The following is a 55962-nucleotide window of genomic DNA, read 5'->3' on the forward strand; positions in this document are numbered from 1 at the left end:
GGCGGAGCGTCCGGTTCGGCCTCAGCCGCCCCTCCCGCCGGACCCCGGGGCACCTTCGGCCCGGCGGCCCGGCCCAGGACCGTACGTGCGGCCACGGTCGGCGCCCCCACCACCTGGGACCAGACCGTCCAGCGGGCGAGCTACGACCCGGCCGCCGGCTACCAGCGGCTCGTCGCCGGGCCTGGCGAACCGCACACCGTACGCAACGACCTGTGGTCGTACCAGGGCCATGTGACGCTGCCGATCGCGGCCTTCGCCCAGATGACCGACCTGCACATCGTGGACGACCAGTCGCCCGCCCGGCTGGAGTTCATGGACCGGTACGCCGACGCCGGACCGCCGCACAACGCCAGCTATCCGACCGACTCGGCCTACCGCCCGCACGAGTACCTGTCGACGCAGGTCGTCGACGCCATGTGCCAGGCGCTCAGCGCGATCGGGAAGGGCCCGCGGACCGGGATACCGCTGCAGTTCACGATCGTGACGGGCGACGCCGTCGACAACTGCCAGCACAACGAGAACCGTTGGTACATCGACCTGCTCGACGGCGGCCAGTCCATCGTCCCGGACTCCGGCCGTATCGGCCTCGACCAGAGCTTCTCCAGCGGCGCCCTGACCACTCCCGGCTCGGCGGCCGGCCCCGACGACCGCTACTACTACCCGTCGCAGCCGCCGCAGGCGCAGCCCACGAACGAGTTCACCGGAGTCTCCGGCCTCGGATTCCCGTACGTGCCCGGGCTGTTGGACCCGACCGGTGTCGTCGGCGCGGCTCGGCGGCCGTATGTCTCGCACGGCCTGGGCATGCCCTGGTACGCCGCCTACGGCAACCACGACGGCATGTGGCAGGGCAACGAGCCCATCGACAACAACTTCGTCGACGTCCGCGGCATGGCGACCGGCTCGTCCAAGACGTACGCCACCGGCCACCATCTCCCCGACAACTACGGCGACCTCGGCAGCTTCGGCAAGCTGCTCGCGGCCCTGGAGACCAAGGGCACCCCGGTCGCCGCCGACCCCAACCGGCGGCTGCTGACCCGTAAGGCGTTCATCCAGGACCACTTCAACACCGCGGGCCTCCCCGTCGGCCACGGCTTCCAGGGCATCGGCATCGACAAGGCGTACTACGCGATCCCCAGCGGCCCGCAGGACCTCGTCCGCTACCTCACCCTCGACTCCACCAACACCAACACCGACGGATTCGGCTCCGGCGGCGCGTCCGGGTCGATCGACGACGACCAGTTCCAGTGGCTGGAGCAGCAACTCCTGCAGAACAGCTCGCGGTACGTGGACGGCTCCGGGCGTCTGGTCACCCGCGGCGGCGTCCAGGACAAGATGTACGTCCTCTTCTGCCACCACACCCTGCTCACCATGGACAACCTGGACGACGGCATCCTCGGCGGCATCTTCGGCGACCGGCACACCGGCGACGACCTCAAGGCACTGCTGCTGCGCTTCCCCAACGTCATCGCCCTCGTCAACGGCCACACCCACGCCAACAAGATCACCCCGCACGCCACCCCGGCCAACAGCCCCGTCTACGGCGGCTTCTGGGAGATCTCCACCGCCTCGCACATCGACTGGCCCATCCAGAGCCGGATCGTGGAGATCACCGCGAGCGCGGACGGCTACCTGGGCGGGGAGTTCGGCGACACCCCGCTGCCCGGCGCCGTCTCGATCTTCGCCACCATGGTCGACCCGGCCGCGCCCCTCGGCTACGGCGGCGACCTCAGCTCCCCGTCCCAACTCGCCTCACTGGCACGGGAGCTGGCCACCAACGACCCGCAGGAAGTCCACCACGGCATCACCAACCGCATGGGCACCCCACTCGACCGCAACGTCCAACTCGTGCTGCCCGCGCCCTTCCCGCTCCCCGCCCCCGTCCAGCTCGGCTCCCCGATCGCCGCCACCCGCAACGCCGACGGCCGCCTCGAACTCACCGCCACCACGCAGTCCGGCGCGCTCTACGCCACCCACCAGCGCACGGCCGGCGGCCCGCTCGCCGCCTGGACCCGGCTGGACACCGGGACGACCACCTGGCAGTCCGTCGGCGCGGGCACCAGCACCGGCGGGCTCGTCAAACTCCTCGCCATCGGCGACGCGGCCGTCTCCGTCCGCACCCAGACCGCCTCCGGCAGCGGTGCGTACGGTCCCGCCGCCGCTCTCGACAGCGGCTTCACCTCCGTCGTCACCGTCAACTCCGCCGCGGCCGGGCTCATGCTCTTCGCCACCACCGCCAACGGCGAGATCCGCAGCCGCTGGGAGAACCCGGGCAGCCCCGGCGGCTGGGTCCCCTGGCGGGTCTTCCCGGGCCTGCGCGGCTCCCAACTCGCCGCCGCCCAGAACGCCCAGGGCCGTATCGTCCTCATCTGCCTCGACCAGGACGGCTATCTCTCCACCCGCACCGCCTACTCCCCCAACTCCCAGACGGACGCCGAGTTCTCCCCCGCCACCCGCCTCGACGGCGTCCTCGACACCCTCACCCTCACCTCCCAACTCGACGGCCGCCTCGCCCTGTTCGGCACCAACTCCGACGGCATGGTCTGGTCCCGCTACGAATCCGCCCCGGCCTCCGGCACCTGGACCTCCTGGACCCGCCTCCCCGGCCGCATGCGCCACATCACCGCCGCCCGCAGCGGCACCGGCCACATCGAACTCTTCGCCACGGACCTCTCGGGCGCCCTGTTCACCACCCACCAGACAACCCCGAACACGACGCCGCCCACCGGCTGGACCCCCTGGACGGACGCGGGCTTCACGGCCCGCGCGGGCAATTCCTTCGCTCTCTGAGGGGAGGGCCGGGGCCGAGGCCGGGGCGGCAGCGGAATACAACGTACGGGCCCGGCCTCGCGTGCGACGGCCGGGCCGGGTCAGCCGTTTCCGGCCAAGGCGTCAGCCGCCGATGGCGGTGTCTCCCCGGAATGCCCCGGCCACCACGGGGATCAGTTGGCGCTCGATCTGTTCGGCGGACATGGCGGCCAGCTCGGTGCCGATCGGAGCCAGTGCGAGCCAGTTCAGCAAGCCGGCCGCGCAGCGCGTACGGAAGATCAGGTCCTGCTCGTCGACTCCGGGAAGGTTCGGCGTGAGCACCCGGAGGACCTCCCGGCGGCTCTGGTCGAACTTGCCGTCCAGCCGGTCCCACCCCTGGGGCGGGTCTATGCCGACGCGCGCCACGGTCCGCATCACGGCCAGGTCCTGTCCACCGGCCGCGAGCGCGCGCACCATGGGCCGGGCGAAGGCCGCCGCCACCTCCGGGAGCGTGGCAGTGGGGGCGAGGGAGCCGAGCGCAAGGATCTGCGCGTCGAGATACCGTTCCAACGCGTGCTCTATCGCCGCGTCGCACAACGCCTTCAGCGAGCCGAAGTGATAGCTCACCGCGGAGACGTTGGCTCCGGCGCGATCGGTGATCTCGCGGAGCGTCACGCCCTCCTGGCCGCGTTGCGCGATCAACTCCAGGGTGGCCGTCTGCAGGCCCTCCCGCGTGCGCTGGCCGGCCTCCCGGCGTAGGTCCGTCCTCTTCGCATCTGCCACGGTGTTAAGTCAATCATCCGATTGACTTAATCGTCAAGCGGTCACCCTGCCGATTTCCGCCAAATGTGAGCGAATCCGGTCGCAACGCGGCACTTAACTGCGATTTTCCGTCCACCTGACCGCATGCCCCCCGCGGTGGTTCGTCGCACAAGTCAAACAATCGCTTGACAGCTTACCGTGCTGCTCGCATACTCAAGCGAGCGTTTGATTTACCAAATCCCGAGACCGCTGCTACGGATCGGCGATCCCGCGAACGAACAACGACCTGGGAGGAACCCGACATGAAGCTGCTCAGCCGGAAGTCGATCACCGTCGCCACCGCGATAGCGGTCCTGGGCGGACTGTCCATCGCTGCCGCGCCGTCACAGGCCGCGAACCCCGCCGCCGGCGGGCCGTCGGCCCACGCCGCCCGCGCTCCCCACGCGGCGCCCGTGGCCTTGACGCCCGGCGACCTGTCGAAGCTGCCGCTCACGAACCGCCATCTGACCAATCAGGAGCGGGCCAACCTCGCGGTCGTTCTGCACGCCTACCACGTGGCGGAGGGTGACAGCCTCGACGCCGACGCGTTCGCCAACAGCTTCGCCCAGGACGGCGTCTTCAACGACATGGTCGCGGGGCAGGCGTACCAGGGCAAAGCGCTCGCCGACGTGCCGCGCTACATGGTCGGCCTCTTCCCCGACGTCCACCGCGAGCTCAAGCGCATCACCGTGAGCGGCGACGTCGTCAGCATCGAGCTGGCGATCCAGGGCACCTTCGAGGGGCCGCTGGAGTCGCCCGCGGGCACGGTCGAGCCGAACGGCGCGAGGATCGACGTGCCGACCGCCGACTTCTGGTACCTGCACGACGGCAAGGTCGAGAAGTTCAATTGCTTCGTCGGCTACTCGACGATGTACGCCCAGATGGGCGTGAACTTCGACTGGGCCTCGGCGGTCAACAAGCACTGAGGTGCAGTCAGGCAGGCGATGCCCGATGGAACCGGCCCTTCTCCCGGGAGGGGGCCGGTACCACCGGTCGCCCTTCCTCGTGGTTTCTCGCCCGGCTACCCGGTAGATCGGGAGCGCCGATGGGCCGCGACGCGTTCGCGGGTCGCGCATCGGCGGGAGCAGTAGCGGCGTTCAGGGCCGCTGCCCTGGTCCTGTACGCGACGGGGCTGGCGGTGATTCTGGTGGGACTCGGCCGGTTGCCGCTCGGGCGTCACCCTCCTGATCGTCGCGGTGACGGGGCTGCTGGGACCGGCGCTGTCGGGCGGATGGACGGCCCGACTGCCGCGTGTGGTGCCGGTCGAGCGCCTGCCGCGGGCGAACGCGCTCGCCCGCGTCCTGCCGTACGGCGGCCTGCCCGCCGCTCCCGCCGTCGGCGGCTACTGGACCCGTAGCAACGACGTCGAGATCGACCTGGTGGGCGCGGACCGGCAGCCCGTGGCGAGGCGGCTGCTGTTCCTGGGCTCGATCAAATGGCTGGAGTCGGCGCCGTTCGACGCCCGCGACCTGGCCGCGCTCCACAAGCACCGGGCCGCCCTCACCGACGACCCAGTCCCGCTCGTCGCGGTCTCCCGTAACGGCGTGACCTGCTCAGGACTCCAGGCGACCCTCGGCCCCGAGGACCTCCTCGCGGCCTGGCGTCCCCGCTGAGGCCAGAGCCTGCGGCCGTACGTCACGGGCTCTCGGCTCCCTTGTCACAGGCATGTCCTGAGCGCCCCCGCCTCGCAACTGGGTGGGCGGCGGGCATGTCTGGATGGACGGAAGGCCCGCTCGTCCGGAGCGGGGACCGTACTGGAGGAGACATCATGCGCGTGCGGAAGATCTCGGTGCTCGCCCTGGCCACGGTGGCCGCCGCCCTGTCGCTCTCGGCCTGCAACAACGACAGCACCGACGGCGCGTCCTCCTCCGCCCCGACCTCCTCCGCGGCCGCCCCCTCCACGACGGGCGCCACGGGCGCCACGGGAGTCAACGGGGGCGCCAAGGGGTCTTCCGGGAACTCCGGGAGCACGGGGAACTCCGGCGGCACCTCGACGTCCGGCGGTACGGGAACCGGCACGCACTCCGGCACCAGCACCACCTGCCAGACCGCGCACCTGTCCTTCAGCGCCTCGCACGGCATGGGCGAGGGCGACTACCTCATCAACATCAAGAACGTCGGCGCCCACACCTGCACGATGCACGGCTTCCCGGGCGTGGACCTCAAGAGCAGCTACGGCACGGTGAGCGCCACCCGCAGCACCCTGGCCGCCCCCCACGTCATCCTCCATCCCGGCCAGGAGACCCACTTCGACCTGCGCTACCCCCCGAACGAGACCGGCGGCTCCGGCGTCACCTTCACCACCCTCATCGTCACCCCGCCCAACGAGACCCACTCCCACACCATGCCCCTGACCATCAACGTCGCGGCGACCACCAGCGCCACCCCGGGCATCACGGTCGACCCGGTGGGCGCGGGCAAGTAGGGCCTTGGGCGACGCCTGCGCCGGCGGGCGGAAGATGGCGTGCATGAAGCACGAGTACGAGGCCAAGTTCCTCGCCGTAGACGCCGCCGAGCTCCAGGCGAAGCTGGCCGCGCTCGGCGGCACCCAGGCGATTCCGCGGACGCTGCTCACGCGGCGGATCTTCGAGAGCGACGCGCTCGACGGGACGCAGTGGATCCGGCTGCGGGACGAGGGGACGCGGGCGACGCTGACGCTGAAGCAGGTGACGGACGCGACGAGCATCGACGGGACGACGGAGATCGAGACCGAGGTCTCGGATCTGGACGCGACGGCGGAGATTCTGCGGGCGGTCGGCGCGCGCCAGGTGTCGTATCAGCAGAACTACCGCGAGGAGTGGACGCTGGGCGAGGTGGCGTTCGACTTCGACACGTGGCCGGGGCTGCCGACCTTCGTGGAGATCGAGGGGCCCGACGAGGCGTCGGTGCGGGAGGCGGCCGGGCGGCTCGGACTGGACTACGCCGAGGCGCGGTTCGGCAGCGTCGGCGCGCTTTACAAGAGTGAGCTCGGGCGCGATGTCAGCGCCGAGCCGACACTGCTCTTCGGCGAAGGCGAGGGCCATGCGGCCGAGGGGTGACCCTTCGTGCACATGTGCCCGTGGAGATACGGGCACGCCGCTGCCTACAGTTACGGAGAGTTCGCTACGCGGATACGACCGGTTCGCCGCCGAGGGGGCGCTCATGGCCAGTGCGTTTCAGGAGAACAAGCTCAAGGGGATGTTCGCGGCGTTCGACGCGGACGGCGACGGCTATCTCCGTGAGGAGGACTTCAAGGCGCTGGTCGCGCGCTGGAGCGAGCTCCCCACCGTAGGGCCCGGGACCGAACTGCGGGCGCGGGTCGAGGCGTTGATGATGGGGTGGTGGGCGGCGCTGAAGCAGGTCGGGGACGCCAACGGCGACGGCACCGTCGACATGGGGGAGTTGCTCGCGCTGGTCGACAGGCTGCCGGCGATGGTCGCGGAGGTCACCGCGACCGCCGACGCCGTGTTCGACGCGGTGGACGCCAACGGCGACGGCCGTATCTCACCGGACGAGCACCGCAGGCTCGTCGAGACGTGGACCGGGCGGTCCGTCGACCTGACGGGCATCTTCGCGCTGCTCGACCTGAACGGTGACGGCCACCTCAGCCGGGAAGAGTTCGCGATGCTGTGGCGCCAGTACTGGATCAGCGACGACCCGGTGGAGCCGGGCAACTGGCTCTGCGGCCGCATCCCCGCCTAGGCCGGGGCCACTACGCCCACAGCGCCGCGACCGCCTCCGCCACCGCCCGCCCCTGGGCGAAACCGGCGTGCCCTGCGGGCGTCCTGCTGGCCGGGGACAGCGGATCCGTACCGAAGGCGGCGAGCGCGGCCTCGTCCGGAGTGATGACCTCGATGACGCCGCCGCGTTCGGCGATCGAGGCGGCGTCGGCGTCGAGTACGGGGTCGGGCATCGGGGCGATGACGAGGGTGCGGGCGTATCCGGCCGCGAGGTCGAGGTTGGTGAAGGAGCGGACGCCGCCGTCGATGTAGCGGGCGTCGCCGACCGTCGCGACGGGCCAGACGCCGGGGACGGCGCAGCTCGCGGTGACGACGTCCACCAGGCCGACGCCGGAGGTACGGTCGAAGATCCGCGTCTCACCGGTGGCGGCGTCCACGGCGACGACGGACAGACTGCGCTCGGGCCAGTCGTGGGACGGCAGGCGGGCCTCGATGACGGCCCGCCGCTCGGCCTCGCTCACCGTCTCGGCGGCCAGCGCCATCTCGCCCATCAGCCGCAGGCGTTCCACCGGATCGGAGACCTCGGCGTCCACCTTCTCGCCGAACGCGAAGAGTTCGGCCAACGCGCCCTCGCGCGGCGTCAACTCCGCCCACTGCAACGCCGGATCGACCTGCGCCCGGAAGAGGTCCCCCAACGCCGCACCACTGCTGATCTGCGCGGCGACCGCCGACCCCGCCGACGTACCCAGCAGGAAGTCCGGGTCCGTGACATCGACCCCGGCGTCGGCGAGACCGGCCAGTACGCCCGTCGCCCACGCGATCCCGGCCACCCCGCCACCGCCGAGTACGAGCGCGCGTTCGTTCGTCATGATTACCCCCCTGGACCACGGATACGGACCGGGCCTCGACACCGACCCGGCCTCACTGCAAAGCCCCCGGTGGATCATGGTTATTCCCGCCGGACGGAGTTCGCCGGCCGGTGAACCCGGGGCGTCCTCCAGGCAGCGGAACGCCGACCGCCAGGGCTCGCCCGCGCCCGGACCGTACGCAATGGGGCAACCCCGCACGTACGGTCGAGCGAGGTGTGATTGGATGCGCGGACTGTGCCCGTGTGCTGCGCCGCGGCTCCCGTGTGATCGAACCCGTCGAGGTGCGATCCCGGAGACCGCGCCCCGCGGGTGAGTGTGGGGGAGTTCCGTGGGGTTCACGAGGGGGTTCGTTCGGTGATGGTGTGGGGGAGTTCCGGGGCGGGGGCCGCCGGGGCCATACGTAAAGGCATACGGAAGGGCACGCGCAAAGGCAGGCGTCGCGGGCTCGCGCTCGCCGTCGCGGCCGCGGTGACCGCCACCCTGGTCGGGGTGGGGACGGCACCGGCGCAGGCCAGTGAGACGACCGGCTCGGTGGACAACCTGAGGACCGGCTGGGACCAGGGCGAGCCGAACCTCGGCCCCTCCGACGTGCGCAGCTCGTCCTTCGGGCAGCTCTGGACGGCGCCCGCGCAGCTCGACGACCAGATCTACGCGCAGCCGATCGTCGTCGGCGGCACCGTGATCGCCGTCACCGAGAGCAACACGGCGTACGGCCTCGACCGCACCACGGGCGCGATCCTGTGGCACCAGAACTTCGGGCCCGCGTGGCCCGCGTCCACCCTCAGCTGCGGTGACCTCGCGCCCAACGTGGGCAGCACCAGTACGCCGGTGTACGACCCGGCCAGCGGCGCGGTCTATCTGACGACGAAGGTCAACGACGGCCCGAACCCGCTGAATCCGCACTGGTACATGCACGCGCTCGACCCGACCGACGGCAAGGAGAAGCCCGGCTTCCCGGTGACGATCCAGGGCACGCCGTCCAACGACCCTGGCCAGTCGTTCCTGCCCGCGTACGAGATGCAGCGGCCGGGGCTGCTGCTGCTCGACGGCGTGGTCTACGCGGGCTTCGGCGGGCACTGCGACGCGCCGCCGTACCGCGGTTACGTGGTCGGCGTCAGCACCACCAACCCGGCGGTGACGTCGATGTGGGCGACGGAGGCGGGCGCCAGCAACAGCGGCGCGGGCATCTGGCAGTCCGGCGGCGGCCTCGCCTCGGACGGGCCCGGCCGGATCTTCCTCACCACCGGCAACGGCGTCAGCCCGGCGCCCGGCCCCGGCACCAACCCGCCCGGCACGCTGGCGGAGTCGGTCGTACGGCTCCAGGTGCAGGCCGACCGCAGCCTGAAGGCCGCCGACTTCTTCAGCCCGTCCAACGCGCCGATCCTGGACCAGCGCGACACCGACTTCGGCTCGGGCGGGCCCGTCGGCCTGCCGGACAGCTTTGGCACCGCGTCCCACCCGCACCTCATGGTGCAGCAGGGCAAGGACGGCCGGATCTTCCTGCTGGACCGCGACGCGCTCGGCGGCAGTTCGCAGGGCCCCGGCGGGACCGATGACGTGGTCGGAACCACCGGGCCGCTCAAGGGTCAGTGGGGCCACCCCGGTGTGTGGGGCGGCGACGGCGGCTACGTCTATCTCGTCGGCAACGGCGGTGCGTTGACCGCGCTGCACCGCGGCGTGACGGGCGCGGGCGACCCCGCGCTGAGCGTCGCCGGAGCCAGCCAGGACACCTTCCCGTACACCAGCGGATCGCCCGTGGTGACCTCCGACGGCACGCGCTCGGGCAGCGCGCTGGTGTGGGTGGTCTGGTCGGGCGGCCCGACCGGCGTCAACGCCCAACTGCGCGCCTACAACGCCGTACCGGACGGGAACGGCGTCCTGCCGCTCGTCTGGTCCGCGCCGATCGGCACCGCGCCGAAGTTCGCCACCCCGGCGACGGACGGCGGGCAGGTCTTCGTCGGCACGCGCGACGGCAAGGTGTTCGCCTACGGCAACCCGGTCGGAAGTCCCCTCAAGGGAGGGCCTGTTGACTTCGGCCAGGTCCCCGTGGGCACCGACGCGCACGCGAGTGTCGTCCTGACGGAGAATCAGAACCCTTCCGCCGCACTCGGAATCAAGGGTGTGAGCGTGGACGGGCCGTTCACCGCTGACACCTCGGCGCTGCCGTCGTCGATCCCGGCGGGCGGGACGCTGACGGTCCCCGTCACCTTCCACCCGACCACGGTCCTCGGCGCGAGCGGCACGCTCACCGTCACCACCGACGCGGGCAGCTTCGCGCTGAGCCTGCACGGCGTCGGTACGAAGGCCGGTCTGTCGGCCTTCCCGGGCACGGTGTCCTTCGACAACCAGCCGACGGGCACCTCGTCCACCACCAACGTCCAGTTGACGAACACCGGTACCACCCCGGAGACCATCACCGCCGTCACGCCGCCCAGCGGGCCCTTCACGGCCACCCACCTGCCGAGCGCCGACCCCGCCAACCCGACGGTGATCCCGCCGCAGAGCTCGGTCGTCTTCGAGGTCGAGTACGCGCCGACGGCCACCGGCTCCACTTCCTCGTCGATCAGCCTGACCAGCACCACAGGGCCGTTGACCATCCCGCTGTCGGGCAAGGCGATCAGTGGCCAGGGCCACCTGATCTTCACCCCGACCACTCTCGCCTTCGGCGCCGTCACCCGCGGCACCTCCAGCACCCGCGCCTTCACGATCACCAACACCGGCAACGTCCCGGTCACCGTCACCAAGGCGAAGGCCCCCGCGGGCGTCTTCACCAGCCCCGACCCGCTGCCCGAGGGCCTCGTCATCGGCCCCGAGCAGAGCGTTCGCCAGACGGTCACCTTCGCCCCGACCGCCACCGGCCCCCAGACGGCCACCTACGAGGTCACCGGCGACGCGGGCCAGGGCGCCCAGCTCGAACAGCTCACCGGCACCGGCGCCCCGCCCGCCTCCCAACTCGGCACCCTGCTGGCCCGCGACGGCTCCGGCACACTGTGGTCCTACCACGGCACCGGCCTGGCCTCCGGCCCCTACGCCCCCCGCGCCTCCATCGGCGGCGGCTGGAACACCTACAACGTCATCACCAGCGTCAGCCGCGAGATGTCCAACGGCACCGGCACGGCCGTCGGTCGCGACTCCTCCGGCACCCTCTGGTACTACCAGGGCACCGGCAACCCCGCGGCGCCCTTCGCCCCCCGCGTCAAGGTCGGCGGCGGCTGGAACATCTACAACTCCCTCACGGGCGTCGGCGATGTCTCCGGCGACGGCCGCGCCGACCTCGTCGCCCGCGACACCTCCGGCGTCCTCTGGCTCTACAAGGGCACGACCAGCATCACCGCCCCCTTCGCCGTCCGCACCCGCATCGGCGCCGGCTGGAACGGCTACAACACCCTGCTGGGCACCGGCGACCTCACGGGCGACGGCCGCGCCGACCTCATCGCCCGCGACCCCAGCGGCGGCCTCTACCTCTACAAGGGCACCGCCAACGCCACCACCCCCTTCGCCCCCCGCACCTCCATCGGCCCGGGCTGGAACATCTTCAACTCCCTTGCCGCCACCGCCGATGTGACCGGCGACGGTCATGCGGACGTCGTCACCCGCGACTCGACCGGCACCCTCTGGCTCTACCAGGGCACCGGCAACGCGGCCTCCCCGTTCCTGGGGCGCACGTACATCGGGACGGGGTGGAGCGTCTACAACTCGCTGATCTGACGCGCTGCTTGACGCCTGTACCCCGCGAACCCGTCCGCCCGATCCAGGGGGCGGACGGGTCCGCCCTGATGCGGACGAGGGTTCCTCTGGAAGCCGGTCAGGCCGAGGCGAGCCGAGGACCGCGTCCTGGCGCCGCCCGCCTTGACTCGCTACGGCTTTCGGGCTCCGGTCTCGTGGACGGTGACGGGGCGCGGCGGGCACTGGCAGTTGGCCCACGGCGTCCGGTCCAGGTCGTAGGCGCTCGGGGCCGGGATGTCGCTCTTGTGCTTGTCGACGTAGGCGCGTTCGTACGTCTTGCTCGCGGGCGTGAGGCGGTACGGTGCGCCGTGGCCGTCGGCGGAGATGGTGAAGTCCCGTTGTTGGCCGTCGACCAGGAGGGTGACCACGACGCGGTACTCGTAGGCGAAACGTGTCGCGACCGTCGCGATCCCGATCCGCTGCGACGTGCCGCCGTCGACGAAGATCTGGTGCCCGCTCTCCAAGTACGGGCTGCCGACCGTCACTTCCTGCGTGGAGTGCGGGTCCCACTGCCGGGCGCGGAGATCCGCGGAGTCGAGGTCCAGTGCCACCACCGGGTAATCGCCGCTGCCCTGGCTCGGCAGGGTGAAGAGGGTGCCGCTGTAGGGCGCCGATCGGCTGAGGATCTCGGCGCGGATCGCCTCCACCTGAACGGAGTTCGCGCCCTTCGGATTCTGGATGATCAGCGAGAACCGGTCGATCCCGACCACCGCCGGATGCGCGTCCAGCACCGCCTTCATCTCACCCCTGTCGACGTGAGTGAAGTCGTGGACGACCGGCGGCAGCGCCGCCTTCGCACCCGCGGGGAGCGCCATGTACGTACCTGGCATCCCGAGGTCGTCGGCGGTCGCCACGATGGTGAGGGGGGTGGAGCCGCCGGAGTCGGAGGTCAGGAACGCCCAGGTGGTGGCGGCCGCCGAGCCGAGGAGGCCGGTGACGAAGATGATCAGGCCCGCTCGCGCGGCTCCGGACAGGCGGGCCCAGGCGCGGCGCTGCGGAGTCGGCTCCGGGTCGGGAGCGGGGTCCGGGGCCGGGTCGGCGGTGGACGGGTCGGCGTTGGCGGGCTCGTCCGGTACGGGGTCCGGCGTGGCCGGGTCCGTGGGTGCGGGCGCGGGCCCGACCGGTTCGTCCGGCGGCTGGGTCACGGTGGGCTCGGTGCCCCCTGTCATCGTGCGTCCTTCCGGGATGCGTGGATACGTAGATGCGTAGATACGGAGAGCGGCGGGTGGTCACACACCCGCGAGAAGATCCTTGATGTCCGGCGGCAGGGAACCGCCCATCTCGTCGTAGGGCACGTCGATGGTCCTGACCCCGCAGGCGACGGCGCCGTCGAGGCCGATGGTCGGGACGTAGAACTCGACCGAGCTGTGGCTGAAGAGGACGAAGTACTCGTTCTCCAGGTCATCGGCCAGCACCTTCGCCGACGGCAGGGTGCCGCAGAAGTCCGAGGGCGCGTGGGCCCGCAGGATCTCGCCCGTCCGCAGCCGCTCCGCCTCGGTCTGCGCACTCGTCATCAGGGTCGATTCCCCCGACCGCAGGTCGATGTTGTCGGTCACGGAGAACGGGAATCCGTCCGCACTCAGTTCGTTCCAGTACACGAACGACATTGACAGCAGATCCGCGTTCACCCCGACGACCGACAGCGTGCCCTTCCACCGCGACCGCTCGGACCCCTTGCCGACCACATCGGTCGCGTACTTCTTCAGATTGGCGCTCACGGACGCGTCCATGGCCTCCGATGCGAGCCCGGAGACCGACAGGTACGGCAACCTCGCCGGGCTGTCCCCCGCCACCACCCACTCATGCTCCCGCACCCGCACCGACGACCCCGGCACCGCGTACGTCCCGCCGGGCCCCAACTTCGGACTCACCAGCGTCACCCGCACCGACTCCCCGGCCCCCGCCCCGCCACCATCGTGGTGCCGCACCACGAGCACCACCACAGGTACGGCAAGCAGCACCAGCCCCACCACCCCGAGCCACACCCCGACCCGGTCCAGCCTCGACCGCAGCCCGCCCCCGGCACCCACCCGAAACCCCCCAACAGCCTCTGACCGTAGGGAGATTATGTCGCCCTCGACCCCGGGCGCGGCCCACGACGGCCGCCGCGCCGCGGCACGGCAGGACCCGGCCGAACTGACGACGAGGCCGGTCAGTGCGGTGTCGTCCGGGCTTCGCGGCGCGTCGCCTCCTATCGTGGAGCGGCACAGCGTGACGTCGGCGCCCGAGGCGGGGAGCACATGGAGAAACCGCGGATCGACTATGCGGCGGTCTTCCACGCCCTCCCCGGGATGGTGGCGCTGCTCACGCCCGACCTGGTGTACGCCGACGCCAATGAGGACTTCCTGCGGCTGGCCGGGCGCAGCCTCGATCAGCTGGTGGGCCGCTACATCTTCGATGTGTTCCCCGAGAACCCGAACGATCCGGCCGCGGCCGGTATGCGGGAGACCGAGGCGTCGATGCGGCGGGCCGTGACCACCGGCGAGCGCGACACGATGGCGCTGCTGCGCTACGACATCGAGGACCGCCAGCGGCCCGGCCACTGGGAGGAACACTTCTGGAGCCCGGTCAACGCGCCGGTCCTCGGACCGGACGGGGACGTCGTGCTGCTCGTGCACCGGGTGGAGGAGGTCACCGAACTCATCCGCGCCCGCGGCGGCCCGGGCGGCTCCGTCACCGACAGCAGCAGGGCCCGCGTGCTGGAGGCCGAGCTCTACACCCGCGCGCGGGAACTGCAGGAGGTGAACGAGCGCCTGCGGCTGGCCCATGAGCGCGACCGCGAGGTCGCCCTCACCTTGCAGAAGGCGATGCTCCCCGCCCCCACGCCGGTCGGGCACCACCGGGCAGCCGTCCGCTACCGGCCCGCCGTCAGCTCCCTGAACGTGTGCGGCGACTGGTACGACCTGGTGGACCTGGACGGCGACCGCATCGCGGTCGCCGTCGGCGACGTCGTCGGCCACGGCCTCGAGGCCGCCGGTGTCATGGGCCAGCTCCGCAGCGCGCTGAGCGCGGCGTCCCGCGTCGTCGACGGCCCGGCCCGGGCCCTGGAAGCCCTCGGCCTGTACGCCCGCCACGTCGAAGGGGCCGAGTCGACCACCGTGGTGAAGACCTTCATCGACTGGGAAACCCACACCCTCACGTACAGCAGCGCCGGTCACCCCCCGCCCGCCCTGCTCCACCCCGACGGCACGGTCACCTTCCTCGACCAGGCCACCGACCCGCCCCTCGGCGCCCGCCCCGAACACGTCCGCCGCCCCGAGGCCCGTACGCCCTTCACGGAGGGCGCCACCCTGGTCCAGTACACCGACGGCCTGGTCGAACGCCGCACCGAGGACATCTACACCGGCCTGGCCCGCCTCGCAGCCTCCCTGATCCGCCACGGCCAAGCCGCCCCCGAGGCCCTGGCGGACGCCCTCCTGGCGGACCTCCTCCCACCCGGCGGCAGCACCGACGACACGGCGCTGGTGGTCATCCGCCTGTGAGGGTGGCGGGCGCGTGGGTCGGCGCGCCCGCGGTTGGCGGTGTCGGCTCAGCCCATGGACTTCGCACCGTCGAGGGACTCGCGGATGATGTCCGCGTGGCCCGCGTGCTGGGCGGTCTCCGCGATGATGTGCAGCATCACGCGGCGCGCCGACCAGCGGGCGCCCGCCTCGAACCACGGGGCCTGGGGCAGCGGCTGAGTGGCACTCAGGTCAGGGAGAGCGGCCAGGAGTTCATCGGTCTTGCGCGCCTGCTCCGCGTAAGCGTCCAGTACCCCGGCCAGCGTGTCACCGGGCAGCATCTTGAACTCGTCGGCCCGGCGGGCGTAGTCGGCCTCGGTCATGTCGCTCGCGTTGCCCATCGCCGACGGGCCCTCCACGACGAAGTCGGCCCAGCCGCGCTCGACGGACGTGACGTGCTTGATCAGGCCGCCCAGGCACAGCTCGCTGGCGGTGGTCCGCTGCCCGGCCTGCTCGTCGGTGAGGTCGCGCGTGGTGAAGCGCAGGAAATGCCGGTGCTTGGCCAGCATCGCCAGCAGGTCGGCGCGCTCGCCGTCGATGTCAGTCGTGCCGGTGGTGGTACGGGCCTGCGTGCTGGTCTGCGTGCTGCTGCTCATGATCTGCGCCTTCCGTCGTTCCGTCCTCGTGACACCCACATTAGGGACCGTTGCGGTCACTTTCTGACCTGAATGACGCGACACTGGAGATATGGCGAACACGAGCACCCGAACGCTGCGGCTGTTGTCCCTCCTCCAGACCCACCGGTACTGGCCGGGCGGCGAACTCTCCGAACGGCTCGGCGTCTCCGTCCGCACCCTGCGCCGCGACATCGACCGGCTGCGCGAGCTGGGCTACCCGGTCGAGGCGCAGCGCGGCACCGACGGCGGCTACCAGCTCGCCGCGGGCGCGGCCCTCCCCCCACTCGTCATCGACGACGAGGAGGCCGTCGCCCTGGCCGTGGGCCTGCAGGCCGCCGCCGAGAACTCGGTCGAGGGCATCGCGGAGGTCTCCGTCCGCGTCCTGGCCAAGGTCGTCCAGGTGATGCCGCTCCGGCTACGGCGCCGCGTCGAGGCCCTGCGCGCGATGACCGAGGCCGCCGGCTGGGACGGCCAGGACCGCAGCGGCATCGACCCGGCCGTCCTCGTCACCCTCGCCCTGACCTGCCGCGACACCGAACAGCTCCGCTTCTCGTACACCGCCGCCAACGGCCGCCCCACCGACCGCCAGGTCGAACCACACCGCCTGGTCCGCCTCGGCCGCCGCTGGTACCTCGTCGCCTACGACCTCGCCCGCCACGACTGGCGCACCTTCCGCGTCGACCGCCTCGCCGATCCCCAGGGGACGGGGGCCCGCTTCCGCACCCGCGACCTACCCGCCACGGACGCCGCCGCCTTCGTCCGCGCGGGCCTCAACAACGTCCAGCGCCCCTACGTCGTCGAAGTACTCGCCGACGCCCCGGCCGCGACCGTACGCGAGCGGATCGGCCGCTGGACCTCCGTCGAGGAGATCGACGCCGAGCACAGCCTCTTGCGCATGTCCACCGACTCCCTGGATTGGCCCATCATGGCCCTAGGCGTCCTCGGCACCGACTTCCGCGTCCTCGGCCCGCCCGAACTCCTCGACCGCCTCCAGGACTGGGGCACGAGATTCGCCCGCGCGGCCGAGCAGGGGCTAGCGGGGCCCGTCGGTACGGCGGGGACCGAACCGGAGGGAGCGGCGGCGCGCGGCTGAGCACTCGTACGTCCAGGCCGGTCCGCGCTGGCGCCCAGGGCGGCGAACCCGCTGGACGTAAGCAGTTCCAGCAGCATTGACCGGTCTCAGCGGAACGCGGCGACGTTGCGGGCGGCCCAGGTGGCGAAGGGGTGCGGGGCGCGCCCGAGGACCTGCTGGACGTCCGGGCTGATACGCAGCTCGTCCGGGCTGGGGGAGCCGAGGATGTCCAGGGTGTCGTCGGCGAGCTCCGTCGGCAGGGTTCGGGCCATGGCGGTCCTGGCCTCGTCGCGGGTCAGCTCGTGGAACCGCACCGGTGAGCCCAACGCGGCGGCGATGGCCTCCGTCTGCTGGCGCGGAGTGATGGCCTCAGGGCCGGTCAGCTCGTAGACGCCGCCGGTGTGTCGGTCGTCCACCAGGCAGGCCGCCGCGACCGCGGCGATGTCCGAGGGGTCGATGAGCGGCACCCCGATGTCGCCGAAGGGCGCGGCGACGAGCCGTTGCGTGCGGACGGACTCGGCCCACCACAGGGCGTTGGAGGCGAAGCCGCCCGGCCGCAGGATGGCCCACTCCAGGCCGGATTCCCGCAGCGAGTCCTCCAGCGCCCGCATCGCTATCCGTGTGGAGCCGAAGGGCCTGGTCGCCACACCCTGCGTGGAGAGCAGGACAACCCGGCGGACTCCGCTGTCCGCCGCTTCGCCGATGAGGTCGGCAGGGCTGGCCCCCGCGGCGTGCAGATCACCGGACAGCAGCAGGAACAGCGCTTTCGCCCCGGCCAGCGCGGGCTTGAGCCCGGCCGGCTCGGACAGGTCGGCCACCACATGCTGAACGCCGTCCGGCACCGCGGCCGTGTGCCGCGATACAGCCGTCACCTCCTGGCCCGCGTCGGCCAGCGCCTGCGTCAACGGCCTGCCGATGTTGCCGGTAGCCCCGGTCACCACGATCATGATCAGCTCCCTTTCAGATGCCCTCTGTGGCATTCACGCTAGGAGTGCGGGCTAACTCTTGGTAAGGACATACCTAGAGGTAAGCTCATGGCATGGCGGGAGGCGCGCAGACCAGGCAGGCCGAGGCGGGCAAGCGGTATGACGTGTTTCACACCGACTGCGCCGCGCGCGATGTGGTCGATCACGTCACCAGCAGGTGGGGCGTCTGGGTCCTGATCTCCCTGCGGAGCAACAACCTCCGCTTCTACGAACTGCGCGACAGCATCCAGGGCATCAGCGAGAAGATGCTCGCCCAGACTCTGCGCGCGCTGGTCCAGGACAACCTGGTCTGGCGCGAGGTCGAGCCGACGACCCCACCCCAAGTCACCTATGGCCTGACCGACTTCGGCCGCGACATCGGTGAGCCGCTGACGGAGTTGTTCGACCGGATCACCCGGCGACTGCCGCCGGTAGCGCAGTAGCGTCCGCGGCGCATCCGGGGATCGTCGGTCGGGGTGTCGCCGGTGAGGCCGGAAGGGGTTCCTGGGGCCTGTTCGAGGACGATTCGCGTGGCACTCTCGCCGAGGCTGACGGGTAGAAACGGCCGACCGGGACCCGCGGGGTGCGCCTTGGGTACGTACGGCCGCCGGCGGGCGACCGATGAGTTCTGGCCGGACGGGGAGTCCGTACTTCGACAGGCACACCACCCGTCCGACCGTCCGGAGGAACCCATGGCCACGAGCAGCAACGCCAACGCCGCCCTGCCCCCTGTCGTCGACGCCGCCACATGGCAGGAGGAGTTGGCGGCTCTGCGTGTGCGGGAGAAGGCCGCCACACGCGAGTTGGACGCCATCGCGGCGCAGCGGCGGCGGTTGCCGATGGTGGAGATGCCCGACTACGTGCTGGAGGGTGAGGCGGGCCCGGTCCGCCTCGCCGAAATCTTCGGCGAGCACCCGCAGTTGATCGTCTACAGCCACATGTGGCACGAGGGCGCCGAGTGGCAGTGCGCGGGCTGTACCGGCTTCACCTCGCAGTTCACCCGGCTCGCGGGCTTGGAGAAGTTCGACGCTCGGTTCGTGATCGTCACCCAGGGCCCGATCGACGAGGCGCTCGCCTACAAGCGCAAGGTCGGCAACCGGATGACGTGGTACTCCACGGCCAACAGCCCCTTCGGCACCGACATCGGCGCCCCGCCCAACGCCGGCTTCGCCGTCAACGTCTTCCTCCGCGACCGCGACACCGTCTACCGCACCTGGCACACCGACGGCCGCGGCACCGAACAGCTCAGCCACCTCTTCCCCCTGGTCGACGTCCTCCCCTACGGCCGCCAGGAGGAGTGGCAGGACTCCCCGGAAGGCTGGCCCCAGTCCCCGACCTACAGCCGCTGGACGTCGTCGCAGGAGATCGCGGCGGCGTACGGGGAGGGGGCGAGCTGAGGTGAGCGGGGTGGCGCGTGGGAGCTACCCCCTACGGGCGGAAGGTGCGGCGGTAGGTGTCGGGTGGGACGCCGACGCTGCGGTGGAAGTGGCGGCGCAGGGTGGTGGCGGTGCCCATGCCGGTGGCCACGGCGATGGTGTCCACGGTGGCGTTGGTGGTCTCCAGAAGTTCCTGGGCGTGGCGGATGCGCTGGGTGTGCAGCCACTGCAGTGGGGTGGTGCCGGTGAGGTGCTTGAAGTGGCGGCCGAGGTGGCGTGAGCTCATGCGGGCCTGGCGGGCCAGGTCCTCCACGGTGAGCGGTTGGTCGAGTCGCTCCAGGACCCAGGGGAACAGCTCGCCCAGGGGGTGGTTGCCCGGGTCGGGGACGGGGGTCGCGATGAACTGGGCCTGGCCGCCGTCGCGGTGCGGCGGGATGACCAGACGGCGGGCGATCGTGTTGGCGACGGCCGATCCGTGGTCGAGGCGGACAAGGTGCAGGCACAGGTCCATGGCGGCGGCCTTGCCCGCGGAGGTGAGGACGTCGCCGTTGTCGACGTAGAGAACGTCCGGATCGACGGTGGCTGCCGGGTGGCGGCGGGCCAGTTCCCGCGTGTGGGCCCAGTGCGTCGTGGCTCGCCTGCCGTCGAGCAGTCCTGCCGCGCCCAGGACGAAGGCGCCCGTGCACAGTGAGGCCACCCGGGCGCCGGCCAGGTGGGCGGCGCGAACCGACTCGACCAGTTCGGCGGGCGGTTCGCGATCCGTGTCGGCCCAGCCGGGGACGATCACCGTGTCCGCGTACGCGAGGTGGTCGAGTCCGTTGTCGGGTTCCAGGCGGAAGCGGCCGACGCGCACCGGCCCGCTCCCGCAGAGGGAGAAGCCGTACCAAGGGTCCACGATGTGGGTCAGGTCGGTCCCGAACACCTCGACGGCCACCGACAGTTCGTACGGGAGCATGCCGTCGGTGACGGCCAGCGCGACAGTGGGCATGTCCGGAACTGTACGTGGCATGTCGTTTCCGACACTCGTGCGGGTGCTGCCGCGAGGACAGGATGGGGGTGTCAGAGCCGCGGCGCGTCACGATCGCGGCGGGCGTTCGAGGGCACGGGAGCAGTCTCATGGGGTCAGGTCAGCTGGTGGCGGTGTTCGGCGCGTACGGTCACACCGGGCGGTTCGTGGTCGCGGAGCTGGCCGCGCGCGGGTTCGTCCCGGTGCTGTCCGGGCGCAACGCGAAGGCATTGGACGAACTGGCCGACGAGCACGGGCTGGAGGCCCGGGTGGCGTCGGTCGAGGACCCTGCCGCGCTCGACCGGGCCCTGGCGGGAACGGCGGCGGTCATCAACTGCGCCGGCCCCTTCGCCTCGACGACCGGCCCCGTGATCGAGGCCGCACTGCGCGCGGGGATCCCGTACCTGGACGTGGCCGCCGAGCTTGAGGCAAACCTCGACACCTTCGCCCACTACCGCGAGCGGGCCCGGGACGAGGGAGCGGTGATCGTCCCGGCCATGGCCTTCTTCGGCGGTCTCGGCGACCTGCTGGCCACCGCGGCGATGGGCGACTGGACCGAAGCCGACGAGGCACACATCGCCTACGCGCTCAGCAGCTGGCACCCCACCTCCGGCACCCGGCTCTCGGGCGCGGTCTCCCGCGAGCGCCGCGGCGCCAACCGCCTGCGCTACAGCGGCGGTCAGTGGGAGCGCCGCACCGACGACGCGCCCACCCTGCAGTGGACCTTCCCGGACCCGATCGGATCCCGGCCGGTGATCGGGGAGTTCACGATGGCGGACGTCGTCACCGTCCCCCAGCACCTGTCCATCCCCGACGTGACCACCTACATGACCACCGAGGCGGTCCGCGACATCGCCGCCCCCGACACACCCGCCCCTACCGCGGCAGACACGAGCGGGCGCTCGGACCAGACCTTCCTCGTCGACGTCGTCGTACGCTCAGGCGGTACCGAACGCCGCGCCACCGCCAGTGGCCAGGACATCTACGCCGTCACCGCGCCCCTCGTCGCCGAGGCCCTCGACCGCGTACTGACCGGTCGCACCAAGACCATCGGCGTCGCCTCCGCCGGTGAGATCTTCGACGCCCCGGACTTCCTGCGCGCGCTCGCCCCGACCCTCACGCTGGACCTGGACGCGCAGGGGCGGACCGTCTGACCCCGTTATCCGCCCGGCTGGCCACGCTGACGCATGAAGAGCACCACCAACACCCCAGTCAGCGCACGGGACCTCATCCGTGCCATCGACTGCCCGACACCACGCGGGGAGCGCGCCGCGATCCGAGGCCGCCGGTCAGGCGGGTGCTCCAGCCAGGACCTCCACCTTGCCGGTGTCGAGCGAGTAGTAGGCACCGACCACGGCGAGCGCGCCCTTGGCCACGAGCGGGGCCAGATCCGCGTTGGACCGTAGATCGGCCGCGGTCAGCTTCACCTGGGCGCGGGCCATCGTGTCGACCGGATCGGTGCCGCCCTCCTTCACCGCCTGCTCGTACGCGGGCCGGAGCGCCTTGACGATCGCCTGCAGATTGCCGGGCAGCGGCTTGTCGTCACGAAGCGACTTGTACGCGGCCTCGACCGCCCCACAGCGCTGATGCCCCAGCACCACGACGAGCGGCGTGCCACTGGTCATGGGCCCGTACTCGACCGACCCCGTGACCACCGGCTCGATCGCCTCCCCACCCGTACGCATCACGTACAGATCACCGAGCCCCGTATCGAAGATCAGCTCCGGCGGCACCCGGGAGTCGATGCACGCCAGTACCGACCCGAACGGCTCCTGCTCCTGCGCCACGAACTCCCGCCGCTCCGGATCCCGGTCGGGGTGCTGCAACTCTCCGCTGACCCAGCGCTTGTTGCCCTCCATCAGCCGCGCGAATGCCGCGACGGGCGTGGTCGGCCGCACCTCCGTCGTAGCAGTGGAACTGGCCGCCGGTGTGGCGGCGCTGGTCGCCGAACAGCCCGTCAACGCGACCGCGGCGCTCGCCACCCCGCCGACCAACAGCGCCCTCCGATCCGGACGCCCAGCACTGTCCATCGCTCGCCCCCTCGTCCCCTCGACGCCGCTCGGCCACGGTCCGCTGCCGTGACCAGGCCGATTGTTCAGCGGGGTGGGGGTGAGGCGGCGGCAGGCGCATGCGAGGACAGCCCATATTGCCGCAGATGGCCTACGGCACCGGCTCGGGCGGGGCGAACGCAGGCGCGGCTCGGCCGCCGTCACGCGGTGCGGCAGGGCCGCCGCCTCGCCCATGAGCCCGTCCGGCGGCACCAAAGGAGCGGCTTCGGCGACCCGGATCTTCCGCCGCCCACCCGCCCGGGCGTCAGCTATTGCCCGCTGCCGCGGGAGGGAGGGTACTTTCCCACAGTCCTTTACCGGGTGGGCGTCACGGGCACCCTCAGCCGATCGGCCGGAACCCGGAAACTCGGCGCTCGGTCTCACCTGCGGGATGTCGTACACGCAGCCGCCGGCGCGGAAGCCCACGTCCCACATGTGCCAGCGCGGTCGACGGGCCCGCGGGGTGGAGCTGGGAGGCGGTCGGCGTTCGGGCGCGTGATCATGGAAGGGAGGGCCAGGGCAGGGGGCCCCGGATCGAGACTTTGGAGGCAGGGATGGCGAGGCTGAGGGGCGGTTGCCGGACGGAGGGCGGGTCGTGAGGTCGGCGGGCGCGGGAGTGTCCTCGTGAACGGCGCCGGTGTCGGCGGGGACGGACTCGTGGGGCAGACCGTGGTGGTGGTCGGGGGGAGCGCGGGTATCGGGCTTGAGACGGCTCGGCAGGTGCGCGCGGCCGGCGGCGAGGTGATCCTGGTCGGGCGCGATCCCGAGCGGCTGCGGAAGGCGGCGGACGAACTCGATCCGGTGGGCACGGCGGCGTTCGACGCCAACGATCTCGACCGTCTCGAGGAGTTCTTCCGGGATCTGCCCGGCACGGTCGACCACGTACTGGTCACTGCCGGCGGTCCCGTCTACACACCCCTGGCCGACCTGGACGTCGCCACCGCGGGCCGCCACTTCGCTGAGCGGCTGGCCCTGGTCCTCGCGGTCGGCAAGTACGGTCGTGACAAGGTCAGGCCCGGCGGCACACTGCTGTTCATCGGCGGCACCGGCGGCCGCCGACCCGCCCCGGGCATGAGCGTGATGTCCGCGATGACCGCGGCCCTTCCGGCCCTGGTCGCGAATCTCGCCCTTGAACTGGCGCCGATCCGGGCGAACGTCATCGCCGCCGGGTTCGTCGACACCCCGCTCTCGGCCTCACTCCTGGGCGACGGCCTCGAAGCGCGACGCGCGGAACTGCGGGCCACTCTCCCCATCGGCCGCGTCGTCGGCCCGGCCGACGTCGCCGCGCTCGCTCTCCACCTCATGACCAACGAAGCGCTCACGGGAGCGACGTACGACATCGACGGGGGTCAGCAGCTCCTGCCGCACTGAAGTTACGGCTTCACGCCCGCACTGTCCTCCGTAGCCGTGGGGCTCGGGGAGGTGGACGTCGGTGGGGGAGAGGTCGGGGGCGGCGTGGAGGGCGTGCTCGTACCGGTGGTGGACGGTGTGGGCGTGGGGGCGGTGGTGTCCGGGATCCGCGGGTCGGTGGTCGGGCGGTGGGACGGTGTGCCGGTGCTGCCGTCCGGCGGCGCGGGGGTGTGGCCGGTGCCACCGGAGCGCTGCGGGGTGTGGCCGGTGAAGGCGTCGCCGACGGTCGTGCCCCGTCCGTGCCCGCTGATGTTCTCTCCGGCGAGGGCCTCGTAGCAGGTGATCCCGCCCATCGTCAGCCCGAACGCGAGCGCGACGGCCACCACGGGTCGCTTCCAGCCGCGCCGCCCGGCCGCCCGGTACGAGGTGGGCGCGCCGTAACCGTCCCGCCCGCCGTGATCGGTCGGCTCATCGACAGAGCGGACCCGTCGGACGCCGGTACGGCCCTGCGTGGCGACCTCCTGCACATGCCGCCCGGTGCGCCGGAACAGGTGCTGGAGGACCGACCCGCCGCATGTACCCAGCACGCTGACCACGCCAGCGCCCACAATCGTGCCGTAGACCCCGAGACCCGAGGCGAGCTTTGCGGCCACGATCGCGGCGACCGCGCTCCCCGCCACCTGCGGCACACTCAGGTCGAGCCTGCCGTGACGCGCCGCGGCATCCGCCTTCTCCGCCGCGCGCCCCGCGCCACCCTGTGCCTCGCCCATGCCGGAATCCGTCCGCCTTCCCAGATCGTCCTACTCAGGGAGGGACGGGCAAGCGGAAGGACTAGTTCCTTTTGTCGGGTTTCCGTGAGGCATGCCACTGCCCGGCCCGCGGGAACCGCGCACGGCGGCCCCCGCGGTAATCCGGTTCAGCTACGGGACAGCACGGCCGCGCCCAGCATCGCCAGACCTGCGATGACGGAGCCCACGCCCCAGGCGACGATCCACCAGTGCATGTCGACGGCGACCGTGGCCGCCGTGCACTTGATGGCGGTCGGGGTGCTGCGGGTTTGGACCATCTGGCCGAGCGCGGAGTTGCAGACGCCGGCGTATCCCTTGACGGACGGGACGACGACGAGACCGACGATTAGGAGCACGACCCCGCTGAGAAGGCTTTTCATCCCTTTCGTGCCTTTCTGGATGGACGCTGTTCCTTGAACTGATGTGGGGCGGAGGCGGGTCACCCGTCGCGCTGCCACCAGCGGCGTCGGGCGGAGTGCCGCACGATGTCGCGGCCGGCTACGGCGCCGCGGGTGATGGTGACGTTGCCCGAACCGAACGACACTCCGCCGGTCTGGGCAGGCGGCGCGGCTTCCGTGGTGGCGGCTTCCGAGCCCCGGGCCGGTGCCGCGGCCGCGGCACCGGCGGCTGCCGCCTCGTCGCCGGGGACGTGCAGCCAGGCACGCGCCGCGGTCTCCTTGACGGTGACGGCGACGGCGTGGAACGCCGCCGGGGTCACCGAGGGATGGCCGTCGTGCGCGATCGTCTCGTACAGCGAGTCGGACAGGAGCAGCGCCGTATCACTGCGGGCGGCCTTGAGCGCCGCACGCAGAGGCTCGGCGTCGCACAGCCGGAAGGCATGGTTGACGGCGTGGCCGCCGATGCCCTCGCCGTCGGCGTACACGTCACCGGCGTGTGCCGCGATCCGTAGCCTGAGCAGCGGGTCGCCGCGTCGCCGACCGGACAGCGCGCGGTCCAGTGCGGGCAGGACCTCGCCGATGACGTGGGCCGCCCCGGCGCTGTGCGGGACGACGACGAGCAGCCCGTCGCCACGGTCCTCGCTGTAGCAGGACTGCCACAGCGAGGCGCCGAACGCCGTGCGGACCTCCTCGTACAAGTCCTGCCGGGTACGCATCTGCTCCCGGTTGTCCCGGCCGCTGAAGGACTCGATGTCGGCCACCACGGCCAGGGCGTGCCGTGAGCGGTGGACGTGGTCCGACGCGATGGGTGGGTGCGGGGTCATGACAGCGGGATGCCGAACAGCGACAGTTGGTGGTTCTGCGCGTCGATCAGCGAGAGGAAGATTCCGCCGGCCCCCTTGACCACCGTGTACGTGCCGCCGCTCATCTGCCAGCGCCCGCCGGACCAGACCAGGGGCACGGTGCCCTGCTCCTTGCCCTTGAAGGACAGCGGCACCTCGGCGCCGGTGGAGGTGATGCGCGGACTGCCGATGCCGACCTGGTTGACCTTGGCGCGGTAGTCGCTCGAGCGGCCGTCGAACTTGCCCTGCATGGCGGAGGCGCACCCGCCGTCGGAGGGCGCGACCATCGCGCACCAGGCGCTCGCGTCCCCGGCGCGTTCGGCGTTGCGGATCTGGGCGGTGGTGTCCGAGGCGCCGCCGGCCCCGGCCTCGGAGACCACCGAGGTGTCGATGCCGCTGCCGGAGCCGGAGCCGCCGATCACCTGCGCCGCGACGGTGCCGCCGCCGGCCAACAGCACCACGAGGACGGCCAACGAGGCCACCGGGTGTTTCTTGACGGTGTTCTTGATCTTGGTGTTGTGGATGTCGCGGCCGGCGACCTGACTGTCCCGGACCGTGACGTTGCCGCCGGTCTGAAAGCTGACTCCCGTGGTGTGGGAAGCGCCCCAGGAGTTGCTGCCCGAAGCGGCCCTGGCGGCGCCGGTCGTGTGCTCGTCGTTCACGTGCTGTCCCCCAAGGATGAAGAGTTGGTGGACACGGAAACACTTCATGGGCGCACATAAAGCGTCAACTGACGCATTTCGCGGGGGTGGTGGCCGATACTGGGCGTATGCCGTCCTCCTGCTTCCACGACCTGATCGGTACGCCGGAGCGCGACGCACTGGAACGGATCGGCCGCACTCGTCCCTACACCCGTGGTGAGCACGTCTTCTCCGAGGCGGCCGACGACGGGGCGACCGCGATCATCACCAGCGGCCGCTGCCGGGTGGTGTCCTACAACGACGACGGCCCGGGGGCGTATCTCGCGGTGCGCGGCAAGGGCGACATCATCGGCGAGATGGCCGCAGCGGCACACCGCGTAGCGCCCTCGTGGTGACGGTGACCGACGTGATCCTTCAGATGATCCCGCGGTCGGCGTTCCGACGTCTCCTGGCCACCAGCCCGGCGCTGACCGCGTGTCTGCTCGGAGTGATGGTGGAGCGGCTGCGGGAGGCGGACCGCTGGTACGCCGATCTCGCCGTCGCCTCCCCGAAGCTGCGCTTCTACCGGTTGCTGTACCGGCTGGTGCAGTGCGAGGGCACGGAGAAGCCGGGGGGCATCGAGCTGGCCGGGATCAGCCATCTCGACCTGGCCGGTTGGTGCGGCATCAGCCGTGAGTCGGTCGGCCGGCGCATAGCGGAATTACAGCAGGCGGGGGTGCTCGCCCAGGACCGCCGCCACATGCGGCTGCTGATCCCCGACCCCGAGCGGCTGCGGGAGCTGACCCGCGAACGGCCGAGCTGAGAGCTCCCGTTGGACGGGGCCGGGCGGTGGATCAGATGCCTGGCACACCGACGGCCGCGCCCCGCTCCCTGGCGCATGACGACCGCCGACTAGATCAGGGACTTGTAGCTCTGCCAGCCCCAGCCGATCTCCACGCGGGGCTGGAAGCCCCCGTAGGTCCGGCCGTCGTAGCGCCACAGGCCACCATTGCCGTCCCGGGCCACGACGTCGTTGCGGCCGTCACCGTTGATGTCGCCGACGCCGACGATCATGTTGTAGGTGTTCCAGCCGCCGCCGACGCGGGCCCGACTGCAGACGCGGCCGCCTATGGTCTGGTATTGCCAGAGGACGCCCGACCGGTCACGGGCGAGCAGCCCCCCGGCGGCGGGGAACTGCGGGCTCAGGTAGAGGTCCTGGACGCCGACGATCGTGTCGTAGATCTGGTAGCCGTACCCGGCCTTTGTGCGCGGGGCGAACGCGCCGGACCCGTTCGCCCCGTACAGGTACAGGCTGCCGGCGCTGTCGCGGGCGATCAGGTCGGGCCGGCCGTCGGAGTTCGCGTCACCGGGCCAGGTGAGCACGTCGTAGATGTTCCAGCCCGCGCCGATCAGCCGGTGCGGGCCGGCGGGCGTGAACGTGTGGGCGGCGGTGCCGTAGTACACGGTGAGGTGGCCCGTCGCGTCGCGCACGAGAAGGTCGTTGGCGCCGTCGCCGTTCAGGTCGCCGAACGGGACGAGCCGCGAGGTGGAAGGCCAGCCGCTTCCGGACGCCGACGTGGTCCGCACGCCGCCCGGCGCGCTGCCGGTGCCCGGGCGCACGTCGAGGCGGCCGGCGGAGGTCAGGGCGAGCAGGTCGCCGACGCCGTCACCGGAGTAGTCGCGGGCATGCACCCCCGTACCGCTGACGGTGATCGTGCCGGTGGTGCTGAGCGCGGGGCCGGCGCCGTCGGCCGGTACCGCGGTGAGGGACCAGGTGTAGTCGCCGTCGGGCATCGGCAGGCTGGAGCCGTAGCGGACGCTCCAGTGGACTGACGCGGAAGCACGTGCCGCGCCGCCGTGGAAGGAGGCCACGACCCCCGTCTGTCCTCGCCTGCGCACGTCCACCTGCCAGGAGGAGACCGGGCCGGTGAAGGTCCATTGCCCCTGCCAGCCGGTCGCGTCCGGCGTGGCGGTCGTGCCGACGGTGCCGCGCAGCACGGCGAGCGGCGACGCGGGCACGCCGGAGGGCAGCACGTGAGTGGTACCCGCGGTGTCGGTGTACGCGACGAAGCCGCGGTATTTGTCGACGGTCCAGGTGATGCCCCGGTCGTCGGCGTACGCACCGGCCGGAAGGTCGGCGAGTGTGCGCCCCGCGGCCGTACCGGTGTGGACGTCGGTCAGGACGAGGTGGCCGCCGGTGTGCTGGAGCACGAAGCCGTCCCCGAGCAGGGCCTTGCCCGCGGGCACCGCGACCGAGTGGCCGCGTGTGCTGTCGAAGACCCCGGCGGGACCGTCCGCGCCGCAGGACCAGTACAGCCAGCGGCCCAGCACCTGGATCTCATCCGGCACGCACGGGACGTCGGTGGAGACAGACGTGACGGTGCCCGGGGTGGCGCCGAGTGCCGTGGTGCTCTCTGTGGTGAAGGTGCCCGGGGTCGCGGTCGCGGACCAGAGGGTGCCGTTCCACAGGGCGGCGGCGACGGTCGGCCGGGTCCGGACGACCTGGCGCGTGGCGAGGTCGACCAGGTACTGCTGCCCGTTGGCCGCGCTGTCGTAGACCGCCAGGGTGCCGTCGGCCGAGGTGATCCGACCCTGGGAGGTGTCCAGGGTGACGTTCCCGTTGCCGCCCTCCTGCCCGAGGACGTCCTTGCCGAGCAGATTGGTGGACAGGTAGACGGGTGCGGCGCCCGTCAAGGTGCTGCTTCCGGTGTCGGTATCGGTGAGTGCTTCGCACCGCAGGCCGTCGCAGCGGTTCACGACGGCGTCCCAGGGCATCCGCTCCCGCTCTTCAACCCGGCCGGCCAGTTTCGGAGTCGCACTGGTGCCGAGGTCGGCGTTCTCGAGGTGCTCCCGCACGTCGAAGTCCGGGCCGGCCTCCACTCTGCTGAGCTCGCCCCGGTCGAGCGACAGGCCGAGGTACTCGGGCCGGTAGGTGGTGTAGTCACGGACGACCGTCGCGGGCCCGCCCTGCGCGGGCAGCTTGTACGTGGCCCAGCCCCCGGACCCCGTGGCCGCGTCGAAGGTCACGCCGCCGTCCGCGGTCTCGGCGGGCGGGCTGCCCATCTGGGTCAGGACGGTGGGGGCGCTTCCGTCGAGCGGGAACGACTCCACGGGAGAGGCCGTCTGCCGCCACATCAGACCGGCGTTGGCGCGGCCCAGGATCAGGGCCCTGCCAGCCAGCGCCGCCACAACGGGGCCACCGCCCGGATAGGTGGCCGCGATGTCGGCGACGACGGTCCGCGGTGTGCTGATCGCGCGCACCGTGGCTTTGGCGGCGGACGCGTCGTAGGTCCCGAAGACGCCGTCGCTCAGGAGGAGTTGCGTGCTGGTGGAGCCTCCTGACGGCTGGAGGAACGTCAGCGCACCGGTGTCGGTGTCGATCAGGCCGATCTGCTGGGCGTCCGTCCCGTGCCTCGTGAGGAACGCGACGGTGCCTCGGACCGCCTGCCACTGGCTGTAGACGTTGGTCAGGTCGAAGCCGCCCGCCGGTACGCCGCTGACCACGGTGTCGGTGAGGTCGCCCCCGGCCGCCGGAGTGAGCAGGTGCAGGATGTCGCCGGTCGCCGCGGAGGTCTGCGTGATCGCGGCCCAGCCGGTGGCGGTGGGCACGATCCCCACCACGACGTGCCCCGAAGGCACGTCGAAGTACGTCCAGGTACCCGACCGCACGTCGTAGATGCCGATCCGGGTGGGCGACTGACCGGCCGTGCCGTGCTGCACCGTGCCGACCGCCGAACCCCCGCCGGGCAGGGGCACGACCACGGGCGCGTGGGGGAGCCTTCCGAGGTCGCGGGTGACCGTCCCGTCAGCCGAGTGCCAGGTGTACTGCTTCGTGTTCACGTTGTTCATCTGGTAGGTGCCGGTGCCTTCCAGCACGTACCCGTCGGCATCGTCCGCGACCATGGCCAGGCCCACCGGACCGGTCGTGGTCTGCGACGGGATCAGCACCTCCGCCGACACCGATCCGGTGCCGGCGTGCGCGAGTTGCGGCAACGGGCCGACCGCCGCGGCGACGACGGCGAGCGCGGCGACCAGGCCGCGGTGGAACGCGCGGGTGGTACGGGTCAACGTGGTCCCTCTCGTGCACGTCCCCGCGTTCGCGCACGGGGTGTTGCGGCCCGGCGGGGTACGGCCGGTCCGTGTCGTTCGAGAGGTGGCCGCGGCTCGGAGGCGAGCGAGTGGGCGCGGCTGCGGCGCGACAAGGCGCGCCGGCGCGCAGGAAGAACGGAAGCCCCCCCGGCCCCTGGTCATCCCCCCGACAAAGACAGCGCACTGTAACAGGCGTCGCACCTGCAACGGAATGTCATTGTCGGCCTCGCTCGCCGAGCCTGCCTCGCCGAGCCCGCGCGCCTCCAGGAACGGGTCAGGGCCCTGATCCTCGGAAGGATCAGGGCCCTGACCTGCTGCTTTGGAGTCGGGGTGGCGGGATTTGAACCCACGGCCTCTTCGTCCCGAACGAAGCGCGCTACCAAGCTGCGCCACACCCCGGTGCAACGTCGTTTACTTTAGCGGACCCGGGGCGTGAGGCGAAATCCGGTTTTGGGCGGCCCAGTATGAGGGGATTTGTCCGCCCCGGAGGGGGCTAGCGGGGGGTCAGGGTGAGGAGGGTGGCTTCGGGGGGGCAGGCGAAGCGGATGGGGGTGTAGCGGTTGGCGCCGCAGCCTGCGGAGACGTGGAGGTAGGAGGTGGAGCCGGTGGCGGTGTGGGTGGAGAGGCCCTTGACGCGGTCGGTGTCGAGGTCGCAGTTGGTGACGAGGGCGCCGTAGAAGGGGACGCAGACCTGGCCGCCGTGGGTGTGGCCCGCGAGGATCAGGGGGTAGCGGTCTGCGGTGAAGGCGTCGAGGACGCGCAGGTAGGGGGCGTGGACCAGGGCGAGGTTGAAGTCGGTGTCCGGGTCGGGGCCGCCGGTGACCGCGGTGTAGCGGTCGCGCTTGATGTGGGGGTCGTCCAGGCCCGTGAGGCCGAGTACGGGGCCGGTGTCGAGCTTGAGGCGCCCGCGGCTGTTGCTCAGGCCCACCCAGCCCGCCGCGTCGAAGGCGTCGCGCAGGTCGCCCCACGGGTTGCGGATCACGCCGTGGGCGCTGTGGCTCTTGCCGTTCAGCCCGTGCTGGCCGCGCGCCTTCTCGATCAGGTAGCGGCCCGGGTTGCGGAACTTGGGCCCGTAGTAGTCGTTCGAACCGAAGACATACGTGCCCGGGAACTGCATCAACGGCCCCAGCGCGTCCAGGACTTCGGGGACGGCCTCGGGGTCGGAGAGGTTGTCGCCGGTGTTCACCACCAGGTCCGGGCGCAGGCCCGCCAGTGACTGCAGCCAGCGGCGCTTCTTGTTCTGGCCCGACACCATGTGGATGTCCGAGACCTGGAGTACGCGGATCGGGCGCATGCCGCGGGGCAGCACCGGGATCTCCACGCGTCGCAGCCGGAAGGACCGGGACTCGATCCCGGCCGCGTACGCCACACAGGCCGCGCCGGCCGCCGTCACACCGAGGGGAATTCCGTATCGCGCGAGCATGCGTCCATCGTGTCAGAGTCCGCGGCCCAGGGGTGCCAGGGGCCCGTGGGCGCCCGGGTTACGGGCCCCAGGCGCCCCCTGTCAACCCCCGCCCGGCCCTCCGCGGGCCGCCGCCGCATATATACGGCGCGGGCGCGTCCCCAGGGTGCGAAAATCGACGCATGACCACCACGCTCAAGCAGCGACTTCACGACGACCTCACCGCGGCGATCAAGAGCCGCGACGAGCTGCGGTCCGCCACGATCCGGCTCACCCTCACCGCCATCACCAAGGAGGAGGTCGCGGGTACGAGTGCCCGTACGCTCTCCGACGACGAGGTGCTGAAGGTGATCGCCCGCGAGGCGAAGAAGCGGCGCGAGGCGGCGGAGGCCTTCGCCCAGGGCGGCCGCCAGGAGTCCGCCGACCGGGAGAAGGCCGAGGGCGAGGTGCTGGCCGAGTACCTGCCCAAGCAGCTCTCCGACGACGAGCTGGTCGCCATCGTCCGGGACGCGATCGCCGAGTCCGGCGCGGACGGCCCCCGGGCCATGGGCGCCGTGATGAAGATCGTGAACCCGAAGGTCGCCGGCCTGGCGGAGGGCGGCCGCGTCGCGGCGGAAGTGAAGAAGCAGCTCGCCGGCGGGTGACACCTCCCCACCTCACCCACACGTAAGGGGCGCCCTCCACTGGAGGGCGCCCCTTACTACTACTGCCACGCGTCCTGCTAACCGCCGCCCGTCGTTCCCCCCGCGCGGCCGTTGCCGCCGCCGTTGGCGCCGCCCGTCACCAGGCCGCCAGGGAAGGTGAAGGTCGGATTGGGGTTGGGGGTGGTCCCGCCTGTCGTGCCGCCGACCGCGGTGCCGATGGGGCCGCCCGTGGTGCCCATGGTGGTGGCGCCGCCGGGGCCGCCGCCGCCCGGCTTCTTGTGGCCGTGGTGCTTGTTGTCGGGCGGGGAGTCGGTGTTCGAGGGGTCGGGGGTGGCGCCCTTGTCGGGGATGTTGAGCGGGACGGTGACGAAGGTCTCCGGCGGGGTGCCGTCCAGGGCGCCCTGGACGGCGTCCTTCCAGATCGGCGCGGGGCCGGTGGCGCCGTAGACCTTCGGGTAGTACTGGCCGCCGATGGTGATGTCGATCATCTTCACGGAGTGCCGCGGGTCGCCCATCCAGACCGCGGCGGCCATGTTGGGCGTGTAGCCCGCGAACCAGGCCGCGTACCGGAAGTCGGTGGTACCGGTCTTACCCGCGGTGTCGCGGCCGTCGAGGTTGGCCGCCTCACCCGTACCGTCGTCGACGACGCCCTTGAGCATGGTGTTGATGGTGTCGGCGGTCTGCTGCGACATCGCCTGCGAGCAGATCGACTTCGGCACCTTCAGCTGCTTGCCGTCGGAGGTCGTGGCGGACTCGATGACGATCGGGGTGCAGTAGACGCCGCGGTTGGCGAAGGCCGCGTAGGCGGCGGCCACGCTCAGCGGCGACACCTCGTTGGTGCCCAGGGTCAGCGAGGCGCCCTGGACCAGCGGCTTGCCGTCCGCGCGGCCGAGGCCCAGCTTGTCGGCCATCTTGACGATCGGGCACAGGCCGGTGTCGGCCTCCAGCGCGACGAAGTACGTGTTGATGGACTTCTTCAGCGCCTCGGGCATCGCGTAGGGACCGACCTCGGACGGGTCCTCGTTCTGCGTCTGGACGGGAGGGTTGCTGTGCACCGTGGCGCCGTCGCAGTTCGTGACGTCGGGGTAGTCCAACTTGTTGGGCGAGGGATACGTCTGCGACGGCTGGTAGCCGTTCTCCAGCGCCGCCGCGGCGGTGATGGGCTTGAACGTGGAGCCGTTCTGGAAGCCCTGGCCGCCGCCCATGTTGGCGTCCACCGAGTAGTTGATCTGCGTCTCGTGGCTGCCGAAGCCGTACGGCCTGCTCTGGCCCATGGCGACGATCTTGCCGGTGCCGGGCTGCACCAGGGTGGCGGCCGCGGCGATCTTGTCGCTCTTGTAGACGTGCTTGCTGATCCCGTTGATGACCGAGGCCTGGGCCTTCGGGTCGAGGGTGGTCTTGATGGTCAGACCGCCGGTGTTCCAGATCTTGGCCCGCTCCTCCTTCGTCTTGCCGAAGGCGGCGTTCTGCAGGAACGTCTCGCGGACGTAGTCGCAGAAGAACCCGGCGCCGTTGACGGCGGTGATGCAGCCGTTCTTGGGGGAGCTGACCTTCAGGCCGAGCGGCGCCTTCTGGGCGGCGGCGGCCTGCTCAGGGGTGATGTCCTTGAGCTGCGCCATGCGCGCCAGCACCGTGTTGCGGCGCTTGGTGGCCTCCGGCGGGTCGCTGACCGGGTCGTAGCGGCTGGGCGACTGGACGAGACCGGCGAGCATCGCGGCCTGGGTGAGGGTCAGGTCCTTGGCGTGCTTGCTGAAGTAGCGCTCGGAGGCGGCCTCGATGCCGTACGCCTGCTCGCCGAAGAAGGTGATGTTGAGGTAGTTCTCCAGGATCTTCTTCTTGCCGAGTTCCTTCTCGGCCTGGATCGCGTACTTCATCTCCTTGATCTTGCGGCCCACGGTCTGCTGGGTGGCCTGGGCGACCTTGCCCGCGTCGTCGCCCGCCTCCTCCACGAAGACGTTCTTGACCCACTGCTGGGTCAGCGTGGACGCGCCCTGGGTGCTGCCCGCCGAGGCGTTGTTGCTGAGCGCGCGCAGGATGCCCTTGGGGTCGATGGCTCCGTGCTTGTAGTAGCGGGAGTCCTCGATGGCCACGATCGCGCTGAGGATGTTGGGGCTCATCGACGTGATCGGGACGACCGTGCGGTCACGCGAGTAGACGGTCGCGATCAGACCGCCGTTGGCGTCGAGGATCTTCGACGCCTGGCTGAGCGGCGGCGTCTTCAGTTCACCGGGCAGGTCGTCGAAACCCGCTGCCGTGCCCTTCGCGGACAGGCCGAGCGCGCCGACGGCCGGCAGTGCGAGACCTGCCAGTACCACGCCGGAGAGCACGCTGACACCGAGGAACTTGGCGGCCTGCTGGGCTGACGTCAGCCCCCCGCCCGATCGCTTGTGAGCCATGCACGCAGCCTACGTTGCGATTCCACGTACGTGCGCCCAACTGTTCGCCTACTCTGTAACGGACAGGGCGCGATCATCACGGCGCGCACCTGTCTTCCTTCGTCACTCTTGTGAGTGATGAGAACTGCCCGAATTTCGGCATATGCCTGGGGACTTGAGCCCCATGGCGGGTGAAGTGTCCCTCTTCACCCCATAGATCCGATTTCGCGCCCGGTCACTCCGGTGGGTGATCTCCCGCGTACGCATAGTCCATTCGGGCCATGCAAGATTGGGCCTGAAAGGGCTGTTGCGCCGCGCCTACCTTCCGTAACGTCCTCAACTGGCAACGGTGAATATGCCGGTTGCCGCCGTGGGGGAGCCTCGATTCGGGAGAGGACGGCGCCAGCATGAGCAGCTGGGTAACCGACTGGAGCACGCAGGCCGCGTGCAAGACGACGGATCCGGACGAACTCTTCGTCCAGGGGGCGGCGCAGAATCGTGCCAAGGCGGTGTGCACCGGGTGCCCGGTCCGCACCGAGTGCCTGGCCGACGCGCTCGACAACCGGGTGGAGTTCGGTGTGTGGGGGGGTATGACCGAGCGTGAACGCCGGGCGCTGCTACGCCGGCGGCCGATGGTGACGTCCTGGCGCAGGCTGCTGGAGACCGCCCGTACCGAGTACGAGCGCAGCACCGGCCTGATCCCGCTCGGCGAAGAGGAAGACTACGCGGCGGCCGGCTGACCGCCGGCGAGCTGCTCGCCGATCGTCCGCAGCCCGGTCAGATCGTGAACGTCGCCGGGCAGCGCCGTCACGTCCACCATCGGCACCTCCGGGTGGACGGACACGAAGCGGTCGCGGGTGCGTCGCTCCCGCGCGACCACCTGCATCCGCTCGGCATGCAGGCGCAGCAGTCCCGCGGCGAGGCGTTCCGTCGCGGCGGCGGTGGTAGTGGTGGGCTGCACGGGGTCAGCTTTCCCAGTGGGGTGATCCACAATGCCGCCCTCGCCAAGATTCTCTGAGCCGGCTGTGGCGGCCGGGTCGCCGTCCCGTGCATCGTCCGCCGCGTCGGCCAGCGCGTCGTCCAGTGCCTCCGCCGCCGCCAGCGCCCGCTCGGCCGTGAGCTGCGCCGCGCCGCTGCCGTGCACACGGTTGAGCACCAGCCCGGCAAGCGGCATGTCCTCGGCGGCCAGCCGCTCCACGAAGTAGGCGGCCTCGCGCAGCGCGTCCCGCTCCGGCGCCGCGACCACGAGGAACGCCGTGCCCGGCGCCTGGAGCAGCCGGTACGTGGCGTCGGCGCGAGTGCGGAAGCCGCCGAACATGGTGTCCATCGCGGCGACGAAGGTCTGCACGTCGCGCAGCAGCCCGGCGCCCATCACCTTGCTCAGGGTGCCGGTCATCATCGACATCCCGATGTTGAGGAACTTCACCCCGGCCCGGCCGCCCACCTTCGCCGGGGCCATCAGCAGCTTGATGAACTTGCCGTCCAGGAACGAGCCCAGCCGCTTCGGCGCGTCCAGGAAGTCCAGCGCGCTACGGCTCGGCGGGGTGTCCACGATGATCAGGTCCCAGGCGTCCTGGGCGCGCAACTGGCCGAGCTTCTCCATCGCCATGTACTCCTGCGTGCCCGCGAAACCGGCCGACAGGGACTGGTAGAAGGGGTTCTCCAGGATCGCGCGGGCCCGTTCGGGGTCGGAGTGCTGCACCACGACCTCGTCGAACGTCCGTTTCATGTCCAGCATCATCGCGTGCAGCGAACCACCGGCGGACCGATCAATTCCGGCCACCTCGCGCGGGGTGTTGTCCAGTTCGGTGAGACCCATGGACTGGGCGAGCCTGCGCGCCGGGTCGATGGTCAGCACCACCGCCGTACGACCGCGCTCGGCCGCCCGTACGCCCAGGGACGCGGCGGTGGTGGTCTTGCCGACGCCGCCGGAGCCGCAGCACACGATGATCCGGGTCTTCGGGTCGTCGAGGAGCGGGTCGATCTCCAGCAGGGGGCTCTCCAGGCTCATCTCAGCCCTCGTCTCCGTCGTCGCCGTCAGCCACGGCCTCGTCGTCTTCGTCCGCGTCTTCGTCCGCGTCCTCGTCACTGTCGGCCGGGATCGCGACGCCCGGGACCGCCTGCTTGCGCAGGCTCTCCGCGAGGCGGTAGAGCCCGCCGAGGTCGACGCCGTCGCCGAGCAGCTCCAACTCCCGTACCGGCAGGCCGAGACCCACGATCTCGGCGCGCTGCTCGCGCTCCAGCACCACCCGCTGGGCGTGCTCGTACGCCTGCGTCAGCAGCGGGTCGACCAGCCGCTCGGCGACCCCGCCACGGCGGGCGCCGCCCAGTCCAGCCTGCGACAGGGCCTTCGCGACGGCCGTACGGCGCTTGCCGCCGCTGCCCGGGGCGCCGTCCGCGACCTCCGCGAGTACGGCCTCGTCCAGCAGCACCGGGCGGACCATGTTGACGATCACCGCGCCGACCGGCAGCCCGGCGGCGCGCAGCTCGGCGACGCCGTCCATCGTCTCCTGGACCGGCATCTCCTCCAGCAGCGTCACCAGGTGGATGGCGGTCTGCGGCGATTTCAGCACCCGCATCACGGCCTGCGCCTGGTTGTGTATCGGGCCGACCCTGGCGAGCCCGGCGACCTCGTCGTTGACGTTGAGGAAGCGGGTGATCCGGCCGGTGGGCGGGGCGTCCAGCACCACCGCGTCGTACACCGGCCAGCCCGCCTTGTCCTTGCGGCGGACGGCCTCGCACATCTTGCCGGTGAGCAGGACGTCGCGCAGCCCGGGGGCGACGGTGGTGGCGAAGTCGATCGCCCCGAGCTTCTTGAGCGCCCGGCCCGCGCGGCCGAGCTTGTAGAACATGTCCAGGTAGTCCAGCATCGCCAGCTCGGCGTCGATGGCCAGCGCGTGCACCTCGCCGCCGCCCGGCGCGGAAGCGATCTTGCGCTCCTCGTACGGCAGGGCCTCGGTCTCGAAGAGCTGCGCGATGCCCTGCCGCTCCTCGACCTCGACCAGCAGCACCCGGCGGCCCTCCGACGCGAGGGCGAGCGCCAGCGCGGCGGCGACCGTGGTCTTTCCCGTACCGCCCTTGCCCGTCACGATGTGGAGCCTGACGGCAGATGACTGTTGAGGGCTCACCTTGCGAGCCTAACCATTGAAGGGGGCATGTACTCCGGCGGCCGTCCCGTTCGGCTCCGGCGGGCATGTGTACGGCGGTCCCGTGGACACCGCCGGGCCGTCGTCGGCGGCGTGCGGGGAGGCACTACAGTCGCCGTATGGCGAAGAAGTGGGAATACGCGACCGTGCCGCTGCTCGTGCACGCGACGAAGCAGATCCTCGACACGTGGGGCGAGGACGGCTGGGAACTGGTCCAGGTCGTGCCGGGGCCGAACAACTCCGAGCAGCTCGTCGCGTACTTCAAGCGGGAGAAGGCGGCGTGAGCGGCGCCGTCGAGGCGCGGCTGGCCGAGCTGGGGCTGACGCTGCCCGAGGTCGTGCCGCCGCTGGCCGCGTACCAGCCCGCGGTGGTCTCCGGACCGTACGTCTTCACCTCGGGCCAGCTCCCGATGGTGGACGGCAAGCTCACCATGACCGGCAAGGTCGGCGCAGAGGTCACCGCGGACGAGGCCAAGGCCTTGGCCCGCACCTGCGCCCTCAACGCGCTGGCCGCCGTCAAGTCGGTCGCCGGTGACCTCGACCGGATCGCCCGCGTCGTGAAGGTCGTCGGCTTCGTCGCCTCCGCCCCCGACTTCACCGGTCAGCCCGGCGTCGTCAACGGCGCCAGCGAGTTGCTGGGCGCAGCCCTCGGCGACAAGGGCGTCCACGCCCGCAGCGCCGTCGGCGTCGCCGTCCTCCCCCTGGACGCCCCGGTCGAGGTCGAGATCCAGGTCGAGCTCGCTGGCTGAGCGATCGCCTGCGGCGCGCTTGCGTAGGTCCAGGCACCGTAGTGCCCCGAAGGGGCGCGGGGAAGCGCGCTGCGCTTGCGTAGGACGTGCCCCGTAGGGGCGCGGGGAACTGCGCGACCAGCCGTCGCGTGCCTGCACGTCACCACCGGCCCCAGAGGGGCAGATCGGTTGTCTTCGGGCCACCGGCCCGGTGGGGGCTGAGCGCGCAGTTCCCCGCGCCCCTTCGGGGCACTCCGGTGTCACCGGCCGACGCAGCGCGAGCGCACCTTCCCCGCGCCCCTGCGGGGCGCAGGTCTTCCGCAGGCGCCGCGCGAGGCGCAGTTCCCCGCGCCCCTGACGGGGCGAGGCCCTCCGCACGCGCAGCGCGCTGGGGCACTACCGGCGTGACCGGGAGCGTCATGGGTGCCCGCCCCGGAGGGGCACCCTCTCGAACATCCCGGCGGATGCACGTAGCATCCGCCCCATGACCAGGAACGACGGACAGGTGTTCCCCGCCTCGTGGCCGGATCGGATCCGGGCGCTGACCAGCGGGGAACTGGTGCCTGTGCCGCCGCGCCGGGCGGCGACGGTGCTGCTGCTGCGGGACACCGAGGGCGGCGGTCCGGCCGTCCACATGCTGCGCAGACGCGCCTCCATGGCCTTCGCCGGGGGCGCGTACGCGTATCCGGGCGGCGGGGTGGACCCGCGGGACGAGCGGCCGGTCGGGTGGGCGGGCCCGCCGCTGGAGGAGTGGGCGGCGGCGCTGGGCGCGGAGCCCGCGGTGGCGCAGGCGGTGGTCTGCGCGGCGGTGCGGGAGACCTTCGAGGAGTCGGGCGTGCTGCTCGCCGGGGCGGACGGCGCGAGCGTCGTCGCCGACACCACCGGGGACGACTGGGAGGCCGACAGGGCTGCCCTGGTCAGCCACGACCTGGCCTTCGCCGACTTCCTCGCCCGCCGTGAGCTGGTGCTCCGCTCCGACCTGCTCGGCCCGTGGGCCCGCTGGATCACCCCGGAGTTCGAGGAGCGCCGGTACGACACCTGGTTCTTCCTCGCCACGCTCCCGGCAGGGCAGCGCACCCGCGATGTGTCGGGCGAGGCGGACCACACCGTGTGGCTGCGGCCCGCGGACGCCGCCGACGGCTACGACCGGGGCGAGATGAGCATGCTGCCGCCGACCATCACCACGCTGCGCGACCTGACGCCGTACGCCTCGGCCGCCGCCGCGCTCACCGCCGCGGCGGACCGCGACCTGACCCCCGTACTGGCGCGCGCCGCACTCGACGACGAGGGCGGGATCGTACTGACCTGGCCGGGGCACGACGAGTTCACCCGGTTCATTCCCGGCTCCGCCGGGCGGGTAGGGGAGGGCCGATGACCGCCGCGATGCTGCCGGGCGAGCCGCAGTCCACCATCGGCGGCTGGGCGACGGCCCGCGCGCTGTGCGTGCTGGCGCCCAACCCGTCGCCGATGACGCTGGACGGCACCAACACCTGGATAGTCTCCGAGCCCGACTCGCCGCTGGCCGTCGTCATCGACCCCGGCCCGCTGGACGAGGCCCATCTGGCCCGGGTCATCGGCGTCGCCGAGGAGCAGGGCAAGCGGGTCGCGCTGACCCTGCTCACCCACGGCCACCCCGACCACGCGGAGGGCGCGGCCCGCTTCGCCGAACTCACCGGCACCCGGGTCCGGGCGCTGGACCCGGCGCTGCGGCTCGGCGACGAGGGACTGGCGGCCGGGGACACCGTGACCACCGGCGGCCTGGAGCTGCGGGTGCTCGGCACGCCCGGCCACACCGGCGACTCGCTCTCCTTCCACCTCCCCGCCGACGGTGCGGTGCTGACCGGCGACACGGTGCTCGGCCGCGGCACGACCGTGGTCGCCCACCCCGACGGGCGGCTCGGCGACTACCTGGACTCGCTGCGGCGGCTCCAGACCCTCACCGTCGACGGCGGTGTGGACACGGTGCTGCCCGGCCACGGCCCGGTGCTCGCCGACGCCCGCGGCGCCGTCGAGTTCTACCTCGCGCACCGCGCGCACCGGCTCGCCCAGGTCGAGACCGCCGTCGAGTCGGGGCTGCGCACCCCGGCCGAGGTGGTGGCCCATGTCTACGCCGACGTGGACCGCTCGCTGTGGCCCGCCGCCGAACTGTCGGTCCTCGCCCAGCTCGACTACCTACGCGAACACGGACTCATCGATCAGCCATGAACGACTCCCCCTCTGCTTTCGCCCCCTGGTCCCCGTCCTTCGTCGCCGACCCGTACCCGGCGTACGAGGCGCTGCGCGCAGGCGGCCGCGCCCATTGGTTCGAGCCCACCAAGCAGTGGCTCATCCCGCACCACGACGACGTCAACGCCCTGCTGCGCGACCGCCGCCTGGGCCGTACGTATCTGCACCGCTTCACCCACGAGGAGTTCGGCCGCCAGGCGCCGCCGCCCGAGCACGAGCCCTTCACCACGCTCAACGGCAACGGCATGCTCGACCTCGAAGCGCCCGCGCACTCCCGGATCCGCAGGCTGGTCGCCAAGGCGTTCACCCCGCGCACGGTGGAGCGGCTGGCCCCGACCGTGGAGCGCCTCGCCGCCGAACTCGTCACCGGCCTGTACGCCGACGGCGGCGGCGACTTGCTGGCCAGGGTCGCCGAGCCGCTGCCGGTGGCCGTCATCGCCGAGATGCTCGGCATTCCCGCCTCCGACCGCCCGCTGCTGCGGCCCTGGTCCGCGGCGATCACCGGGATGTTCGAGCTGAACCCCACCGAGGAGAGCGCGGCGGCGGCCGTCCGGGCGAGCGAGGAGTTCTCCGCGTACCTGCGCGAGCTGATCGCCGCCCGTCGCACCGACCCCGGCGAGGACCTGATCAGCGCGCTGATCGCCGCCCAGGACGAGGGCGACAAGCTCAGCGAGCAGGAGATGGTCTCCACCTGCGTGCTGCTGCTCAACGCGGGCCACGAGGCCACCGTCAACACCACCACCGTCGGCTGGCTCACCCTCTTCCGCCACCCCGACCAGCTCCAGCTGCTCTACGACGTGCCGGAGCGGCTGCGCGACGGCGTGGAGGAGATGCTGCGCTACGACACCCCGTTGCAGATGTTCGAGCGCTGGGTGCTGGACGACATCGAGGTCGGCGGCACGGTCATCCCGCGCGGCTCCGAGGTGGCGCTGCTCTTCGGCTCCGCCAACCGCGACCCGGCCGTCTTCCGCGACCCCGACCGCTTCGACGTCACCCGCCCCGCCGCCGACAACCGCCACCTCACCTTCGGCGCCGGGATCCACTACTGCCTCGGAGCCCCGCTCGCCCGCCTCGAACTCAGCGCCTCCTTCGGCACCTTCCTCCGCGACGCCCCCGGCATGCGCCTGCTGAAGGAGCCGCAATGGCGCCCGGGATACGTCATCCGCGGGGTGGAGGAGCTCCAGGTCACCTGGTAGCGGGTGCCGCTGCGCGGCGGCTTGGACGCCGTGGACTCGGGCCGCTGATGGGCGGCAGCGGCATGGCCCGGCGGCCTGAGCGGCTCGTCTCGGGCCGTTGCCCTGGCGCGTGAGTTGCCCGCAGGACGGGCGAATCGGGCGCCGGGCCACCGGCCGTGGCGGCCCGCGGGTGGCCACGGGCGTCGCCAGCCGCTGCGCGGCGGCTTGGACGCCGTGGACTCGGGCCGCTGATGGGCGGCAGCGGCATGGCCCGGCGGCCTGAGCGGCTCGTCTCGCGCCGTTGTTGCCCTGGCGCGTGAGTTGCCCGCAGGACGGGCGAATCGGGCGCCGGGCCACCGGCCGTGGCGGCCCGTGGGCGGCCACGGGTGCCGCCGGCCGCCGCGCGGCGGCGTTGGCGACAGCTTCGCGTCGGCCGACCCGTTTCAGACGCCGATGTCCCGGTGGCGCAGCCCCACCATGCCAGCCGCCATGGTCGCGGTGGCGACAAGTATCAGCCAGGCGTAGGGCGTCGCCGCCGCGTTCGCGCCTGGGAGGGCGGGCAGGTGGGTGAAGGGGGAGAGGTCCAGCAGCGGTTGGGGGAGGCGGAGGACCGGGCCGAGTTGGCCGAGGGCGAGGAAGGTGGCGAGGAGGCCCCAGGCGGCGGGGGAGGCGGTGGGGCGGAGGCCGATGAGGAGGGTGGTGAGACCGGCGAGCACCCAGACGGCCGGGGCCTGAGCGAGGGCGGCGCCGGTCAGGCGGGGGAGTTGGCCGCCGAGGTCGTGGGTGGCGGAGCCGTAGGCCAGGGCCATCGCCAGGCCGCCCGCGGCCAGGAGGACGAGGGTGCCGAGCAGGGCGAGGAGCAGATGGCCGGCGGCCCACCGCAGGCGGCCGACCGGGTGGGCGAGGACGGCCTCGGCGCCCTGACCGGTCTCCTCGGAGCGCAGCCGCAGCACGCTCTGGACGGCGAAGACCGCGGCCATGATGCCGAGCAGGCCCATCGCGGTCGACAGGAACGCGTCGGTGAGGCCCTGGTGGCCGCCCATCCGCTGGAAGATGTCGTCGACCTGCTTGTTGTCGCCGACGAGTTCGCCGACCGAGTCGGCCACCGAGCCGTAGACCGCCCCGGCGACGGTCAGGCCCGCCGCCCAGCCGAGCAGGGCGCCGCGCTGGAGCCGCCAGGCCAGCGCCAGCGGCCCGTTCAGCGAGCGCGCGGCGCGTGCGGGGCCGGGCCGGGCGGGCAGGACGCCGGAGCCGGTGTCCCGGCGGGAGACCAGCACGTACCCGCCCGCGCAGCCGAGCGCGGTGAAGGCGGCGACCGGCAGCAGCACCCACCAGGACTCGGCGGCGTAGGGGTGGAGGTGCTCGACCCAGCCCAGGGGAGAGGCCCAGACCAGGGGGGAGGAGGAGTCATCGGTGGCCGCGTCCCCGGCCGCGCGCAGCAGGAAGGCGGCGCCGAGGACGGTGCCCGCCAGGCCCCTGGCCAGCCGGGCGCTCTGGGTGAGCTGGGCGGTCACGGCGGCGACACCGGCGAACATCAACCCGCCGCAGCCCACGACCAGGCCGAGCGCCACCGACCCCGCCACGCCCTGGCCGACGACGACCATGCCGCCGGCGATGACCAGGGCGACCACGAGATCGGCCGTAGCGGCGGCGGCCAGGGCGGCGGTCAGCGGCGCCCGGCGGTCGACCATGGTCGCGCCGAGCATCTCCTGGCGGCCGGTCTCCTCCTCCTCGCGGGTGTGCCGCACCACGATGAGCAGGCTCATCAGCCCGGCGAGCGCCGCGCCGAGCACGCCCATCCGCCATGCGGTGAGCGCGCCGATGGTGTGCGCGTCGTAGACCGGTCCGTACAGGGCGCGCAGGGGGCCGCTGGCGTTCATGCTGCGGGCCAGGTCGGTGCGTTCGGGCTGGGTGGCGTAGAGGGTGCGGAAGGAGAAGGCGCTGCCGACGACCGCGGCGGTCAGGGCGTAGAGCCAGCCGGGGATCATGATCCGGTCGCGGCGCAGGGCCAGTCCCGTCAGGCTGGCCGTACCGGCGAGGGCGGTCATGACCGCACCGCCGCGGACGCGCCGGGCTCGCCGGGAGCGTCGGCGCCCGCCCCGTACTGCCGGAGGAACAGCTCCTCCAGGGTGGGCGGCCGGGTGGTGAGGGTGCGTACGCCGCGGTCGGCGAGGGCGCGCAGCAGGGCGTCGAGGTGGTCGGTGTCGGCCTGGAGGGTGACGTGGTTGCCGTGGGTCCGCACCTCGTGCACGCCGGGGAGCGTGGCCAACCCGGCGGGCGGGGCGGACAGTTCGGCGGTGACGCTGGTACGGGTGAGGTGGCGCAGCTCGGCGAGCGCGCCGCTCTGCACGGTGCGGCCCTCGCGGATGATGCTCACCCGGTCGCAGAGCGCCTCGACCTCGCTGAGGATGTGGCTGGACAGCAGCACGGTGGCGCCGCGGTCGCGGGCCCGCCGCACGCAGCTCTGGAAGACCTCCTCCATCAGCGGGTCCAGGCCCGACGTCGGCTCGTCGAGGATCAGCAGCTCGGCGTCGGAGGCGAAGGCGGCGACCAGGGCGACCTTCTGCCGGTTGCCCTTGGAGTACGCGCCGCCCTTCTTCGTCGGGTCCAGGTCGAACGCGTCGAGCAGCTCGCGCCTGCGGGCGGCCGCCGCGGCGCCGTCCGCGGACGCTCCGCGCAGCCTGCCGAAGAGGTCGATGATCTCGCCCCCGCTCAGGTTGCGCCACAGCGTGACGTCCCCCGGCACGTACGCGATCCGCCGGTGCAGCGCCACCGCGTCCCGCCACGGGTCACCGCCGAGCAGCCGGGCGGTGCCGCCGTCCGCCCTGATCAGGCCGAGCAGCACGCGGATGGTGGTGGACTTCCCCGCTCCGTTCGGCCCGAGGAAGCCGTGCACCTCGCCGGTGCCGACGGACAGGTCGAGTCCGTCGAGTGCGCGTGTGCGGCCGAAGGTCTTGACGAGACCGGCCACGGAGATTGCCGTCATCACGATTTCCAAGGTACGGTAGTTTCATAAATTTGTGAAGATACCGCACGGCGTAAACTCTCCCTCTCGGTGACCGGACGGAGGCGAACATGACGGAGCCGCGCGACGAGAACCCGGCGGAGGTCATGACCTTCGTCGAACGCTTCGCGGCCGAGATGGTCGAGGCCGGGATGCAGCGGATGGCCGCCAGGGTCTTCTCCGCGCTTCTGGCCTCGGAGGACGGCGCGCTCAGCTCCGCCGAACTCGGCGAGCGGCTCCAGGTCAGCCCGGCCGCGGTCTCCGGCGCGGTCCGTTACCTCGCCCAGGTCGGCATGGTCCACCGCGAGCGCGAGCCGGGCTCACGCCGCGAGCTGTACCGGGTGCACAGCGACCAGTGGTACGAGACCTTCACCAGTCGCAGCAGTTACCTCTCCCGCTGGGAGACCACCCTGCGCAGTGGCGTCCACACCGTCGGCGAGGACACCGGGGCGGGACGGCGGCTCGCCGAGACCGCCGCCTTCTTCGAGTTCCTGCAGCACGAGCTGACCGGGATGATGGACCGCTGGCGCGAGTACAAGACCACCCTCTGACCCCACGTCACGACCTCAGCGCGGCACGGTCAGCCGCCACGCCGACGGCTCGACCGTCCACGTACGGGTGCGGACCGGACCGGTGATCGCGGAGTCGGCGCGGTAGCGGAAGTCCCGCCCCGAGACGGTGATCGAGCGGGCGGTGGCGCGTACCGGACCGGCGCCCTCGGTGTGGCGGACCAGCACCTCCGCCATGCCCTCGGGGGAGATGCGCACCGACACCTCGTGCACCGGCTGGTCGAGGTCGGCCAGCAGCACACCGTCCGCCTCGACGCGCAGCCGCTGCCTGGGCGGATGGCCGTTGACGGGGATCGGCGCGGTCAGGGTGCGCACCAGGGAGCGGGCGGTCTTCTCCACCGGCGTCCACCAGTGCGCGGCGGTGCGCGAGACCGGGGTGCCGCACGGGATGCTCAGCGCGCCCAGCACGATCCCGCCGGCCTCGTCGACCAGCAGGTCAAGCTCCCGCTCGGCGCCGTCCAGCACGGCCCGCGCCGCGGCGAGCACCTGCCCCGGCACTCCCAGGGCGCGCGCCACCGCCGAGCGCGGCCCGATCGGCACCAGGGCGACCGGCATCTCGTGCAGGGTGCGGTCGCGGTGCAGAGTGCGCACGGTCCGCAGCAGAGCGGAGTCGTCACCGAGCACCACGGGGTGGCGTCGGCCACGATGTGCGAGGGCGCGTTCCACTTCTTCGGCCGATTCCGGGAGAACGATTTTTACGGACGACGCGCCCGCGCACAGGACATCTTTGGCGATGCGTACCGATTCGCCGTCGACAGCACGCGCCGCGGGGTCGATGACCACGAGCAGGGGGTATCCCCTGACGGAGTCCGGGGGAGGATGCCCAGGAGACACGGCCGACACCTTGGTCCTTCCTCAGGTAAAATCTCGGTGCAAGAGCCCCTTGCGCCTTTGCGTCAGGGGCTTCGTCTATTCCGGGGCAGGTTCGACGGCTCTCTGCACGTTGGACATGCCCCGCCCGGAAGGGGTGTACGCCTGTGCCCGCACTTGTGCTGCTCGGTGCTCAGTGGGGTGACGAGGGCAAGGGGAAGGCTACCGACCTGCTCGGTGGCTCCGTGGACTACGTGGTGCGTTACCAGGGCGGCAACAACGCCGGCCACACGGTCGTCGTCGGCGACCAGAAGTACGCACTGCATCTGCTCCCCTCCGGAATCCTGTCGCCGGGGTGCACCCCGGTCATCGGAAACGGTGTCGTCATCGACCCGGCGGTCCTGCTCTCCGAGCTGAGCGGACTCAACGGGCGCGGTGTCGACACGTCCAAGCTGCTGATCAGCGGTAACGCCCACCTGATCACTCCGTACCACCAGACCATCGACAAGGTGACGGAGCGGTTCCTGGGCAACCGGAAGATCGGCACCACAGGGCGCGGTATCGGTCCCGCCTACGCGGACAAGATCAACCGGGTCGGCATCAGGGTCCAGGACCTCTTCGACGAATCGATCCTCCACCAGAAGGTCGACGCGGCGCTCCAGGACAAGAACCAGGTCCTGGTCAAGATCTTCAACCGGCGGGCGATCAGCACCGACCAGGTCGTCGAGGAGTACCTGGGCTACGCGGACCAGATCAGGGACTTCGTCGCGGACACCGCGCTGGTCCTCAACAACGCGCTCGACGAGGGCAAGGTCGTCCTCATGGAGGGCGGTCAGGGCACGCTGCTCGACGTGGACCACGGCACGTACCCCTTCGTGACGTCGTCCAACCCGACCTCCGGTGGCGCCTGCACCGGCAGCGGTGTCGGCCCGACCAAGATCACCCGGGTGATCGGCATCCTCAAGGCGTACACCACGCGTGTCGGCTCCGGCCCCTTCCCGACCGAACTCTTCGACGAGGACGGCGAGAAGCTGCGCACCATCGGCCACGAGTTCGGTGTCACCACCGGCCGCAACCGGCGCTGCGGCTGGTTCGACGCGGTGATCGCCCGCTACGCGACCCGCGTCAACGGCCTCACCGACTTCTTCCTCACCAAGCTCGACATCCTCACTGGATGGGAGCGCATCCCGGTGTGCGTCGCGTACGAGATCGACGGCCGCCGCGTCGAGGAACTGCCGTACAGCCAGTCCGACTTCCACCACGCCAAGCCGGTCTACGAGTACCTGCCCGGCTGGTCGGAGGACATCACCAAGGCGAAGACCTTCGAGGACCTGCCCAAGAACGCGCAGGGCTACGTCAAGGCGCTCGAGGAGATGTCGGGCGCGCCGATCTCGGCGATCGGCGTCGGCCCCGGCCGCACCGAGACCATCGAGATCAACTCGTTCCTCTAGGCGTCACCAGAAGGTGGGTTGATCGCGGGCGGCATCGCCGCGGTCAGCCCACCTTCTCGTACGTCAGCGGCACCTTGCCGCCCTCCAGGTTGTCGCGCCGCAGATGGGTGGGGTCGACCAGGGTCAGGGTGGTCGCCGCGCCCGGGTTGCACGAGGTCGCCGGCTGGCCGCTGGTGACCAGCGACGGGCTCAACTGCACGGGCGGCCCCACCTCGGTGACCTTCATCGACCAGGCGCAGTCGTAGTCCGCGCCCTCGCCGGTCAGTTCCACGGCGCCGTCCTTGTGGACGGTCAGGGTGCGGGTGTTGTCGCCCGTCGTCGTGCTGAACGACGTCTCCCAGGTGCCGATCATGTCCGCCGGTACGCCGGTGGCCGCGGGACCGCCAGGGGTGGCCGACCGGGTGTCCGCCGGGGTGCTGGTCCGCGTCGCGGGTGACTCGGTGGGCCCGGCGCTGCCGCCCTTGTGCCCGTTCTCCCGCAGGACCACGAAGGCCGTCGTGGCGCCCGCGACCACCGCGAGCAGCGCCAGCGCGGCGACGAGCGCGCCCCGGCGGCCGCGCCTGGTGGGGGCGGCTTCGGGGGAGTGCGCCGGGCCGGGGCCGGGGCCCGGGGGCGGGACGGACTCGACGGCCGTGGGCGACGGGGCGACGGCCGTGGGCGACAGCGGGGGCGAGACCACCGTGGGCGTGCGCTCGACCTCGGTCAGCGGTTCCGCCTCGGCGGCGCCGGAGGCGTCGGGTTCCGGCGTGACCTCGGGCTCCGGCTCGGGCTCGGGCTCCGGCTCCGGGGGCGCCGACGGCTGTGTCGCCTCGGCCTCCAGCTCCAGCAGCTGTACGGCGTGCCGCCCCAGCCGGGCGATGATCGCGCCGGGCAGCCACGGCTCGGCGGCCGCGCTGTCGGGTTCGGCCTCGCCGACCTTCTCCAGCACCTGGGCGAGCGAAGGCCGCTCCTCGGGGTCCTTCACCAGGCAGGAGGCGACCAGGTCGCGCAGCCCGTCCGGCAGCGCGTCCAGGTCCGGCGGCTCCTGGACGATACGGAACATCTGGGCGTGCACACCGCTGCTGGCCGCGCCGAACGGCTGCAGCCCGGTGGCCGCGTAGGCCAGTACCGAGCCGAGGCAGAAGATGTCGCAGGCCGGGGTGACCCGGTCGCCGCGCACCTGCTCGGGCGACATGAAGGCGGGCGAGCCGACCATGGCGCCGGTGTAGGTGAGCGAGCCGTCGGCCACCGTCTCCAGTGCGCGGGCGATACCGAAGTCGATGACCCGGGGGCCGTCGATGGTGATCATGACGTTCGAGGGTTTGAGATCGCGGTGCACCAGACCGGCGGCGTGGATGTCGCTCAGCGCGTGCGCCAGACCCGCGGCCAGGACCCGTACCGAACGCTCCGGCAGCGGGCCGTGGTCCTTGCCGACGACCTGCGCCAGCGAGGGCCCGGCGACATAGCCGGTGGCGACCCAGGGGATCTCGGCCTCGGTGTCGGCGTCGAGCACGGGCGCCGTCCAGGTGCCGCCGACCCGGCGGGCGGCCTGCACCTCGCGCCGGAAGCGGGTGCGGAACTCCTCCTGGGCGGCGAGTTCGGCGCGCACCAGCTTCACCGCCACCGTACGGCCGCGGGCGGAACGCGCGAGGAAGACCAGGCCCATGCCGCCGGTGCCGAGCCTGCCCAGCAACCGGTACGCGCCGATCCACCGCGGATCGCCGGCTCTCAGTTCGTCCATCGCCCGTCAGCCCCGTGTCTCCCTGGGCTCCACGCCCTCATGCCCCAGCCCGCCGGAGCAGCCCGCCCTTAGACCGAAGAATAAGCGTATGAACGCCAAGTGGTCCGGGGGGTGCCGTGCGGTGACGCGCACACCTGTTTGACACCGTGTCGGCCGCCGGGGGCAGCGCGATACAGCGTGCCGGTGCCGCTCGGCGGAAGGTGGTCCCTAGCCTGGGCGACATGACCCCTCTGTCCTCCCTGTCCACTCCGCCGCAGTCGGGCGGTGCGCCGCTCGCCGACCCCGCGGCGGGGGCCGCGGTCAAGGCCGCGGACCGTGCCCATGTCTTCCACTCCTGGTCAGCGCAGGAAGTCATCGACCCGCTGGCCGTAGCCGGGGCGGAGGGCTCGTACTTCTGGGACTACGACGGCAACCGCTATCTGGACTTCTCGTCCCAGCTGGTGAACACCAACATTGGGCACCAGCACCCCAAGGTCGTCGCCGCGATCCAGGAGCAGGCCGCCAAACTGTCCACCTTCGCGCCCGCGTTCGCCATCGACGTACGCTCCGAGGCCGCCCGGCTCATCGCCGAGCTGACCCCCGGGGACCTGGACAAGATCTTCTTCACCAACGGCGGCGCGGAGGCGGTCGAGAACGCCGTCCGGATGGCCCGGCTGCACACCGGGCGCCCCAAGGTGCTCAGCGCCTACCGGTCGTACCACGGCGCCACGTCCACGGCGATCAACCTCACCGGCGACCCGCGCCGCTGGGCCTCCGACACCGCCTCCGCGGGCGTCGTGCACTTCTGGGGCCCGTATCTCTACCGCTCGCAGTTCCACGCCACGACCGAGGCCGAGGAGTGCCACCGGGCGCTGGAGCACCTGGAGCAGCTCATCGCCTTCGAGGGGCCGCAGTCGATCGCCGCGGTCATCCTGGAGACCGTCGTCGGCACCGCGGGCGTGCTGGTGCCGCCGGACGGCTACCTCGCCGGGGTGCGCGCGCTGTGCGACCGCTACGGCATCGTCTTCATCCTCGACGAGGTGATGGCGGGCTTCGGCCGCACCGGCCGCTGGTTCGCCGCCGACCACTGGGACGCCGTCCCCGACCTGCTGACCTTCGCCAAGGGCGTCAACTCCGGCTATGTGCCGCTGGGCGGCGTGGCGATCTCCGAGCGGATCGCGGCCACCTTCGCCACCCGCCCCTACCCCGGCGGCCTCACCTACTCGGGCCACCCGCTGGCCTGCGCGTCGGCGGTGGCCACCATCAACGCCATGCGCGACGAGGCGATCGTGGAGAACGCCGCCCGTATCGGCGAGAGCGTCATCGGCCCCGGGCTGCGCGAGATCGCCGAGCGCCACCCGTCGGTCGGCGAGGTGCGCGGCATGGGCGTCTTCTGGGCGCTCGACCTGGTCAAGGACAAGATCACCCGCGAACCCCTGGTGCCGTACAACGCCGCGGGCGCCGACAACGCGCCCATGGCGGAGTTCGCCGCCGCCTGCAAGCGCTCCGGCCTGTGGCCCTTCGTCAACATGAACCGCACCCATGTGGTGCCGCCCTGCACCGTCACCGAGGCCGAGGTCAAGGAGGGCCTGGAACTGCTGGACAACGCCCTCTCCGTCGCCGACCGCTACACGGCCGCCGCCGCGGGCTGACCCCGGTTTCCCGCGGTACCGCTCCCATCCTCCGCGCATACACGTACGGCCCTCGCATATCGTGTGCGAGGGCCATACGCGTGTACGACGGCACGTACACGCCCACCTCAACACCACATATAGGTACGGATTCGGGCGAAACGACAGGAATGGGAGACGGTATGCCGGAGGGCGGAGGTCTGGCGGTACGGCGCAGCAGCCTGCGCCAGCAGATCGCCGACGCCCTGCGCGACGAAGTGCTCACCGGCCGCCTCCAGGCCGGGCGGCACTTCACCGTCAAGGAGATCGCCGAGCTGTACGGCGTCTCCGCCACACCTGTACGCGAAGCGCTCGTCGACCTCGCCGCACAGGGACTGCTGGAGGTCGAGCAGCACCGCGGCTTCCAGGTGCGGCGGTTCACCGCGGCCGACTTCCGCTCCCTCACCGACGCCCGCGCGTTCGTCGTCGAAGCCGCCTTCCGGCACATGGCCGAGCACGGCATGGGCGACCTGCCCGCCGACGCGATCGCGTCGGTGCGCCGCCGCGCCGAAGCGGCCGCCCGTGCCGCCCGGTCCGGGGTGCTCGACGTGCTGATCGGCTGCGACCTGCGCTTCTGGCGGGAACTGGCGGCCATCGGCGGCAACCCGCACATCTGCGAGTTCCTCGACCGTATCCGCGCCCAGACCTGGATCTACGCCGTACCGCACCTGCGCGCCCTCACCGACCTCGCGGGCGTGTGCTGGTGCGACCACGTGGCCCTGGTCGACGCCGTCGCCGCCCGCGACACCGACACCGCGCGGCAGCTCACCCGCGAGTACCACGCCCACAACCGGGCACTGATCGAGAAGCTTGCCCCGACACGCCCCTGACGGGACGGCCGCAGCCCAATTACGCTGTACGCCCCCGACCGGATGGAGTGTTCGTGGCCTGCGACTTGTGGCTGGTCCCGCTGGTGGACGTGCTCTGCCACAGCCCGGAAAACCCCTTCTCCGAGGAACTCGCCCGTTACGACAAGGCGTTGAACGACGCGGGACTGCCGCCGGTGCCCGTCTACAACTACATGCCGGGCCTTTCGGGCGACGTCGGCCCGGTCGCCTGCTTCGACTACGACGCCCTGCACTTCCTGCGCCGCGCCTATCTGCTCACCCTCCAGGGACTCGAGGTCACCCCGGTCGACGCGCTCGGCGGCGACTACGAGCAGCTCCTGGAGATGTTCGAGGGCACCGCCCAGCGCTCGCACCTGGTGTGGCACTACGACCACGCCGGCGCCTACGTGCCGCTCGACTTCCCGCACCCGGTCGTCAACGACGAACTCCTCGAAGGCGGCGGCCCGCTCGGCTCCAGCCACGGCCTGCTGCGCGAGCTGGAGTTCGTCGCCCCCGCGATCGGCATCGACCCGGCCAACCCGCCGCTGCCCCCCGCGCCGCCGGAGCACCACACCACCCTGGAGGAACCGGCCGCCCCCGTCCCCTCCCTCGGCGACGGCCCCTTCGCACGCGAACACCACGTCTGGCTCGGCCTGCACGCTGCGGCCACCCGGTCGCTGGGCCAGGGGTCGATGATCGTCTTCAGCTGAGGCCGCGGCCCCGTCCCGTCACCCGGCCCGGGCAGGAACCGCCCCCGTCAGCGCGGGTTCTCCGGCGGCCGCTGCCGCGGCATGTTCGGGCGGGTGCTCGGGTGCGCCAGCCGCGGGGCCGCCGGGTGGTCGGCGCCGGTCGGCCACCAGGCGGCGGACTGCGTACGCAGCGGCGCCGCCGCCGACCGGGAGCCGAACTCCACGATCCAGTCCGACGTCTCCAGCCGCACCAGGTCGGCGACGTCGTCGCAGAACCGCCGCAGGATGGCCAGACAGCGCTCGGCGGCCTCCGCGGCGGTGCCCTCGGTGGGGCCGAGCACCTCGCGCACGCTCTCCGACGCCCAGTCGAAGCGCAGCGTCTCCAGCCGCCGCTGGACCGCCTGCGCGGTCGCCACGTCCCGCAGCCAGCCCGAGGTCAGCCCGAGCACCCGGTCGAGTCCCAGGCACCCGCCCGCCAGCAGCAGCGGCAGATACCCCCAGACCGCGACGGAACCCGCCGCCCCGGCGAGCTGCAGCAGCGGCAGCACCGCGCCCGCGGTCACCAGCAGGGCGGCGGCCAGCCGCAGCCCGCGGGCCGCCCGGCGCTTGCCCACCCGGTCGTCCAGATACCAGTCGGCGGTGCGCTGCGCCTCCTGCTCCGCCCAGCGGTACAGCTCCGCCAGCCGCTCCGCCGGCTCGCCCCAGTCCCCGAGGGGGAACGGCAGCGCCCGCAGATCCTCGTGCTGATGGTGCAGCGCCCGCCGCTTGGGCTCGTCCCGAGGCGCTTCCTCCTCGGGAAACATGTCCGGCTGGCTCACTGCACGCTCCCTCGTATGGCCTCAGGACCGCATGCATGGCTGCCGGCCCGGTGTGAAGCTCCCTTATTACCGCCGAACGGCTGACCGTGGGGTGAGGATCTCAGGATTTCCGCCCATAAGGGCAGCGTGGTCGGGTATAGGCCGATGACGGACATCGCTCGAAAGAGTGAGGGCGGCCCCTCGCCGCGCGGGCCACTACCCTGGTGCGCGTGAAGGTCCTTGTCATCGGCGGCGGCGCCCGCGAACACGCCCTGTGCCGCTCCCTCTCCCTCGACCCCGACGTCACCTCGCTGCACTGCGCGCCCGGCAACGCCGGAATCGCGGAGGTCGCCGAGCTGCACGCGGTCGACGCCCTCGACGGCACCGCCGTCGCCGACCTCGCCGTGTCGCTCGGCGCGGACTTCGTGATCGTGGGCCCCGAGGCGCCCCTGGTCGCCGGAGTCGCCGACGCCGTACGGGCCCGGGGCATCGACTGCTTCGGACCCTCGCGGGACGCCGCGGCCCTGGAGGGCTCCAAGGCCTTCGCCAAGGACGTGATGGCCGCCGCCGGAGTGCCCACCGCCCGCAGCTACGTGTGCACCACGCCCGAGGAGGCCGACGCCGCGCTCGCCGCCTTCGGCCCGCCCTACGTGGTCAAGGACGACGGGCTCGCCGCGGGCAAGGGCGTCGTGGTGACCGGCGACCTGGAGACCGCCCGCGCCCACGCGCGCGGCTGCTCCCGGGTGGTCATCGAGGAGTACCTGGACGGACCCGAGGTGTCGCTCTTCGCGGTCACCGACGGCGAGACCGTCGTACCGCTGCAGCCCGCGCAGGACTTCAAGCGCGCGCTGGACGGCGACGAGGGCCCCAACACCGGCGGCATGGGCGCGTACTCGCCGCTGCCCTGGGCCGACCCGAACCTGGTCGAAGAGGTCGAGCGGACCGTCCTCCAGCCGACCGTCGACGAGCTGCGCCGCCGCGGCACGCCCTTCGCCGGGCTGCTCTACGCGGGCCTGGCCATCACCTCGCGCGGTGTGCGGGTGATCGAGTTCAACGCGCGCTTCGGCGACCCGGAGACCCAGGTGGTGCTGGCCCGGCTGCGCACCCCGCTGGCCGGACTGCTGCGGGCGGCCGCCACCGGGCTGCTCGCCGAGTTCCCGGCGCTGCGGTGGAGCGACGGCGCCGCGGTGACCGTCGTCATCGCCTCGTACAACTACCCCGACACCCCGCGCACCGGCGACCCGATCACCGGACTGGCCGAGGTCGCGGAGAAGGACGAGCACGCCTACGTCCTGCACGCGGGCACCCGCGAGGAGGCCGACGGGCGGATCGTCAGCGCGGGCGGCCGGGTGCTCTCGGTCACCGCGACCGGCTCCGACCTGGCCAAGGCGCGCGACCGCGCCTACCGCGCGGTGGACCGGATCGGCCTCGACGGCGGGCATCACCGTAGTGATATCGCCGCCGAGGTGGCGGGGGTCTGACCGAAGCCACTCCAAGGAGTGATGGCTCGGCCATACGGCTGACTCCTCACGGACGCCCAACTACTGTGCCCCGAAAGCGCACTGCGGGACATTGCGGCAATCAGCCGTACGGCCATTGCGATGTCGGTGGGCGGTGCGACAGTGGGGAGAGGCCGCCGACAGGGCGGTCGTCACAGCGCAGGGGGTGAGCCGACCATGGCCGGAGAAGCAGGCGAGGCGTTCGCGCGCACCCGGGCGCTGGCGGTGCTGCGCATCCGCAGCACCGGCCTGGGCCTGGCACTGCTGCCCGCCGCGGCGGCCGTCGTGCTGCACGCCGGCGGCGTCACCGGGCGGCTCGGACCCGAGTGGGACGGCGTCCGCTGGGGCGTGACCGGCGGCGCGCTGCTGGTGCTGCTGGTCGCGGGCGCCGTGGCGGCGGTGATCGTCAAGGCGCGGCACGCGGTCAGCCCCACCGTGCCGGTCGCCGAGTCCGCGGCCCCCGACCTGTACCGGATGGTCCGTGACCTGGCCGAGAAGCTCCAGGTCCCGGTGCCCTCCGCGATAGAACTCACGCCGGACTGCGACAGCTGGCTGGAGGACCGCAGGACGGCGGGCCGCCACCGCCGCGAGGACCGGCGGCCCGCGCCCGTGCTGGTGATCGGCTCGCCCTTCATGTGGTGGATGCGGATCGCCGAGCTGCGCGCCCTGCTCGCCCCGGTGGTCGCGGGCACGGGACCCGCCGCCGACCCGGACATATCGGCCGCCCGGCGCTTCCTGCGCGGGCTCGACGCGGCGGCCGCCGTGGCCGACCGGCGCGACC

51 protein-coding genes, 1 tRNA gene and 2 pseudogenes (2 of these 54 running past the window's edge) are annotated in these 55962 nt (G+C 71.9%); 30 read left to right on the forward strand and 24 right to left on the reverse strand.

Features of this window, described 5'->3' with window-relative positions:
- Positions 1–2787: the 3' portion of a TIGR03767 family metallophosphoesterase gene (locus AB0M29_RS15610; protein ID WP_365382800.1), read on the forward strand. 69 nt of this gene lie to the left of the window's left edge; 2787 of the gene's 2856 nt are visible here — the last part of the coding sequence; its start codon lies off the left edge, out of view; it ends in the stop codon at positions 2785–2787.
- Positions 2788–2889: 102 nt separating this feature from the next.
- Here the strand turns inward: AB0M29_RS15610 and AB0M29_RS15615 are convergent, their stop codons facing one another.
- On the reverse strand, positions 2890–3528 hold the full coding sequence (locus tag AB0M29_RS15615) for a TetR/AcrR family transcriptional regulator (RefSeq protein ID WP_365382801.1): 639 nt from the start codon (positions 3526–3528) through the stop codon (positions 2890–2892).
- 281 nt (positions 3529–3809) lie between these two features.
- Here AB0M29_RS15615 and AB0M29_RS15620 point away from each other — a divergent pair, with 281 nt between their 5' ends.
- Positions 3810–4472, forward strand: a complete 663-nt coding sequence (locus AB0M29_RS15620) for a nuclear transport factor 2 family protein (protein ID WP_365382802.1) — start codon at positions 3810–3812, stop codon at positions 4470–4472.
- A 95-nt stretch (positions 4473–4567) separates the two neighbouring features.
- On the opposite strand, the pseudogene AB0M29_RS15625 reads toward AB0M29_RS15620, so the two are convergent.
- Positions 4568–4660: pseudogene (locus AB0M29_RS15625) on the reverse strand (CGNR zinc finger domain-containing protein); the annotation flags it as partial.
- A gap of 172 nt (positions 4661–4832) precedes the next feature.
- On the opposite strand from AB0M29_RS15625, the pseudogene AB0M29_RS15630 reads away from it, so the two are divergent.
- From AB0M29_RS15630 to AB0M29_RS15645, 4 genes and pseudogenes are all read left to right on the forward strand, one after another.
- Positions 4833–5159, forward strand: a pseudogene (locus AB0M29_RS15630) (ATP-binding protein); the annotation flags it as partial.
- 155 nt (positions 5160–5314) lie between these two features.
- Positions 5315–5971: a DUF4232 domain-containing protein gene (locus AB0M29_RS15635; RefSeq protein ID WP_365382803.1), complete on the forward strand. Its 657-nt coding sequence runs from the start codon at positions 5315–5317 to the stop codon at positions 5969–5971.
- A gap of 43 nt (positions 5972–6014) precedes the next feature.
- A complete protein-coding gene (locus AB0M29_RS15640) occupies positions 6015–6584 on the forward strand; it encodes a class IV adenylate cyclase (RefSeq protein ID WP_365382804.1) in 570 nt (189 codons plus the stop codon).
- Between the two features lie 103 nt (positions 6585–6687).
- Positions 6688–7227 (forward strand): EF-hand domain-containing protein, encoded by a 540-nt coding sequence (locus AB0M29_RS15645; protein WP_365382805.1) that lies wholly within the window; start codon positions 6688–6690, stop codon positions 7225–7227.
- Between the two features lie 10 nt (positions 7228–7237).
- Here the strand turns inward: AB0M29_RS15645 and AB0M29_RS15650 are convergent, their stop codons facing one another.
- Positions 7238–8074, reverse strand: coding sequence for a patatin-like phospholipase family protein (locus AB0M29_RS15650; protein WP_365382806.1), 837 nt, complete (start codon positions 8072–8074; stop codon positions 7238–7240).
- Between the two features lie 489 nt (positions 8075–8563).
- Here AB0M29_RS15650 and AB0M29_RS15655 point away from each other — a divergent pair, with 489 nt between their 5' ends.
- A complete protein-coding gene (locus AB0M29_RS15655) occupies positions 8564–11782 on the forward strand; it encodes a choice-of-anchor D domain-containing protein (protein ID WP_365382807.1) in 3219 nt (1072 codons plus the stop codon).
- A 149-nt stretch (positions 11783–11931) separates the two neighbouring features.
- Here AB0M29_RS15655 and AB0M29_RS15660 read toward each other — a convergent pair whose 3' ends face one another.
- Together AB0M29_RS15660 and AB0M29_RS15665 are read right to left on the reverse strand one after the other, a co-directional pair.
- Positions 11932–12969: a hypothetical protein gene (locus tag AB0M29_RS15660; RefSeq protein WP_365382808.1), complete on the reverse strand. Its 1038-nt coding sequence runs from the start codon at positions 12967–12969 to the stop codon at positions 11932–11934.
- A 60-nt stretch (positions 12970–13029) separates the two neighbouring features.
- Entirely contained in the window at positions 13030–13830 is an 801-nt protein-coding gene (locus tag AB0M29_RS15665) for a hypothetical protein (protein ID WP_365382809.1), read from the reverse strand.
- A 210-nt stretch (positions 13831–14040) separates the two neighbouring features.
- Here AB0M29_RS15665 and AB0M29_RS15670 point away from each other — a divergent pair, with 210 nt between their 5' ends.
- A complete protein-coding gene (locus AB0M29_RS15670; RefSeq protein ID WP_365382810.1) occupies positions 14041–15282 on the forward strand; it encodes a SpoIIE family protein phosphatase in 1242 nt (413 codons plus the stop codon).
- A 47-nt stretch (positions 15283–15329) separates the two neighbouring features.
- Here AB0M29_RS15670 and AB0M29_RS15675 read toward each other — a convergent pair whose 3' ends face one another.
- Complete coding sequence (locus AB0M29_RS15675) at positions 15330–15896, reverse strand: DinB family protein (RefSeq protein ID WP_365382811.1); 567 nt, start codon at positions 15894–15896, stop codon at positions 15330–15332.
- Between the two features lie 91 nt (positions 15897–15987).
- On the opposite strand from AB0M29_RS15675, the gene AB0M29_RS15680 reads away from it, so the two are divergent.
- The gene (locus AB0M29_RS15680; RefSeq protein ID WP_365382812.1) at positions 15988–17010 is read left to right on the forward strand and encodes a YafY family protein; all 1023 of its coding nucleotides are present in this window, start codon (positions 15988–15990) and stop codon (positions 17008–17010) included.
- 86 nt (positions 17011–17096) lie between these two features.
- On the opposite strand, the gene AB0M29_RS15685 is transcribed toward AB0M29_RS15680, so the two are convergent.
- The gene (locus AB0M29_RS15685) at positions 17097–17936 is read right to left on the reverse strand and encodes an NAD(P)H-binding protein (RefSeq protein WP_365382813.1); all 840 of its coding nucleotides are present in this window, start codon (positions 17934–17936) and stop codon (positions 17097–17099) included.
- Between the two features lie 92 nt (positions 17937–18028).
- Here AB0M29_RS15685 and AB0M29_RS15690 point away from each other — a divergent pair, with 92 nt between their 5' ends.
- Positions 18029–18397, forward strand: a complete 369-nt coding sequence (locus tag AB0M29_RS15690) for a helix-turn-helix domain-containing protein (protein WP_365382814.1) — start codon at positions 18029–18031, stop codon at positions 18395–18397.
- 249 nt (positions 18398–18646) lie between these two features.
- Positions 18647–19351: a DUF899 family protein gene (locus AB0M29_RS15695; RefSeq protein ID WP_365382815.1), complete on the forward strand. Its 705-nt coding sequence runs from the start codon at positions 18647–18649 to the stop codon at positions 19349–19351.
- 31 nt (positions 19352–19382) lie between these two features.
- Here the strand turns inward: AB0M29_RS15695 and AB0M29_RS15700 are convergent, their stop codons facing one another.
- Positions 19383–20318, reverse strand: coding sequence for a helix-turn-helix domain-containing protein (locus tag AB0M29_RS15700; protein WP_365382816.1), 936 nt, complete (start codon positions 20316–20318; stop codon positions 19383–19385).
- A gap of 128 nt (positions 20319–20446) precedes the next feature.
- On the opposite strand from AB0M29_RS15700, the gene AB0M29_RS15705 reads away from it, so the two are divergent.
- Complete coding sequence (locus AB0M29_RS15705) at positions 20447–21490, forward strand: saccharopine dehydrogenase NADP-binding domain-containing protein (protein ID WP_365382817.1); 1044 nt, start codon at positions 20447–20449, stop codon at positions 21488–21490.
- A gap of 135 nt (positions 21491–21625) precedes the next feature.
- On the opposite strand, the gene AB0M29_RS15710 is transcribed toward AB0M29_RS15705, so the two are convergent.
- Entirely contained in the window at positions 21626–22195 is a 570-nt protein-coding gene (locus tag AB0M29_RS15710) for a carbonic anhydrase (protein ID WP_365382818.1), read from the reverse strand.
- On the opposite strand from AB0M29_RS15710, the gene AB0M29_RS15715 reads away from it, so the two are divergent.
- The gene (locus tag AB0M29_RS15715; protein WP_365382819.1) at positions 22185–22418 is read left to right on the forward strand and encodes a hypothetical protein; all 234 of its coding nucleotides are present in this window, start codon (positions 22185–22187) and stop codon (positions 22416–22418) included. The two genes, AB0M29_RS15710 and AB0M29_RS15715, sit on opposite strands and share 11 nt — an antisense overlap.
- Before the next feature lie 590 nt (positions 22419–23008).
- Entirely contained in the window at positions 23009–23755 is a 747-nt protein-coding gene (locus tag AB0M29_RS15720) for an SDR family oxidoreductase (RefSeq protein WP_365382820.1), read from the forward strand.
- 2 nt (positions 23756–23757) lie between these two features.
- Here AB0M29_RS15720 and AB0M29_RS15725 read toward each other — a convergent pair whose 3' ends face one another.
- From AB0M29_RS15725 to AB0M29_RS15740, 4 genes are all read right to left on the reverse strand, one after another.
- Positions 23758–24504 (reverse strand): hypothetical protein, encoded by a 747-nt coding sequence (locus AB0M29_RS15725; protein WP_365382821.1) that lies wholly within the window; start codon positions 24502–24504, stop codon positions 23758–23760.
- Positions 24505–24650: 146 nt separating this feature from the next.
- Entirely contained in the window at positions 24651–24902 is a 252-nt protein-coding gene (locus tag AB0M29_RS15730; RefSeq protein ID WP_365382822.1) for a hypothetical protein, read from the reverse strand.
- Between the two features lie 59 nt (positions 24903–24961).
- A complete protein-coding gene (locus AB0M29_RS15735; protein WP_365382823.1) occupies positions 24962–25744 on the reverse strand; it encodes an adenylate/guanylate cyclase in 783 nt (260 codons plus the stop codon).
- Positions 25741–26424, reverse strand: coding sequence for a hypothetical protein (locus tag AB0M29_RS15740; RefSeq protein WP_365382824.1), 684 nt, complete (start codon positions 26422–26424; stop codon positions 25741–25743). Before AB0M29_RS15740 ends, AB0M29_RS15735 begins: the two co-directional genes overlap by 4 nt.
- Positions 26425–26531: 107 nt before the next feature.
- Between AB0M29_RS15740 and AB0M29_RS15745 the strand changes: the two genes are divergently transcribed.
- Positions 26532–26798, forward strand: a complete 267-nt coding sequence (locus AB0M29_RS15745) for a cyclic nucleotide-binding domain-containing protein (protein WP_365382825.1) — start codon at positions 26532–26534, stop codon at positions 26796–26798.
- A gap of 11 nt (positions 26799–26809) precedes the next feature.
- Positions 26810–27205, forward strand: a complete 396-nt coding sequence (locus tag AB0M29_RS15750) for a Crp/Fnr family transcriptional regulator (protein WP_365382826.1) — start codon at positions 26810–26812, stop codon at positions 27203–27205.
- An 89-nt stretch (positions 27206–27294) separates the two neighbouring features.
- Here AB0M29_RS15750 and AB0M29_RS15755 read toward each other — a convergent pair whose 3' ends face one another.
- From AB0M29_RS15755 to AB0M29_RS15765, 3 genes are all read right to left on the reverse strand, one after another.
- The gene (locus tag AB0M29_RS15755; protein ID WP_365382827.1) at positions 27295–30450 is read right to left on the reverse strand and encodes a VCBS repeat-containing protein; all 3156 of its coding nucleotides are present in this window, start codon (positions 30448–30450) and stop codon (positions 27295–27297) included.
- A gap of 346 nt (positions 30451–30796) precedes the next feature.
- Positions 30797–30870 (reverse strand) — tRNA-Pro (locus AB0M29_RS15760).
- A gap of 94 nt (positions 30871–30964) precedes the next feature.
- Complete coding sequence (locus tag AB0M29_RS15765) at positions 30965–31894, reverse strand: metallophosphoesterase (RefSeq protein WP_365382828.1); 930 nt, start codon at positions 31892–31894, stop codon at positions 30965–30967.
- Between the two features lie 161 nt (positions 31895–32055).
- Here AB0M29_RS15765 and AB0M29_RS15770 point away from each other — a divergent pair, with 161 nt between their 5' ends.
- Positions 32056–32517, forward strand: a complete 462-nt coding sequence (locus AB0M29_RS15770; RefSeq protein WP_365382829.1) for a GatB/YqeY domain-containing protein — start codon at positions 32056–32058, stop codon at positions 32515–32517.
- 77 nt (positions 32518–32594) lie between these two features.
- Here AB0M29_RS15770 and AB0M29_RS15775 read toward each other — a convergent pair whose 3' ends face one another.
- A complete protein-coding gene (locus tag AB0M29_RS15775; RefSeq protein ID WP_365382830.1) occupies positions 32595–34913 on the reverse strand; it encodes a transglycosylase domain-containing protein in 2319 nt (772 codons plus the stop codon).
- 386 nt (positions 34914–35299) lie between these two features.
- On the opposite strand from AB0M29_RS15775, the gene AB0M29_RS15780 reads away from it, so the two are divergent.
- Complete coding sequence (locus AB0M29_RS15780; RefSeq protein WP_365382831.1) at positions 35300–35632, forward strand: WhiB family transcriptional regulator; 333 nt, start codon at positions 35300–35302, stop codon at positions 35630–35632.
- Here AB0M29_RS15780 and AB0M29_RS15785 read toward each other — a convergent pair.
- Together AB0M29_RS15785 and AB0M29_RS15790 are read right to left on the reverse strand one after the other, a co-directional pair.
- The gene (locus AB0M29_RS15785; RefSeq protein WP_365382832.1) at positions 35614–36903 is read right to left on the reverse strand and encodes an ArsA family ATPase; all 1290 of its coding nucleotides are present in this window, start codon (positions 36901–36903) and stop codon (positions 35614–35616) included. The genes AB0M29_RS15780 and AB0M29_RS15785 overlap by 19 nt on opposite strands.
- Before the next feature lies 1 nt (position 36904).
- Complete coding sequence (locus AB0M29_RS15790) at positions 36905–38020, reverse strand: ArsA-related P-loop ATPase (RefSeq protein WP_365382833.1); 1116 nt, start codon at positions 38018–38020, stop codon at positions 36905–36907.
- A 137-nt stretch (positions 38021–38157) separates the two neighbouring features.
- Here AB0M29_RS15790 and AB0M29_RS15795 point away from each other — a divergent pair, with 137 nt between their 5' ends.
- The 5 genes from AB0M29_RS15795 to AB0M29_RS15815 all read left to right on the forward strand — a co-directional run bounded on the left by AB0M29_RS15795 (position 38158) and on the right by AB0M29_RS15815 (position 42187).
- Positions 38158–38322: a DUF4177 domain-containing protein gene (locus AB0M29_RS15795; protein WP_365382834.1), complete on the forward strand. Its 165-nt coding sequence runs from the start codon at positions 38158–38160 to the stop codon at positions 38320–38322.
- On the forward strand, positions 38319–38786 hold the full coding sequence (locus AB0M29_RS15800) for a RidA family protein (RefSeq protein WP_365382835.1): 468 nt from the start codon (positions 38319–38321) through the stop codon (positions 38784–38786). The genes AB0M29_RS15795 and AB0M29_RS15800 overlap by 4 nt, the downstream gene beginning before the upstream one ends.
- 463 nt (positions 38787–39249) lie before the next feature.
- Positions 39250–40140 carry an NUDIX hydrolase gene (locus tag AB0M29_RS15805; RefSeq protein WP_365382836.1) on the forward strand — a complete coding sequence of 297 codons (891 nt, stop codon included), beginning with the start codon at positions 39250–39252 and terminating at the stop codon, positions 40138–40140.
- The gene (locus tag AB0M29_RS15810) at positions 40137–40970 is read left to right on the forward strand and encodes an MBL fold metallo-hydrolase (protein WP_365382837.1); all 834 of its coding nucleotides are present in this window, start codon (positions 40137–40139) and stop codon (positions 40968–40970) included. Before AB0M29_RS15805 ends, AB0M29_RS15810 begins: the two co-directional genes overlap by 4 nt.
- Positions 40967–42187, forward strand: coding sequence for a cytochrome P450 (locus AB0M29_RS15815; protein ID WP_365382838.1), 1221 nt, complete (start codon positions 40967–40969; stop codon positions 42185–42187). The genes AB0M29_RS15810 and AB0M29_RS15815 overlap by 4 nt, the downstream gene beginning before the upstream one ends.
- 422 nt (positions 42188–42609) lie before the next feature.
- Here the strand turns inward: AB0M29_RS15815 and AB0M29_RS15820 are convergent, their stop codons facing one another.
- Positions 42610–44214, reverse strand: coding sequence for an ABC transporter permease (locus AB0M29_RS15820; protein ID WP_365382839.1), 1605 nt, complete (start codon positions 44212–44214; stop codon positions 42610–42612).
- The gene (locus tag AB0M29_RS15825) at positions 44211–45155 is read right to left on the reverse strand and encodes an ABC transporter ATP-binding protein (protein ID WP_365382840.1); all 945 of its coding nucleotides are present in this window, start codon (positions 45153–45155) and stop codon (positions 44211–44213) included. The genes AB0M29_RS15820 and AB0M29_RS15825 overlap by 4 nt, the downstream gene beginning before the upstream one ends.
- 86 nt (positions 45156–45241) lie before the next feature.
- On the opposite strand from AB0M29_RS15825, the gene AB0M29_RS15830 reads away from it, so the two are divergent.
- Positions 45242–45721 (forward strand): MarR family transcriptional regulator, encoded by a 480-nt coding sequence (locus tag AB0M29_RS15830; RefSeq protein WP_365382841.1) that lies wholly within the window; start codon positions 45242–45244, stop codon positions 45719–45721.
- A 15-nt stretch (positions 45722–45736) separates the two neighbouring features.
- Here AB0M29_RS15830 and AB0M29_RS15835 read toward each other — a convergent pair whose 3' ends face one another.
- A complete protein-coding gene (locus AB0M29_RS15835; protein ID WP_365382842.1) occupies positions 45737–46522 on the reverse strand; it encodes a diacylglycerol kinase family protein in 786 nt (261 codons plus the stop codon).
- A gap of 194 nt (positions 46523–46716) precedes the next feature.
- Here AB0M29_RS15835 and AB0M29_RS15840 point away from each other — a divergent pair, with 194 nt between their 5' ends.
- Positions 46717–48000 carry an adenylosuccinate synthase gene (locus AB0M29_RS15840; protein ID WP_365382843.1) on the forward strand — a complete coding sequence of 428 codons (1284 nt, stop codon included), beginning with the start codon at positions 46717–46719 and terminating at the stop codon, positions 47998–48000.
- Positions 48001–48043: 43 nt separating this feature from the next.
- Here the strand turns inward: AB0M29_RS15840 and AB0M29_RS15845 are convergent, their stop codons facing one another.
- On the reverse strand, positions 48044–49720 hold the full coding sequence (locus AB0M29_RS15845; protein WP_365382844.1) for a serine/threonine-protein kinase: 1677 nt from the start codon (positions 49718–49720) through the stop codon (positions 48044–48046).
- A gap of 221 nt (positions 49721–49941) precedes the next feature.
- On the opposite strand from AB0M29_RS15845, the gene AB0M29_RS15850 reads away from it, so the two are divergent.
- The 3 genes from AB0M29_RS15850 to AB0M29_RS15860 all read left to right on the forward strand — a co-directional run bounded on the left by AB0M29_RS15850 (position 49942) and on the right by AB0M29_RS15860 (position 52906).
- Positions 49942–51351, forward strand: a complete 1410-nt coding sequence (locus tag AB0M29_RS15850; RefSeq protein ID WP_365382845.1) for an aspartate aminotransferase family protein — start codon at positions 49942–49944, stop codon at positions 51349–51351.
- Positions 51352–51512: 161 nt separating this feature from the next.
- Positions 51513–52199 (forward strand): GntR family transcriptional regulator, encoded by a 687-nt coding sequence (locus AB0M29_RS15855; protein ID WP_365382846.1) that lies wholly within the window; start codon positions 51513–51515, stop codon positions 52197–52199.
- A gap of 53 nt (positions 52200–52252) precedes the next feature.
- Positions 52253–52906: a hypothetical protein gene (locus AB0M29_RS15860; protein ID WP_365382847.1), complete on the forward strand. Its 654-nt coding sequence runs from the start codon at positions 52253–52255 to the stop codon at positions 52904–52906.
- Between the two features lie 47 nt (positions 52907–52953).
- Here the strand turns inward: AB0M29_RS15860 and AB0M29_RS15865 are convergent, their stop codons facing one another.
- Positions 52954–53703: an SLATT domain-containing protein gene (locus AB0M29_RS15865; RefSeq protein WP_365382848.1), complete on the reverse strand. Its 750-nt coding sequence runs from the start codon at positions 53701–53703 to the stop codon at positions 52954–52956.
- Positions 53704–53912: 209 nt separating this feature from the next.
- Between AB0M29_RS15865 and purD the strand changes: the two genes are divergently transcribed.
- Together purD and AB0M29_RS15875 are read left to right on the forward strand one after the other, a co-directional pair.
- Positions 53913–55163: a phosphoribosylamine--glycine ligase gene (purD, locus tag AB0M29_RS15870; protein WP_365382849.1), complete on the forward strand. Its 1251-nt coding sequence runs from the start codon at positions 53913–53915 to the stop codon at positions 55161–55163.
- Between the two features lie 195 nt (positions 55164–55358).
- A protein-coding gene (locus AB0M29_RS15875) for a hypothetical protein (RefSeq protein ID WP_365382850.1) crosses the window boundary here: on the forward strand, positions 55359–55962 show its start. Its footprint extends 1115 nt past the window's final position; 604 of the gene's 1719 nt are visible here — the first part of the coding sequence; it begins with the start codon at positions 55359–55361; its stop codon lies off the right edge, out of view.

Source organism: Streptomyces sp. NPDC051976, assembly GCF_040680795.1.
Lineage (GTDB): Bacteria > Actinomycetota > Actinomycetes > Streptomycetales > Streptomycetaceae > Actinacidiphila.

Bases quoted from the DNA above. Each gene is read 5' to 3' on its own strand.
- AB0M29_RS15620 (WP_365382802.1), top strand. From the start codon at position 3,810: ATGAAGCTGCTCAGCCGGAAGTCGATCACCGTCGCCACCGCGATAGCG.
- AB0M29_RS15635 (WP_365382803.1), top strand. From the start codon at position 5,315: ATGCGCGTGCGGAAGATCTCGGTGCTCGCCCTGGCCACGGTGGCCGCC.
- AB0M29_RS15640 (WP_365382804.1), top strand. From the start codon at position 6,015: ATGAAGCACGAGTACGAGGCCAAGTTCCTCGCCGTAGACGCCGCCGAG.
- AB0M29_RS15645 (WP_365382805.1), top strand. From the start codon at position 6,688: ATGGCCAGTGCGTTTCAGGAGAACAAGCTCAAGGGGATGTTCGCGGCG.
- AB0M29_RS15650 (WP_365382806.1), bottom strand. From the start codon at position 8,074: ATGACGAACGAACGCGCGCTCGTACTCGGCGGTGGCGGGGTGGCCGGG.
- AB0M29_RS15660 (WP_365382808.1), bottom strand. From the start codon at position 12,969: ATGACAGGGGGCACCGAGCCCACCGTGACCCAGCCGCCGGACGAACCG.
- AB0M29_RS15670 (WP_365382810.1), top strand. From the start codon at position 14,041: ATGGAGAAACCGCGGATCGACTATGCGGCGGTCTTCCACGCCCTCCCC.
- AB0M29_RS15675 (WP_365382811.1), bottom strand. From the start codon at position 15,896: ATGAGCAGCAGCACGCAGACCAGCACGCAGGCCCGTACCACCACCGGC.
- AB0M29_RS15680 (WP_365382812.1), top strand. From the start codon at position 15,988: ATGGCGAACACGAGCACCCGAACGCTGCGGCTGTTGTCCCTCCTCCAG.
- AB0M29_RS15685 (WP_365382813.1), bottom strand. From the start codon at position 17,936: ATGATCGTGGTGACCGGGGCTACCGGCAACATCGGCAGGCCGTTGACG.
- AB0M29_RS15690 (WP_365382814.1), top strand. From the start codon at position 18,029: ATGGCGGGAGGCGCGCAGACCAGGCAGGCCGAGGCGGGCAAGCGGTAT.
- AB0M29_RS15695 (WP_365382815.1), top strand. From the start codon at position 18,647: ATGGCCACGAGCAGCAACGCCAACGCCGCCCTGCCCCCTGTCGTCGAC.
- AB0M29_RS15700 (WP_365382816.1), bottom strand. From the start codon at position 20,318: ATGCCCACTGTCGCGCTGGCCGTCACCGACGGCATGCTCCCGTACGAA.
- AB0M29_RS15705 (WP_365382817.1), top strand. From the start codon at position 20,447: ATGGGGTCAGGTCAGCTGGTGGCGGTGTTCGGCGCGTACGGTCACACC.
- AB0M29_RS15710 (WP_365382818.1), bottom strand. From the start codon at position 22,195: ATGGAGGGCAACAAGCGCTGGGTCAGCGGAGAGTTGCAGCACCCCGAC.
- AB0M29_RS15725 (WP_365382821.1), bottom strand. From the start codon at position 24,504: ATGGGCGAGGCACAGGGTGGCGCGGGGCGCGCGGCGGAGAAGGCGGAT.
- AB0M29_RS15730 (WP_365382822.1), bottom strand. From the start codon at position 24,902: ATGAAAAGCCTTCTCAGCGGGGTCGTGCTCCTAATCGTCGGTCTCGTC.
- AB0M29_RS15735 (WP_365382823.1), bottom strand. From the start codon at position 25,744: ATGACCCCGCACCCACCCATCGCGTCGGACCACGTCCACCGCTCACGG.
- AB0M29_RS15745 (WP_365382825.1), top strand. From the start codon at position 26,532: ATGCCGTCCTCCTGCTTCCACGACCTGATCGGTACGCCGGAGCGCGAC.
- AB0M29_RS15765 (WP_365382828.1), bottom strand. From the start codon at position 31,894: ATGCTCGCGCGATACGGAATTCCCCTCGGTGTGACGGCGGCCGGCGCG.
- AB0M29_RS15770 (WP_365382829.1), top strand. From the start codon at position 32,056: ATGACCACCACGCTCAAGCAGCGACTTCACGACGACCTCACCGCGGCG.
- AB0M29_RS15775 (WP_365382830.1), bottom strand. From the start codon at position 34,913: ATGGCTCACAAGCGATCGGGCGGGGGGCTGACGTCAGCCCAGCAGGCC.
- AB0M29_RS15780 (WP_365382831.1), top strand. From the start codon at position 35,300: ATGAGCAGCTGGGTAACCGACTGGAGCACGCAGGCCGCGTGCAAGACG.
- AB0M29_RS15785 (WP_365382832.1), bottom strand. From the start codon at position 36,903: ATGAGCCTGGAGAGCCCCCTGCTGGAGATCGACCCGCTCCTCGACGAC.
- AB0M29_RS15795 (WP_365382834.1), top strand. From the start codon at position 38,158: ATGGCGAAGAAGTGGGAATACGCGACCGTGCCGCTGCTCGTGCACGCG.
- AB0M29_RS15805 (WP_365382836.1), top strand. From the start codon at position 39,250: ATGACCAGGAACGACGGACAGGTGTTCCCCGCCTCGTGGCCGGATCGG.
- AB0M29_RS15810 (WP_365382837.1), top strand. From the start codon at position 40,137: ATGACCGCCGCGATGCTGCCGGGCGAGCCGCAGTCCACCATCGGCGGC.
- AB0M29_RS15815 (WP_365382838.1), top strand. From the start codon at position 40,967: ATGAACGACTCCCCCTCTGCTTTCGCCCCCTGGTCCCCGTCCTTCGTC.
- AB0M29_RS15820 (WP_365382839.1), bottom strand. From the start codon at position 44,214: ATGACCGCCCTCGCCGGTACGGCCAGCCTGACGGGACTGGCCCTGCGC.
- AB0M29_RS15830 (WP_365382841.1), top strand. From the start codon at position 45,242: ATGACGGAGCCGCGCGACGAGAACCCGGCGGAGGTCATGACCTTCGTC.
- AB0M29_RS15845 (WP_365382844.1), bottom strand. From the start codon at position 49,720: ATGGACGAACTGAGAGCCGGCGATCCGCGGTGGATCGGCGCGTACCGG.
- AB0M29_RS15850 (WP_365382845.1), top strand. From the start codon at position 49,942: ATGACCCCTCTGTCCTCCCTGTCCACTCCGCCGCAGTCGGGCGGTGCG.
- AB0M29_RS15855 (WP_365382846.1), top strand. From the start codon at position 51,513: ATGCCGGAGGGCGGAGGTCTGGCGGTACGGCGCAGCAGCCTGCGCCAG.